The 57,671-nt window shown below is 33.4% G+C and carries 54 protein-coding genes and 4 pseudogenes (1 of these 58 running past the window's edge); 38 read left to right on the top strand and 20 right to left on the bottom strand.

What is annotated here, in order from left to right; genetic code table 11:
* Positions 1-162 carry the beginning of a 6-phosphogluconolactonase gene (gene pgl / locus F6K06_RS14715; RefSeq protein WP_124142635.1) on the bottom strand. 546 nt of this gene lie to the left of the window's left edge, so the window shows 162 of its 708 coding nt (coding positions 1-162); it begins with the start codon at positions 160-162; the stop codon falls past the left edge of the window.
* Positions 163-752: 590 nt separating this feature from the next.
* Between pgl and F6K06_RS14710 the strand changes: the two genes are divergently transcribed.
* On the top strand, positions 753-1,889 hold the full coding sequence (locus F6K06_RS14710) for a hypothetical protein (RefSeq protein ID WP_124154407.1): 1,137 nt from the start codon (positions 753-755) through the stop codon (positions 1,887-1,889).
* 975 nt (positions 1,890-2,864) lie between these two features.
* Here the strand turns inward: F6K06_RS14710 and F6K06_RS14705 are convergent.
* Positions 2,865-4,646 carry a hypothetical protein gene (locus tag F6K06_RS14705; RefSeq protein ID WP_287241826.1) on the bottom strand — a complete coding sequence of 594 codons (1,782 nt, stop codon included), beginning with the start codon at positions 4,644-4,646 and terminating at the stop codon, positions 2,865-2,867.
* Between the two features lie 331 nt (positions 4,647-4,977).
* On the opposite strand from F6K06_RS14705, the gene F6K06_RS14700 reads away from it, so the two are divergent.
* A complete protein-coding gene (locus F6K06_RS14700) occupies positions 4,978-5,352 on the top strand; it encodes a hypothetical protein (RefSeq protein ID WP_287241823.1) in 375 nt (124 codons plus the stop codon).
* 379 nt (positions 5,353-5,731) lie between these two features.
* On the opposite strand, the gene F6K06_RS14695 is transcribed toward F6K06_RS14700, so the two are convergent.
* Both F6K06_RS14695 and F6K06_RS14690 read right to left on the bottom strand, forming a co-directional pair.
* Entirely contained in the window at positions 5,732-6,910 is a 1,179-nt protein-coding gene (locus tag F6K06_RS14695) for an LptF/LptG family permease (protein WP_124142631.1), read from the bottom strand.
* A gap of 217 nt (positions 6,911-7,127) precedes the next feature.
* Positions 7,128-7,292: a hypothetical protein gene (locus tag F6K06_RS14690; protein ID WP_287308877.1), complete on the bottom strand. Its 165-nt coding sequence runs from the start codon at positions 7,290-7,292 to the stop codon at positions 7,128-7,130.
* Positions 7,293-7,352: 60 nt separating this feature from the next.
* Here F6K06_RS14690 and F6K06_RS14685 point away from each other — a divergent pair, with 60 nt between their 5' ends.
* From F6K06_RS14685 to F6K06_RS14675, 3 genes are all read left to right on the top strand, one after another.
* Positions 7,353-7,493: a hypothetical protein gene (locus tag F6K06_RS14685; RefSeq protein WP_287241818.1), complete on the top strand. Its 141-nt coding sequence runs from the start codon at positions 7,353-7,355 to the stop codon at positions 7,491-7,493.
* A gap of 197 nt (positions 7,494-7,690) precedes the next feature.
* Positions 7,691-8,341, top strand: a complete 651-nt coding sequence (locus tag F6K06_RS14680) for a hypothetical protein (RefSeq protein ID WP_287241816.1) — start codon at positions 7,691-7,693, stop codon at positions 8,339-8,341.
* Complete coding sequence (locus tag F6K06_RS14675) at positions 8,311-10,203, top strand: type II CAAX prenyl endopeptidase Rce1 family protein (RefSeq protein WP_287241813.1); 1,893 nt, start codon at positions 8,311-8,313, stop codon at positions 10,201-10,203. Before F6K06_RS14680 ends, F6K06_RS14675 begins: the two co-directional genes overlap by 31 nt.
* 418 nt (positions 10,204-10,621) lie before the next feature.
* Here the strand turns inward: F6K06_RS14675 and F6K06_RS14670 are convergent, their stop codons facing one another.
* Together F6K06_RS14670 and F6K06_RS14665 are read right to left on the bottom strand one after the other, a co-directional pair.
* Complete coding sequence (locus F6K06_RS14670) at positions 10,622-10,888, bottom strand: transcriptional regulator (RefSeq protein ID WP_124145360.1); 267 nt, start codon at positions 10,886-10,888, stop codon at positions 10,622-10,624.
* Positions 10,889-11,351: 463 nt separating this feature from the next.
* Complete coding sequence (locus tag F6K06_RS14665; protein ID WP_124145359.1) at positions 11,352-11,882, bottom strand: zinc ribbon domain-containing protein; 531 nt, start codon at positions 11,880-11,882, stop codon at positions 11,352-11,354.
* Positions 11,883-12,264: 382 nt separating this feature from the next.
* Between F6K06_RS14665 and F6K06_RS14660 the strand changes: the two genes are divergently transcribed.
* The 10 genes and pseudogenes from F6K06_RS14660 (at position 12,265) to F6K06_RS14615 (ending at position 22,864) form a co-directional block, all read left to right on the top strand.
* Positions 12,265-12,474, top strand: coding sequence for a DUF3285 domain-containing protein (locus F6K06_RS14660; protein WP_124145358.1), 210 nt, complete (start codon positions 12,265-12,267; stop codon positions 12,472-12,474).
* Positions 12,475-12,512: 38 nt separating this feature from the next.
* Positions 12,513-13,187 carry an rRNA maturation RNase YbeY gene (gene ybeY, locus F6K06_RS14655; RefSeq protein WP_240038980.1) on the top strand — a complete coding sequence of 225 codons (675 nt, stop codon included), beginning with the start codon at positions 12,513-12,515 and terminating at the stop codon, positions 13,185-13,187.
* A 103-nt stretch (positions 13,188-13,290) separates the two neighbouring features.
* Positions 13,291-13,800, top strand: a complete 510-nt coding sequence (locus F6K06_RS14650; RefSeq protein WP_124145357.1) for a diacylglycerol kinase family protein — start codon at positions 13,291-13,293, stop codon at positions 13,798-13,800.
* A 620-nt stretch (positions 13,801-14,420) separates the two neighbouring features.
* On the top strand, positions 14,421-15,008 hold the full coding sequence (locus F6K06_RS14645; RefSeq protein ID WP_124154739.1) for an aminodeoxychorismate/anthranilate synthase component II: 588 nt from the start codon (positions 14,421-14,423) through the stop codon (positions 15,006-15,008).
* 1,810 nt (positions 15,009-16,818) lie between these two features.
* Positions 16,819-17,634: an MBL fold metallo-hydrolase gene (locus tag F6K06_RS14640; protein ID WP_287241806.1), complete on the top strand. Its 816-nt coding sequence runs from the start codon at positions 16,819-16,821 to the stop codon at positions 17,632-17,634.
* 118 nt (positions 17,635-17,752) lie between these two features.
* Complete coding sequence (locus tag F6K06_RS14635; protein WP_124145349.1) at positions 17,753-18,322, top strand: fasciclin domain-containing protein; 570 nt, start codon at positions 17,753-17,755, stop codon at positions 18,320-18,322.
* Between the two features lie 176 nt (positions 18,323-18,498).
* Positions 18,499-19,059, top strand: coding sequence for a fasciclin domain-containing protein (locus F6K06_RS14630; RefSeq protein ID WP_124145348.1), 561 nt, complete (start codon positions 18,499-18,501; stop codon positions 19,057-19,059).
* Between the two features lie 325 nt (positions 19,060-19,384).
* Positions 19,385-19,588, top strand: a complete 204-nt coding sequence (locus tag F6K06_RS14625) for a hypothetical protein (RefSeq protein ID WP_124145347.1) — start codon at positions 19,385-19,387, stop codon at positions 19,586-19,588.
* Between the two features lie 169 nt (positions 19,589-19,757).
* Positions 19,758-20,948, top strand: a complete 1,191-nt coding sequence (locus F6K06_RS14620; protein ID WP_124145346.1) for a glycosyltransferase — start codon at positions 19,758-19,760, stop codon at positions 20,946-20,948.
* A 635-nt stretch (positions 20,949-21,583) separates the two neighbouring features.
* Positions 21,584-22,864 (top strand): annotated as a pseudogene (locus F6K06_RS14615) (CapA family protein).
* 130 nt (positions 22,865-22,994) lie between these two features.
* On the opposite strand, the gene F6K06_RS14610 reads toward F6K06_RS14615, so the two are convergent.
* The 4 genes from F6K06_RS14610 to F6K06_RS14595 form a co-directional block, all read right to left on the bottom strand.
* The gene (locus tag F6K06_RS14610; protein WP_124145344.1) at positions 22,995-23,555 is read right to left on the bottom strand and encodes a Uma2 family endonuclease; all 561 of its coding nucleotides are present in this window, start codon (positions 23,553-23,555) and stop codon (positions 22,995-22,997) included.
* A 224-nt stretch (positions 23,556-23,779) separates the two neighbouring features.
* Complete coding sequence (locus F6K06_RS14605; RefSeq protein ID WP_124145343.1) at positions 23,780-24,355, bottom strand: hypothetical protein; 576 nt, start codon at positions 24,353-24,355, stop codon at positions 23,780-23,782.
* A 256-nt stretch (positions 24,356-24,611) separates the two neighbouring features.
* Complete coding sequence (locus tag F6K06_RS14600; protein WP_124154740.1) at positions 24,612-26,522, bottom strand: hypothetical protein; 1,911 nt, start codon at positions 26,520-26,522, stop codon at positions 24,612-24,614.
* A gap of 1,155 nt (positions 26,523-27,677) precedes the next feature.
* A complete protein-coding gene (locus tag F6K06_RS14595; RefSeq protein WP_124145341.1) occupies positions 27,678-28,706 on the bottom strand; it encodes a Gfo/Idh/MocA family protein in 1,029 nt (342 codons plus the stop codon).
* 1,144 nt (positions 28,707-29,850) lie between these two features.
* On the opposite strand from F6K06_RS14595, the gene F6K06_RS14590 reads away from it, so the two are divergent.
* Both F6K06_RS14590 and F6K06_RS14585 read left to right on the top strand, forming a co-directional pair.
* The gene (locus F6K06_RS14590; protein ID WP_124145340.1) at positions 29,851-30,543 is read left to right on the top strand and encodes a dienelactone hydrolase family protein; all 693 of its coding nucleotides are present in this window, start codon (positions 29,851-29,853) and stop codon (positions 30,541-30,543) included.
* A gap of 328 nt (positions 30,544-30,871) precedes the next feature.
* Entirely contained in the window at positions 30,872-31,330 is a 459-nt protein-coding gene (locus tag F6K06_RS14585; RefSeq protein ID WP_124145339.1) for a COP23 domain-containing protein, read from the top strand.
* Between the two features lie 546 nt (positions 31,331-31,876).
* Here the strand turns inward: F6K06_RS14585 and F6K06_RS14580 are convergent.
* The 6 genes and pseudogenes from F6K06_RS14580 to F6K06_RS14555 form a co-directional block, all read right to left on the bottom strand.
* A pseudogene (locus tag F6K06_RS14580) lies at positions 31,877-32,044 on the bottom strand (zinc ribbon domain-containing protein); the annotation flags it as partial.
* A gap of 12 nt (positions 32,045-32,056) precedes the next feature.
* Positions 32,057-32,284, bottom strand: coding sequence for a transposase (locus tag F6K06_RS14575; RefSeq protein WP_240038979.1), 228 nt, complete (start codon positions 32,282-32,284; stop codon positions 32,057-32,059).
* Positions 32,285-32,356: 72 nt separating this feature from the next.
* Complete coding sequence (locus F6K06_RS14570) at positions 32,357-32,521, bottom strand: transposase (RefSeq protein ID WP_275670385.1); 165 nt, start codon at positions 32,519-32,521, stop codon at positions 32,357-32,359.
* Between the two features lie 151 nt (positions 32,522-32,672).
* Positions 32,673-32,939: a hypothetical protein gene (locus tag F6K06_RS14565; RefSeq protein WP_240038977.1), complete on the bottom strand. Its 267-nt coding sequence runs from the start codon at positions 32,937-32,939 to the stop codon at positions 32,673-32,675.
* A gap of 153 nt (positions 32,940-33,092) precedes the next feature.
* On the bottom strand, positions 33,093-33,182 hold the full coding sequence (locus tag F6K06_RS14560) for a helix-turn-helix domain-containing protein (protein ID WP_240038976.1): 90 nt from the start codon (positions 33,180-33,182) through the stop codon (positions 33,093-33,095).
* 143 nt (positions 33,183-33,325) lie between these two features.
* On the bottom strand, positions 33,326-33,763 hold the full coding sequence (locus tag F6K06_RS14555) for a hypothetical protein (protein ID WP_124145338.1): 438 nt from the start codon (positions 33,761-33,763) through the stop codon (positions 33,326-33,328).
* Between the two features lie 271 nt (positions 33,764-34,034).
* Here F6K06_RS14555 and F6K06_RS14550 point away from each other — a divergent pair, with 271 nt between their 5' ends.
* The 4 genes from F6K06_RS14550 to F6K06_RS14535 all read left to right on the top strand — a co-directional run bounded on the left by F6K06_RS14550 (position 34,035) and on the right by F6K06_RS14535 (position 37,095).
* Positions 34,035-34,901 (top strand): SPFH domain-containing protein, encoded by an 867-nt coding sequence (locus tag F6K06_RS14550; RefSeq protein ID WP_124145337.1) that lies wholly within the window; start codon positions 34,035-34,037, stop codon positions 34,899-34,901.
* A 475-nt stretch (positions 34,902-35,376) separates the two neighbouring features.
* Complete coding sequence (gene ispE, locus F6K06_RS14545; protein WP_124145362.1) at positions 35,377-36,321, top strand: 4-(cytidine 5'-diphospho)-2-C-methyl-D-erythritol kinase; 945 nt, start codon at positions 35,377-35,379, stop codon at positions 36,319-36,321.
* A gap of 313 nt (positions 36,322-36,634) precedes the next feature.
* The gene (locus tag F6K06_RS14540) at positions 36,635-36,964 is read left to right on the top strand and encodes a DUF3082 domain-containing protein (RefSeq protein ID WP_124145336.1); all 330 of its coding nucleotides are present in this window, start codon (positions 36,635-36,637) and stop codon (positions 36,962-36,964) included.
* The gene (locus F6K06_RS14535) at positions 36,961-37,095 is read left to right on the top strand and encodes a hypothetical protein (protein WP_287288466.1); all 135 of its coding nucleotides are present in this window, start codon (positions 36,961-36,963) and stop codon (positions 37,093-37,095) included. The genes F6K06_RS14540 and F6K06_RS14535 overlap by 4 nt, the downstream gene beginning before the upstream one ends.
* A gap of 396 nt (positions 37,096-37,491) precedes the next feature.
* Here the strand turns inward: F6K06_RS14535 and F6K06_RS14530 are convergent, their stop codons facing one another.
* Complete coding sequence (locus F6K06_RS14530; RefSeq protein WP_287241792.1) at positions 37,492-38,400, bottom strand: metallophosphoesterase; 909 nt, start codon at positions 38,398-38,400, stop codon at positions 37,492-37,494.
* A gap of 114 nt (positions 38,401-38,514) precedes the next feature.
* Between F6K06_RS14530 and F6K06_RS14525 the strand changes: the two genes are divergently transcribed.
* Both F6K06_RS14525 and smpB read left to right on the top strand, forming a co-directional pair.
* Positions 38,515-39,336, top strand: coding sequence for a hypothetical protein (locus F6K06_RS14525; RefSeq protein ID WP_287241790.1), 822 nt, complete (start codon positions 38,515-38,517; stop codon positions 39,334-39,336).
* A gap of 598 nt (positions 39,337-39,934) precedes the next feature.
* On the top strand, positions 39,935-40,405 hold the full coding sequence (smpB, locus tag F6K06_RS14520; protein WP_287241787.1) for an SsrA-binding protein SmpB: 471 nt from the start codon (positions 39,935-39,937) through the stop codon (positions 40,403-40,405).
* A 297-nt stretch (positions 40,406-40,702) separates the two neighbouring features.
* Here the strand turns inward: smpB and F6K06_RS14515 are convergent, their stop codons facing one another.
* A complete protein-coding gene (locus F6K06_RS14515) occupies positions 40,703-41,389 on the bottom strand; it encodes a hypothetical protein (RefSeq protein WP_287241786.1) in 687 nt (228 codons plus the stop codon).
* 803 nt (positions 41,390-42,192) lie between these two features.
* Between F6K06_RS14515 and F6K06_RS14510 the strand changes: the two are divergent.
* A pseudogene (locus F6K06_RS14510) lies at positions 42,193-42,549 on the top strand (alkene reductase); the annotation flags it as partial.
* A gap of 9 nt (positions 42,550-42,558) precedes the next feature.
* Here F6K06_RS14510 and F6K06_RS14505 read toward each other — a convergent pair.
* Entirely contained in the window at positions 42,559-42,834 is a 276-nt protein-coding gene (locus F6K06_RS14505) for a hypothetical protein (protein WP_287241784.1), read from the bottom strand.
* A gap of 484 nt (positions 42,835-43,318) precedes the next feature.
* On the opposite strand from F6K06_RS14505, the gene F6K06_RS14500 reads away from it, so the two are divergent.
* The 12 genes and pseudogenes from F6K06_RS14500 (at position 43,319) to F6K06_RS14445 (ending at position 54,252) form a co-directional block, all read left to right on the top strand.
* Positions 43,319-43,609: a PqqD family protein gene (locus F6K06_RS14500; RefSeq protein ID WP_287241782.1), complete on the top strand. Its 291-nt coding sequence runs from the start codon at positions 43,319-43,321 to the stop codon at positions 43,607-43,609.
* A 218-nt stretch (positions 43,610-43,827) separates the two neighbouring features.
* Positions 43,828-44,916, top strand: a complete 1,089-nt coding sequence (locus F6K06_RS14495; RefSeq protein WP_287241780.1) for a serine kinase — start codon at positions 43,828-43,830, stop codon at positions 44,914-44,916.
* 58 nt (positions 44,917-44,974) lie between these two features.
* A pseudogene (locus tag F6K06_RS14490) lies at positions 44,975-45,610 on the top strand (glycosyltransferase family A protein); the annotation flags it as partial.
* Positions 45,611-45,624: 14 nt separating this feature from the next.
* Positions 45,625-46,476, top strand: coding sequence for a methyltransferase domain-containing protein (locus tag F6K06_RS14485; RefSeq protein ID WP_287241777.1), 852 nt, complete (start codon positions 45,625-45,627; stop codon positions 46,474-46,476).
* 182 nt (positions 46,477-46,658) lie between these two features.
* On the top strand, positions 46,659-47,345 hold the full coding sequence (locus tag F6K06_RS14480; RefSeq protein ID WP_287241774.1) for a glycosyltransferase: 687 nt from the start codon (positions 46,659-46,661) through the stop codon (positions 47,343-47,345).
* Positions 47,346-47,390: 45 nt separating this feature from the next.
* A complete protein-coding gene (locus tag F6K06_RS14475) occupies positions 47,391-47,633 on the top strand; it encodes a hypothetical protein (RefSeq protein WP_287241772.1) in 243 nt (80 codons plus the stop codon).
* A 120-nt stretch (positions 47,634-47,753) separates the two neighbouring features.
* Entirely contained in the window at positions 47,754-48,101 is a 348-nt protein-coding gene (locus tag F6K06_RS14470; RefSeq protein ID WP_375340274.1) for a class I SAM-dependent methyltransferase, read from the top strand.
* A 41-nt stretch (positions 48,102-48,142) separates the two neighbouring features.
* Positions 48,143-48,847, top strand: a complete 705-nt coding sequence (locus F6K06_RS14465) for a glycosyltransferase family A protein (protein WP_287241770.1) — start codon at positions 48,143-48,145, stop codon at positions 48,845-48,847.
* Positions 48,848-48,864: 17 nt separating this feature from the next.
* Positions 48,865-51,282, top strand: a complete 2,418-nt coding sequence (locus F6K06_RS14460; RefSeq protein ID WP_287241767.1) for a glycosyltransferase — start codon at positions 48,865-48,867, stop codon at positions 51,280-51,282.
* Between the two features lie 589 nt (positions 51,283-51,871).
* Positions 51,872-52,126 carry a hypothetical protein gene (locus tag F6K06_RS14455; RefSeq protein WP_287241765.1) on the top strand — a complete coding sequence of 85 codons (255 nt, stop codon included), beginning with the start codon at positions 51,872-51,874 and terminating at the stop codon, positions 52,124-52,126.
* 42 nt (positions 52,127-52,168) lie between these two features.
* A complete protein-coding gene (locus tag F6K06_RS14450; RefSeq protein ID WP_287241763.1) occupies positions 52,169-53,050 on the top strand; it encodes an SDR family NAD(P)-dependent oxidoreductase in 882 nt (293 codons plus the stop codon).
* Positions 53,051-53,304: 254 nt separating this feature from the next.
* Positions 53,305-54,252 carry an SMP-30/gluconolactonase/LRE family protein gene (locus F6K06_RS14445; protein ID WP_287241762.1) on the top strand — a complete coding sequence of 316 codons (948 nt, stop codon included), beginning with the start codon at positions 53,305-53,307 and terminating at the stop codon, positions 54,250-54,252.
* Positions 54,253-54,329: 77 nt separating this feature from the next.
* Here the strand turns inward: F6K06_RS14445 and F6K06_RS14440 are convergent, their stop codons facing one another.
* A complete protein-coding gene (locus F6K06_RS14440) occupies positions 54,330-55,574 on the bottom strand; it encodes a nucleotidyltransferase family protein (RefSeq protein ID WP_287241761.1) in 1,245 nt (414 codons plus the stop codon).
* A 395-nt stretch (positions 55,575-55,969) separates the two neighbouring features.
* Between F6K06_RS14440 and F6K06_RS14435 the strand changes: the two genes are divergently transcribed.
* Together F6K06_RS14435 and F6K06_RS14430 are read left to right on the top strand one after the other, a co-directional pair.
* Positions 55,970-57,106 carry a nucleotidyltransferase family protein gene (locus F6K06_RS14435; RefSeq protein ID WP_287241759.1) on the top strand — a complete coding sequence of 379 codons (1,137 nt, stop codon included), beginning with the start codon at positions 55,970-55,972 and terminating at the stop codon, positions 57,104-57,106.
* An 87-nt stretch (positions 57,107-57,193) separates the two neighbouring features.
* Complete coding sequence (locus F6K06_RS14430; RefSeq protein ID WP_287241756.1) at positions 57,194-57,523, top strand: hypothetical protein; 330 nt, start codon at positions 57,194-57,196, stop codon at positions 57,521-57,523.
* Positions 57,524-57,671: the final 148 nt, after the last annotated feature.

The following is a 57,671-nucleotide window of genomic DNA, read 5'->3' as shown; positions in this document are numbered from 1 at the left end:
TGCTATGGACTCATAAAGGGGTTTTGGAGTATTACCACCTGCTAAAGCTATAGTACATTGGCCTCGCTGTGAAATGGCCTCTTGCATTTTAGCCAAGCAAATTTCTAAAGCTTGCTCGATTAACTCTTCTTTACTTTGTAGTAATTTAACCTGTTTGTTCATTTGAGCTGATTTGTGTTGTGCTAGAATATGCTTACCCAGAAATATAAAAATTTTTTGATGAATCTGGGCATCAAATTCATGCTACAGCGATTTTGATTTAGAAGTCAGTTTATCTCGTTACCTCAAATAATATTAGTATTTGCTCAAGGTATTTATAATGGGAAAATTTAGGTGGTAGGCAGTTTAGTAATTAACAGTTGAAAAAAAGTTCTTGAGCTATAAATCATAGTATGTGTGTTTATTGTTGCTCATCTGATGCAACTTTTTCAGATTTTGAGTTCGATTACTAAACAATGAAACAAAAGTTATTATTGGCTACAAATATTATGCTGGCCTAAAAAATTTCCTAATATAGCAATGAGCGCTGGTATATTTACAAATTGCAGGAGATGTCCAATAGCTAAAATCTTATATTATAGGCAATTTATTCCCCCAGATGAGCTGTTGCCTGTTGCCTGTTGCCTGTTGCCTGCGCACAGCGCTATATCTGAAAAAATTTTAGTGTATGTCTCAAAAAATAAAATTTTCTAGTTATAACGAGAAAGCAGATTAATGTTAGAGAAAAAACAATTAATAAAAAAACAAAACCTATGTCTAATCCCAAAAAATTACCCAATTCCATACGCTACTTCCGAGGCAGATTTCGTCATCTGACAAAACCTTTAGTTTGGGGGCCAATTGCTGTAGCTTCTTTAGTGCTATTATTTGTTTGGGAATTAACAGTCCATCCAGAATGGTTAACTGTTGAAGATGATTATTCAGTAACAAGCGGAAATATTATAATTGACAATTTATCTCCTGAAGAAATTTCTATTATTAGTGATATTGACAGTTCTTCAGTTTTAGTAGAGGATTTAAAAAATTATGAAAATCTTCAATTTAATTCCTCAGTAATTCCTGAGAAAATTTTACTAAACAGGTTAAAAGGAGAAAGCAAAAATGAATCGGAACCACCAAAAAACTCTAAAAAACTTCAAGAAAATTTAACGAACCTTCAACCTCAAACAACAACCAATAATCTTCCTCCTCAAAATAAATTAGACAACTCTCAATTATTAACATCTCCTCTGTTACGTAGTCTCAATATATTAGACGAAAGCGATCGGGAAGAAAAAAAGGAAAAACCTGCAAATGCATTACAGAATGCTTTGGATGATTACCAGCGCTCTAAAAATCAATCCCAAGCATCTTCAAATTCTCAGTCTCAAACAAATAATTTTAACCTTTATCCTACTGAGATAAAACCTAGAGATATTAGACCTTCTCCTTTTCCTGGAATTTCAACATCCAACAGTTATCAATCTCCACAAAACAATAATTTTAATTCACCTTTACCACCCATAAATATTAATCAACCAAAACCTTATTATACAGATAGATCGGGAACGGCAAATCAAAACAATAACCCCAGCAATTCACCAGGATCTAACTATTCTCTTCAACGGCAACCTGCTAATCCAAATTTACCGCCATTACCAACAGTACCTAATGGTTTAGCTAATAATCAAAATGGAGTAAATGGGATTAATAACGGAAGAGTTTCTAACTATTATAGTAATCAAGGATATCCGCAAAATCAGCAACAGCAATATAACTATGGAGTTAATCCTAATCAGGTAAATCAAAACTTACCATCAAATCCTTCTAATAACCCTTTTTCCAGACGTAATAATAGTTTTAATCGTGGATATGGCGAACGTTGGAATAATCCTTTTAACAATAATTAAAATGGTTACAGCGGTTTTGATTTGGGTAGACCACAGTAGGGAAGTTCCATGGAACTACAAGGTTTGATGTGTGAAGAGGTATAGCGCTGTGCGCAGGCAACAGGCAACAGAGGGAAGAAAAAACCGATAATATAAGACTTTTATCTATTCGACAGTTCCTGTAATTTGTAAATATGCCAGCGCACATTGCTATAGTTCATCAATTTGAAAAGCGCTGTAATTTAGGATAATTACAATCATCAAGTTTGAGGATTTTAATAATTATTATTGCTACCCTTATATTTGGTTTTGAATATGAGGAAATAGATGGTGGGTTGTAGATGAGAAAATTTGACCTAACACCATTTCTCAAAAGTTTTACGACATCTCCTTGGGAGTAGGGAGTAGAGTTAAAAGGCATAAGATATTTTGGATTAATGCCGATAATCCTTACAAACATTACTGAATCATTATTATTACTTAATAACTGAAGTCGCATCGAAAGTATAGTATGAATGTATGGGAATTGGTATAATACTTTCGTTGATATAAAGCTTGGTATAAAGTAAGCATTCAGCTATTAGCATTCAGCATTTCCTGTGGAATGCTGCGCAAACATACAGCGGATTCCACCAAGCGTGAGGTACACCTCTCGCTGGCATCTTGCCCGCACTTGCATTCATTTAATATTAATATCTGTACTTCATATACTTGAAATATGCTGTAATACCAATTTGAAAAAAGAATATTACGAATAATAGGGGCAATTAAAATATTTTATAGGAGATGTCTCTTGGACTAAAAAGATAAATTCAGACCTAAAAACTGGTATTAAAGCCATTCATTCTGACTCCTAAGGACTGACTCCTGAGGACTGACTCCTAAAAAATATCCTAGCTATTTGTAGCAAAAATTTATCAAATTGGTATAACTTTGAATTCTCCTTAATCAGACAATAAACTAATAGCTGATAGCTGATAGCTGATAGCTGACTGCTTACTTAATTTGAGTAAATTTCATCAACTCATTTTGAATACATGATGTTGGCAATAAAACTATTCTCTTACTTGTTAAAACAGTGCAATGTTCAATAGTAACGGATAAAGCAGGAATCATATTTTGCTCTAGTTGATAAATAATTGTCTCTCCTAAATCATATTGACGAATTAATTCTTTATCAGCTACATATCTAGGGTTATAAGCTGTTTTATCGAGCAACCAAAAATCTATTCCATACTTCTGAATAAAATTATTAACCTCTTCTAGATTAGAAGTATATTGAGCCTGAATTAAATCTTTTGCTCTTTGACTAAACTGAGCATAATATTCTGTATGGTAAGGCAAACTATATTCCTGGGCGACTAAAGTAGAACGTTGGGCAAAAGTAGGAAGATTATCTGATTCTTTGGATATAGATGCAATTAATGTATCTTTTGGTTGTGCTAGTAAATATTCATATAATTCTATTTCTTTGCCTTTAATATAGAACTGATTATCTATACTTAAGTCTTGGGAAAAAGGAATAATACTTAATATCGCTAATAATAAAACTGTGCAGCTAAAATATATTCTTTGTGGAAAATTTAAGCCATTTTTTAGCTGAGAAATAACTTGATTCAAATAACTATCCAACCATATTGTTAAAGCAATACCAGTAGCTATTGGTATCATTACTCGCATACTATGATAAATATATCTGTTGGGAAAATGAAGCTGAAACAAAAAAGCATGAGCGAGGAAAAATAACCCCATAGATGCTAGTAAAATTTGAACTAATATTTCTACCTTTAAAGAAACCTGTTTTGCCAGAGGAAATTTTTGACTTTTTCCAAGTACAAAAGGTAAGAATAATGAGGCGATCGCTAGTGGAGGTAAAAACCCTAAAAATAATATGCCACTCCTCGGTCCTATTAGCCAAAAAATCAAAGGATTTTCGTGAAAAAAGAATGCTCTGCCATAGTTTCCATCATCATAATTAAAAATTGGTTGTAATTTAGCTTCCGCAGCAGTAATAATTGACCCGAATTCCGTAGCAGAAAACTTGTATGGTAGAAGTATAATTGCAGCAGTTATTATTGCTCCTAACCAGAGGTAATAATTTAATCGGACTGAAGTAAATTTTAACCGTTTTTTATCGTAGGAAAATAGTCGAATAGTTAAGATAGTTACTGATAGTAAAACAGTGTGAGGATAAAAAATAGCTTGGAGAGCGATCACTACTAATACAGGAAAGAAGGAATTTCGGAGTAGGTAATATAGGAATGCTAAAAAAAGTGGATATAAAAATGCTCTGGGAGTAGCAGAAACCAAGTCATCTTCCATCCATAAAGTTTGATTTAAAATGAATGAACTAAAAAAACCTACGGCAGGAATAGGTAGAATTTGTAAACTTATTCCAAAACAGTAAATTGTCGAAATTAATCCGAGAAATATAGGTAATAATTTACCTAAAAAAATGGGGTCTATACCTAAAGATGTGATGAGTGAATAAAAAGTTTTATACCCCCATGGAGCTACTGATTGAAAATAGTCAGCAATGAAATCTTGAGGAAATAATTCTGCATCTAAAAAACGACGCATCCAAAATATATGTTGTCGTGCATCATCTTGGATGAAATATTCACTTTGGAGGGATGTTTTGAGAGATTCAAAACTATAAATTAAGACAATAGCTAAACTTAAACCAAACCAGAATATCCAGCTTCGATTTATCAAATTTTTATGTAAAATAGATAAAAATCTACTAATTTTTAAGTTGGATATTAAAGGATTTGTCATATTTTATTATAGATTAGCGACGTTATAAGACATGATATGATTGGCGATTGTTGTTTAGCGTTAATAGTTTCTTCTAAAAATTAGAATAATTGTAAATTTTGAATAAAAAGTATTGCTATAACTATGCTTGGGCTTTATTTCTGTGCTAAAAGAGCTAAAATTTAATTACTTATTACAACTAAGGTTTAAATTTAGATTACTTCTAACAACGAAAGTTCTCGAACACAAATAATTGTTGCTACTAATTGGTGGAACTGCAGTAATAATTGCTGCATTAATAGCAGCAATTGGTCAATACTGTAGTTAATCAAATGCTACCAAAGAGATAAAATTGCTTCAGGAATTAGGGAATAAAAGAATAGAATATACAAGCAATGGTCAACTTTGTACACCTCGTCACGAAGAACAAATAAAAGTAAAGGAAGATGGAATATTATACGCTGAATATATCGTTCCTCCTGGTCATTTTAGTACGGTTATAATCTATTTCTATGTTGATAACAAACTTAAAGGACGTGAAGAATATAAGATAGATAATTATAAATCTGTAAAAAAGGATATAGGTTTTATTACAAAAGGAAGCCATACTTTAGCATTAGAAGCAAAAGGAGTAACAGGTGGTTGTAATAAAGGAAAATTAAATTCTTGGGGAGGGGCAGTGAATCTTCACATATTACCAGACCCACCTATATTTTGCAGGTCTTAGCAAAAAGCTACAATATTTCAGATTACCTATTTCATATAAATAATAGTCTTCAGAGCAGAGTCTTTCAGTGCTACTTCTATCAATAAATGACATGAACAAAAGTCGTACCCAAGAATAATAAGATAGGTAAATGTTACTTGAATTACTCTTAATCTTCAATTACTCAAGATTTGCAGACCCTAGTTTTGAACTATCAAAATAATTGGGTCTAAAACCCTGCCTTTTAATCAGTTATTAGTTAAATCTTTTGTATTTTTTCTGGTTTGACCAAAATAATAAAAATCAAGTCATAAATGAACTTCTAAGTTATGACTTCAGACTTAAGAAATTCCTGTTACAAAAACAACTTCTGACTTCTGACTTCTGACTTCTAAATTCCTTAACGTGAAGCTCTTGCTATAAGTAACATTGCCACTCCAATACCCATAAAATTGGGTAACCATCCAGCCAAAAAAGGAGTCAAAACCTCTTTTTGCCCCATTGCCCCTGTAATAAAAGAAAGTAAATAATAAGCAAAAATAATTATCACACTAATACCAAAGCTAGTACCTCTATTCGCATTTCTCTGAGGTCTAATTCCTAAAGCTGCCCCTACTAAACCCAGAACCAAACAAACAAAAGGTACAGCAAACTTTTGTTGAATTCTGACTTGAGTTTTAACAATTTTCCGATGATTTCCACTCAGTCGCATTAACTCCAAATATTCATAAGATTGAGGAATATTCATCTGTTGATAAGTACGTCTTTTACCTGCTAAATCTAAAGGTGCCGTAGAAAGTTTTAATTCTTGATGGTCAAACTTAACAATATTACGGTAAGAACCATCTGGAGATACAATATAAATAGTCCCATTAAACAAGTCCCAAATATTTTCTGCTGGATTCCAAGTTGCTGACTCAGAAGACACAATTTGGTCAACCCCATATTGGGAACGATCTACAATAGTCACCCCCCTCATATATTTACCATCAAACTTTTCGGCATAGAATAAACGAGTCAAAGTATCTTTCTTACTTCCGTCTGGCCGCTCAACTTTGCCAAATTCTGGATAGAAAATATGTTCTTCCCGAAAAGGAGGATCGTCTCGGTCTAAAGTTCTCTCTAAAGTCAGAGATGCTTGATAGTTGGCATTAGGTACAATTACTTCATTAAGGGCAAAAGTTAAACCAGTTACGGTCAGACCTAATATTACCGCAGGTATAAGCATTCGATAGACGCTAATGCCACAGCTACGCAGAGCAACTATCTCACTATTACTAGACATCTGACTGTAAACCATCAGAGTCGATAGTACCATTGCCATAGGGAATGCCCAACCAATAAACTCTGGCACTTTTAAGAAAAATACTTGAAGGGCAATAGAAATAGGTAGTCCAGATTCTGTTACTTTTCGGACTAATTCAAACATTGCCCCCGCTGTCACCCCGATAGATGAAAATAATCCTACACCAAAGAGAAATGGCCCTATTAATTCTATAATGATGTAGCGGTCCATGACTGAAATTTTGGGTTCCAGTCTTTGTAGGAAGAATAAAGATTTTGAGATACTGCGCTCCATATACTTCAGATTTAAGGTCAAGTCTACAATTCAGAATTGAAAGCTAGTGCCGCTACGCGGAAGTTAAAAGTCATGCATTTAAAAGTCAATCATTTTTGATTTGTAATTGTTTTAGGATTTTGTCACTGGTCAGTTATTTCCGCCATCCTGCACTAGGTTGACTTTTTCATTCTGCCCCGATCAATAGAGATGTTTTAGGATATTATTTAAGGTTAGCTTAATCTGAATAAAAGTGCTGAAGCTGAGAAATTGCCAAGAGGATATTGATTCTATTTAATTGTAGATGGGGATGAGCAACACCTACCAAGGGAGCAAGATGCTCCCACTGCTGTTTCTCATAATCAAAATAATTCCAATGCACTACCATGATATGCAGCACCACGTTTATTTTTGCTCGGTAGTATCAGTTTCAAAGTTAACCCCTTCGTATAAAACTTTAACAGTGGTAGTAAATTCAATACTTGATAATGTAATCGACTCTCCTTCTGTGTTAATTTATGGAGCGATCGCCTTACCGTTAGGTTTTAATGGCATTCTTGTGAAATTTCCTGTTTTACTTCTTGTACTAAAAAGAGGTAAGTAGGTAAGCATAAATAAAGGTTAAAATAAAAAATATGAAAAAGAACCTATAACCTAGTTATCAATAGGTTTTCACTGTTTTGAATTTTGATTGCTATTGTACTGATAATTAAGCCTACCTACTTCCTACTAAGTAGGGGGAAAGAATTGATTATTTATGTGGGATAATTGATTTGATTTTTTTATTATTGGAGATGTCTAATGAATAATTGGCTTGTTATTATTTCTAACAAACCCTCAAAACCTTACTTCTCCCTAACCCGAAACTGGATCGTTATAGTTTTTCTAATTTCCCTCACCCTCTGCCTACTTTTCCCCACTTTCGCCCAAACAAAAAAACCATCAAACTACGACATTACCAGTCAAATACCATTCAACCAACCCAGTTATTACCCCCTCCAACAAACCATTAACAACCAACTCTACCGCCCAACAACAACCTGGGGAGGGCGACTCATTCTGCCAAAACCAGACTCCCCACCACCAAGTAACCAACAAGACTGGGTATGGATAGAAATCTATAACGCTCCAGAAACAGCTAAAAATTTAGAAGGGGAAATACTGCCTTTGCAATGGAGTCAACAACCATCAACACAAACATTCGTCGAAACTGTTACGAAAGATATTCAATTTTCTCAAGCAGCTAAAAACAGTAGTAACAACGGCAATGTCTTGCCCACTCGCCTCAATGGTTTAACCAAAGTCGGTCCCTTAAAATCTCTCGCCGGAGCTAGACCTAACGACGATATGATAGTCGGTCTGGAAAACGTCAAAATTACAACGAAGGAGGTTCCCCTATTCTGGAAACCCCGCTCGAACCCATGCAAATTACCGGACGTTATTACGCTTTAGTTGATATCCTCCGCACGGCAACCACAAACGCCACTCCAGAAAATTGTCCTGGAAACCAACCATGCACCAGCGAACTTTTCCAAGTACGTCACTACAACCCCACTACCAAAAAATTCGACGGTGCAACAGAAATTATCCGCATTCCCCAACAACCACTCCTCCCCAACAAATTATTTCAATCAACACCCCAAGGAATAACAGACTCCCCCGCAGGGAAAGCAGGTTGGTATATTTATGGAGCAAAAGATAGAGAAGGAATGTTTACAGTTCAAGCAGTAAAACCGCGATCGCTCTTTCAACTACGACCTGAAAAAACTATCCAGGGAAAAACAGCAGGTATCAAATATATAGATCGCCAAAATTGGCAAAATACGGAAAGTCGTAAAGGTAGTATTCAAAGTGTATTAGTTATTGGGGAAGAAGGAAGTAAGGTAGATAAACTTTCTCCTCCCCACTCCCTGTTAAAAGAAGGAGATTATGCTTTAGTCATTCATCTATTCGGGGGTATTGGTGGAGAAAAAGGTGAACCCATACTTGCAGGAACAGTTACCGGACATTTTTCTTACGGTTTAGCTCAAGTAGTGCGAGATACTTTTACCAACGAATTACAATTTGACATCAAATACCAACAAGTTTACGCCCAAAATTCCAACGGCATAATTTCCGGTACTCACCACTGGGAAAATTATATGGGAAATTTGGAAAAAGGATGGTTAGGAACTCGCCCAGTCTCGGATGTAGTCATCAAATTAGACGCACTTAAAGATTATGATTTTGGCGGTGTCATCCTCTCTCCTTTCCGAGAATTTATGTATCAGTTACAAATAATGACAGCTCGTTACCGCACGGGGGATGGAACGGGGGTAGCAAGAGTGAGTCCGGCAACTTCTTGTGTCCAAGACTCTAGTCAAGCACTTTTTATTGCCATTAGAAGTATTGAGAATAAGTTTTATTCCACACCAGAAATTCAAACCTGGCTAAAATCTCATCCCGACGACCCACAAACATTAAGGTTTCAACAACTTGTGTCTTTGGGGAAAAAACTGGAAAAGGCTTTAGTTCCGAGGGGTGTTGTGCGCCCAGACTGGCAGAAAAATTCTGAATATTTGGCGGGGATAAATGCGAGAAATGGGTTTGTGAATGAGATTAGTATTGTTAACAGTATTTTGAGTTGGCGATCAATGATGCCTCGTCGCGCTCACGATGAAGTTAGCACTATTTTCCTGGAAAGTGGTGCAGAATTATGGTTTCTCCGCACTAACCAGGTGGGAGGATATGACCCAGATATTGAATCAGTAGCACCGACTGTTGCATTGGGGCAGTTTCCTCTAATTTCAAAGTTAATTGAGCGTTTGATATTTGCTTCTCGTCTGATGAATGGTCAAGACTGGTTAGTTGTTGGGATGACGTTATTGGTTTATGGAGCGATCGCTTTACCGTTAGGCTTTAATTCCAGATTTTTGCGAGTAAATCGAGGTTTTCGGAATCTCAAAGAATTATTTCAGGGGTTGGTAGTGATATTTTTTATGCCATCTTTAATAGAAGAGCTGATATTTAGAGTTTTATTATTGCCTCATCCCACCGAGAAAATTTCAACTATTATGTGGTGTTTTTGGGCAGCGTTAAGTTTATTTTTATTCATTATTTATCATCCAATTAATGCTTTAACTTTCCATCCCCAAGGAAACCCAACTTTTATGACACCAATTTTTTTGACATTGACAGGAATTTTAGGATTAGTATGTACAGTAGCTTATCAATTAACTGGTTGTTTGTGGGTTATGGTAATTATTCATTGGGCAGTAGTTGTAATTTGGCAATATTCGTTAGGTGGTAAAGAAAAATTGTATGGAAGTAACTAATATTATCAAGTTTTTGTTTGTAGTATTGCTCTAGTCCTGACAATATTTTTATTAGGACTAAAGTCCAACTACGAACCTGATTATAACTGTTCTACAGAACATGATATTCAATATATTTATTAATAAAAGCTTCATCGGATCATTACTTAATAATAAATTATATGGTTTGTAGTATTGCTCTAGTCCTGACAATATTTGTATTAGGACTAAAATCCAACTACGAGCCTGATTATAAATGTTCTACAGAACATGATATTCAATATATTTATTAATAAAAGCTTCAGGAGTTAGACATTCAAACTCTCCAGTTTTTTCTACAATAGCATTAACCAATTTATTTATAGTTTGCCGAGTTTATTCCCACACTTCCCTCTTTCTTCTTACTTATTCCTTCTTACTTATTCCCTCTGCTATAAAACTAAAAATCTTGACAATTTGCCTGTACAATTTTTCGGACTTCTCCAGACTCTAATTCTATTAATTTCTTAGTTGCTTGAATTTGAGTAGGCTGATTTTCTAAATGTTGACGCTCAATTAATTCCCATTCTTCTGCTGTTTTCGTATAGCGTCTAGATGTAGCTCTATCCATATTCATAGATGTCGCAACTTCGTTTAGAGAAGCCCACCCTGGTTGATTTCGCATTCTATGTAAATAGCGAGTCATTATATCAATATCAATTTTCATTGTGCATTTTCCTGATTATTTTTAACTATATATAATTTGATAAAAAAAGAATATTACAAGTGCTTTAGAAAAGGAATAAGTAAGAAAAAAAGCAATAATTAATGATTGATATCAAATCCGTTTAATTGGACATAAAAAAAATCTTCAATCGCCATAACTACGTTTATCTTTGTAATTCTTTCTCCTCCTGACTCCTGACTCCTGACTCCTGACTCCTCCTAACTTAACCATTCTATGGCTGTTTAACCGGATTTGATATGATTTTATTGCTCAATTAGATAAATAAGTTTTGACCAAAACAATTATTATCAAAATTGTCTATTCTTTACAGCAATGATAGATCCTACTGAATATAATATAGGTAATATAATATTCAGATAATTATTTATAAAAAAAGTCTTTATTTGTAGGCGCGTTTAACGCAACTACACACCTAAATAAAATTAAAATTTCAAGACTACAATTACAACTGATAACCACAACTAGAGCAAAAGCGATCGCTTGTTTGTACAGGAGCACCACATTGAGAACAAAAACCCTTCCCAGAACTTGCAGAGGAACTTGACCCCATTTCCATCGACATATTACCAATCCGCATCTGCATTGGGTTCATCTTCATTTCCATATCGCCCATTTTCATCGGTTCCATTGGTTTCATTGGTTCCATCGATGGCATACTTTTGCTAGGTGTTGCCTCTACTTGTTGAAGCGATAAAACTTCGGCATCACTCAAAGTAGGCGTCCCACCGATAGTACTTATTCCACCTGCCTGCAACTGAACAAAAGATTGTCCCTGTTCCGACTCTATCCGCAAAATTACTCCAGTAGCAGTTTTAAACAAAGTGGGTACTACAGTCCATTTACTTGTTTGAAACCCTGTACTTGCCTGTTGTTGTTGACCAGGACTACCACTGGAAAGAGTAACCACAGTTTGCATTACCTGATGTTCAATATAAACTTGCTGGCCATTACTAAGATTGCATTTGTCAGCCATAACTTTTAGTCGATCATTACTTAATTGTATATATTATAACAATCAACATCTTAACGTTAATATTTGTATCTCATATACGACCGAATCTGCTGTATTATTCACAGCAGAACTATTTCATATATATGTCCTTTATTCACTGTTCCTGAAAAATATCTAAATTTTTCCTCGATCAATTTGTCAATTATGATCAAGAGTAACTTTTTCATCAATATATTTATATTTAAGCTATAAGGCAAAAAATTTGATGAAAAAATAATCAAGAGTCGATGTATAGACACAAGAGTTAATATTATTGTTATAGTAGTATCGACTTTATCATCAATTTAAAACTCAGCTCGAGACAAATAACAACCACTAGAAAACTGTAAATATATTGATTTTTATGAGTAATTTATCTTCATCAACTCAAGACTCCAGACAAACACAGACACAGATAGAAACAAATGCTTCCACAACTGAACCAAAACCCAGTTATGTCAAACTGGCCATGAGAAATATGGTGAGGAAGGGAAGTAAATCACTCAAACATTTTGCCCTGACAACCATTGGACTTGTAGGTATATTGGTTGGCCTTGCCTATCTAACGCGATAATTAAAATCACATTTTTGAGCGGAAAGGAGAATTTAAGGTTGTATCTGGAAGTAAGTGTTCAGGATTATTTCTGGTCATCCTCTGTGTCAGAAGTAGAAAAATTAAAAGTCCAGAATGTTGACGAAGTCAGAAGTCAGAAGTCAGAAGTCAGAAGTTGTTTTTGTAAGGGGGATTTGAGCAAGTCTCCAAAAACATTTAGCCAATCAAAGCAGGGTTTTAGACCCAATTATTCTGATAAGGAAAAATTTTATCCCATATCTTCTGAAAATTGGGCATATTGGTTTCAAAAATGGCTAGAAATTCTACAACCAAATATTCCACTTGCTGAAAACTACGAACTTACTCTACGTCTGACCGGGGATGGCGAAATCCAAATCCTTAATCATCAGTATCGCGACCGGAATCAACCAACAGATGTTTTAGCTTTTGCTGCTCTGGAAGTAAATGTTCCTCAGCCAAAAGTACTAGATTCTGATTTACAACTATATCTGGGTGATATAGTAATTTCCGTTGAGACGGCCATTCGGCAAGCTAGACAACTGGAACATTCATTAACAACTGAATTAGTTTGGCTAGCCGCCCATGGTTTTCTACACCTACTTGGATGGGATCATCTTGACGAAAAGAGTTGGCAACAAATGCTCAAACAGCAATTATTTTTGCTTCATGCCGTTGGAATTACTATTGAGAAACAAATCACTTTAGAAAATTGACAAGACTAAGGGTAAATTTTGAACTTTTTAGATAGACTATTAATCGAGTAAGTCTTTGATTATCTGGGCCTTATTTATTAAATTGAACTGAGGTAGATAAATTATGAAACTGAATGAGTCATCAATATCTTACAATGAAGCCACTTTTATACACAAATCGAAAAATTCTTCTGCTCCGAAAATAAAGGGTTCTAAAAGTACAGTTAAACCTAATAGAGAATTATCTTGGCAAGTAGCAAATAGTCTTTTAATTAGCTTCAAATATGCTTGGGCAGGATTGTCTTATGCTTTCCAGACTCAGCGTAATTTTCGGATTCATACTTTCATCGGTATTGTTGCTGTTAGTTTGAGTATTTTATTAGAGTTAAAACCAATAGAAACAGCAGTTATTGTGTTAACTATTGGATTGGTTATGGCTATGGAATTACTGAATACTGCTATTGAATCTGTGGTAGATTTAACAGTTAAAAAAAGTTACCACGAGTTAGCCAAGATTGCTAAAGATTGTGCTGCAGGTGCTGTTTTAATTTCAGCTATTGTCGCATTACTTATCGCAAGTTATCTGATTTTACCTCAATTATTAAGTCTAGTTATTGATACTTTTAGTAGTTAGTGCCGCTACGCGGAAGTTAAAAGTCAATCATTTTTAATTTGTAATTGTTTTAGGATTTTGTAACTGGTCAGTTATTTCCGCCATCCTGCACTAGGGATTATCGCTTTGATTGATTAAATGGGGTGCAAGATTTGAGATTTTAAGTTGATATTTAATGAAATTTCAAACAAGAGTTGGTTATTTACTAACAGTAAAAAGTCCGGCAAACCTTCTTCTATGTTACCTGTTGTCTTTTGCCTGTTGCCTAAAAGCGACCAGTTTTTTTACCTAACTCAAATAAAATTACTATATAAGTTTTTGCCATTATCAAAGCATCTGGCTTTTTACAGTAAAAATAATTTTTACTGGAGTAGAGGTCTAGCTATAATCAAAGTATTTTGAAAGTTGTTTGGTAAAAAAAATACTTCTTGCATCAGTGCAATGAAGCTAGAACTTTAATAAAATTAGAGTGTTGTTCGTGCTTTAGTTGCTATTTTTCTCTTTAGCTCAGTAGTAAAACTTTCAGTTTTATGAATCTTAGTCTTGAGAAATTATTTCTCAAAATAACTAATCAGAAAAATTAGCGATCGCTTGTCGATCAAGAGATTCAATATATCTAGGAAATGAAGGAGTAAAACACTTTGATTATAGTTATAGATAATTACGATAGTTTTACCTACAACTTAGTACAATATTTAGGTGAATTGGGTGCAGAATTAGCAGTTGCAGCTAATGTTAAAGTTTTCCGTAATGATAAAATTTCTTTGGCAGAAATTAATGAGTTGAAACCTGATGGAGTGGTTATTTCTCCAGGTCCTGGTCGCCCTGAAGATGCCGGAATTTCTCAAGTATTAATTAAAGAATTAGGAGCAAGTTTACCTATATTGGGAGTGTGTCTCGGTCATCAAAGTATTGGTCAAGTATTTGGAGGGAAAATTGTTGCTGCCCCAGAATTAATGCACGGTAAAACTTCTGAAATTTATCATCACGGAGTAGGAATTTTTGCAGGGTTAGATAATCCTATAATTGCTACGAGATATCATAGTTTAGTTATAGAGAAGGAAAGTTTTCCTGAAGTATTAGAAATTACGGGATGGGTTGAGGATGGAACTATTATGGGTGTTAGACATAGAAATTATCCTCATATTCAGGGCGTACAATTTCATCCAGAAAGTATCTTAACTAATTCTGGAAAGTTGTTAATGAGAAATTTTTTGGCAGGGTTGTAGAAATTTGAATAAGGGTTTTTAACTGTTGGTAGAAGTAAGGAAGAAGGAAGAAGGAAGAAGGAAGAAAAAAGAAATATTGAATAAAAAAAGGTAAATCTATTTATAGATATAACTATCTAAAATGAATTGGAGAAGCTCTTTTTAAGTATCTCCGATAGAGATGCACCAAATGAAGTGCATTTTTTTTTAAACTGGTATTACCCTGTTAAAAGTCAGAATTATCCCAATTTAATACTTAATTACTATAATAAACCATACTTTGTTGATATTTCCCACAACAACCCACCCGCTTCATAGACTTTCATAAAATCAGGATATTGCTCATACCATTTCTCAGCAGCAATATTCCATTTTATTCCCGGTTCCTGTCGAGAAGTTCCCGGAATAGCTACGCCATGAGGGTCATTTCAGTTATCAGTTATTAGTTATCTCCAGTAGGAGATTGAATTTTATTTCGAGATAAAACCAGGAAAATATGTTACATGATAAATATAATAAACGTGCTGATTGGTATCAAAAACAACCTAAACAATTATCATTGTTTGAGTAATAAAATAAGTAGGCAACAATAATACTGCCTACTTTCAGAAGCCTACCGATTGCACTGAGTAATACAGGATACCAACGTACCCTATATAAACCCTTTATCTACTTAAAAATCTTATACTTGTAGGCTATGCAAAGTACAGCCATCGACCCAACCAGAAAGACTAAAAACTGAGGGTTTGCAGATAACGTTAGGAGTGCTGCTGCTAGCTGAAACATATCTAGGGCAATGGAAGAGATTTTGATTTTTTGATTTTTCATTTTATCTACCTCTATTATGAGTGTGAAGTTTTATTGCACTTGCATTTTTTCCTGAAGAGCTTGACAAATACTAGAAAAGTAGATAAACTAGGATTTAATAAGTAAGGTAGACATCAAAATCTCACTTATTCATATCGGATATGATGTCCAAATCTAACTTATGTATATCGGGTATATGTATTGGTTAGTTTTGCTTTACTAATACTATAGTCGCTTGTACTTACCGTTTCATATTTAGGCACATTTCCTAAAATACTTCTCATAGTATTTGGCATAAATGCTGTCTTCAGAGAAAAAACATGAGCTTTTTAAGCTCTCATACAATAGTATCCAGGCACTCGCTCAGTCGCTAAACTCTTTAGAGTGCCTGAAATTATGTACAATAAAAAAAAATAGCACTAATACTATATATTATATCTATTTAGAAAAAAAGTCAAGTATTTTGCAAGAATAAATTTTTATGAGTATAGAATTGATATACTCAAGTTTTTTACTTAATAGGCATTTTGTTGATCTTTACTGTTAGTTTAGCTTCATAGCACATCAACTCTTCTCAGGCTGCTAGAAAAAACCTTACATTAACGAACAAGAGCCGTAAAGCTAAATGCGGAGGTAGTTTACCTCGGCAATTTTTTGTTTTGAAATAAAAGAAGCTCGAAAAACTATTCCTCCAAATTAATATTTTATTTTTATTTGGCTATTCAGTTGTTTGGACAAACAGTTGCGAAAAGCTCGATTATCTAAAGTAGAAGGGCTAGAAAATCGTCGGCTAATAAATCGGTAACTAGACCCTAAAAGTAACAAAGTTATAGATACCAAATGGGTTCTATAGTAATAGAAAGAGAAAATATAGCAACCCGCGCTTATTTTGTAATATTTTATCTAACAGGGTTTGGTCTCCAAACTTAAGCGAAGATGGGATTTGGAAATCAAACCCCTACAGTTTCTTTTACAAATTATTTTATATTACTATAGCGTGAAACTTATAGTCAAACAAATTAAAATGAAAAGACGAAAATTTATACGTTATACACAAGCAAGTTTATTAGCCTTAATTGGAACAGGTTTAACATCTAAATTTCACCATTCTCAAGCACAAACAGGAGAATCTTTAACAATTAAATGGTTAGGACATACTTGCTTTTTATTTGAAGATGCAGCAACTAAAGTATTAGTAAATCCTTTTCGCCCAATAGGTTGTACTGCAGGATATCGCAACCCTATAGTAGATACAGATTTAATTTTAATTAGTAGTAGATTATTAGATGAGGGAGTAGTAGAAGGTTTTACAAGTAATCCACCACCAATGTTGTTATATGAACCTGGAGTTTATCAGGTTGATAATAGACAAATTCAAGGAATTCGTACTACTAAAGATAGAGAAGGTGGACGTCGCTTCGGGACTAATGTGGCTTGGTTATGGCAGCAAGCAGGAATCAAGATTTTACATTTAGGGGGACTAGCAAGTCCCATTGGCATAGAAGAACGTATTTTAATTGGTCGTCCAGATTTGCTGCTCATTCCTGTAGGTGGAGGGCCAAAAGCATATACTCCTTTAGAGGCAAAGCAGACATTGGAAGTGCTAAAACCCAGAATTGTGATTCCCACTCATTACAAAACTGAAGCTGCTGATGAAGCTACTTGTGATATTGCTCCTATCGAGGAATTTCTTGATGTGATGGAAGGAACTCCAGTCAGAGTTGTCAATCAGGATACAATTTCTATTACTAGAGCTGATGTTCCTCAAGAAGGCTCGATAATAGAAGTTTTGAGTTATGGATTCGATCAGGTATCTCCGGATTCTCTCGGAAGTAATTAAAAACTGAAAAGTAAAAGTTGAGTATGATTATGTAAATTATCTTGACACTTATTAAAATTTTGTTAAGATAAATAGAACTAAGTTTACACTTTTTAACAAACAGGAAAAGTAGATCGGTATGAATAATCAAAATAGTTTCAATATAGTGGAAAGAGCGATCGCTATTTTAGGATTAGTTGGTACTACCGCATTCTTCGGTCTACCCGCAGTAGCTAACTTCTCTCAAAAATCTTCCACTCAGTCAGTAGTTAACCAACCTTTACAAATTGCTGACTCTAACTCTAAGGATATTGTCGCAACTGCAGCAGAAGCAGGTCAATTCAATACTTTAGCTGCGGCACTAAAAGCTGCTGGTTTGGTAGAAGTGCTTCAAGGAGAAGGCCCTTTTACGGTATTTGCTCCTACTGACAAAGCATTTGCAGCTTTACCAGCAGGAACAGTAGAAAAGTTATTGTTACCAGAAAACAAAGATAAATTGGTAAAAATTCTGACTTATCATGTAGTTCCTGGCAAGGTAATGTCTGGCGATCTAGAATCTGGAATGGTTAAGACTGTCGAAGGTAGTAAAGTAAACATTGATGTTTCTAATTCAGGTGTAAAGGTTGGAAAAGCTAATGTAGTTAAGGCAGATGTACCTGCGAGTAATGGTGTAATTCATGTAATTGACACTGTAATTGTACCTGAATAATTAATTAGCGTTATATCGTGCATCGCAAATATCTAAATCTACCCCATTCTTAACTATGCTTATGAATGGGTTTTTTAATGAACTCAGAAGTTAAAGTTCTATATTTGAAATATTTTTAAGATAAGTTTCAGTTTTTGTACTATTGTTAATAACGTAGTTAATGGAATTGGGAAAACATGAATACCCAAAATCTTCTAAGTTTCTTCAAAAAGTCCATCAATATCTTAGGATTAATCTGTACTACCTTAGCGCTAATCTTTGCTAGTGCCTTTTATAGTCTACCCGCAGTAGCTAATCAGCAAGTAGTTAATCAACCCATACTAATTGCTTATGCTCAAGATATTGTCTCAACGGCAGTAGAAGCAGGTGAATTCAATACTTTAGCTGCGGCACTAAAAGCTGCTGATTTAGTAGAAGTGCTACAATATGGTGGCCCATTTACAGTATTTGCACCTACTGATGAAGCATTTGCAGCTTTACCTCCAGGATTAGTAGAATATTTATTACAGCCAGAAAACAAAGACAAACTAATTGATATTCTCACTTATCATGTAGTTCCTGGTGAGGTAACATCTGGCGACTTAGAATCTGGATACGTAAAAACTGTTGAAGGTGATGATATCTATGTTCAAGTTTCCTACAGAGGTGTAAAGGTGGATGATGCTAATGTAATTATTCCAGATGTACTTGCAACTAATGGTGTGATTCATGTTATCGATTCTGTAATTCTACCATAGAGATAATTAGTATTAAATTCTATTAAGTACCTAAGCAAAATTATTTACTTATTCTAATTCTTTGCGCTCTTGAGAAGGGAAATAATTTAGCTTGTTATAGATGTGTAATTAATTTTGCACGACCACTTATTAGCGATCGCTATCTTAGAAATAGAAATATTTTGAACATACCTCATTCAGAAGTAGAGTAAGAATGGGGTTTTTTAGTAAGTTTTATAAATTAAAGGAAAAAGCTATAGTTGAAGTTATAATTCAGAAGTCAGAAGTTAAATTATTGTTGTGACTAAACTTGAGACTTTTAGAATCTGCTAGTAGATAAAAAGGAATGGGAAGAAGTAGCTTTTTTATTCTGTTTCTCATTGGTGTTTTTTTCCCTATCTATTACTTAGGGTTTGCGCTCAAAAGTCTTTTAGTAGGGGTAGGAGACAGGAGACAGGGGACAGGAGACAGGAGAAATGGGAATTGTAGAGGAGGTAGTCGGAAAAATTGTAAGAGTGATTTTTCTGCCATAATTGCCCCAAAATACTAGCTTTTTGAGCTTGAGCGACCGAAAAACTTGCACTTTTTAAAGGCAAAAAAAGGCAGCAAACCAATATCAGTCAATACTTTGATATTTAATCCGCAAGCCCTACTTATACCAACGGAAATGATATAATTTTAATGCTAATCGCTGATAGCTGAATGCTAATTGCTAAAATATGAATTTGAGTTTTTGCATTATTGTTAAAAATGAGGAAAAAAACTTGCCTCGATGTTTGGCAAGTGTGAAAGATACGGTTGATGAAATGGTTGTTTTGGATACGGGTTCAACTGACCGAACGCCAGAAATAGCTCAAGAATTTGGTGCAAAAGTACATTATTTTGAATGGTGTAATGATTTTGCAGCAGCAAGAAATGAATCTTTGAAATATGTTACTGGTGATTGGGTTTTAGTATTAGATGCTGATGAATATCTCTCACCAAAAATAGCTCCACATATTCAGGAAGCAATAAAGAGCGATCGCTACATTTTAATTAATTTAATTAGAGAGGAAATAGGGGCGCAACAATCTCCATATTCTTTGGTTTCTCGTCTGTTTAGAAATCATCCTGAAATAAAATTTTCTCGACCTTATCACGCCATCGTTGATGATAGTATTACTGAGATTTTGGCGAAGGAATCTCACTGGGAAATAGCTTCGTTGCCAGATATAGCAGTTTTACATGAGGGTTATCAAAAGGGAGAAATTACTTCTAAAAATAAACTGCAAAGAGCAAAAGCAGCGATGGAAAGTTATTTTAGTAATCATCCTAATGATGTTTATGTTTGTAGTAAATTAGGTGCTTTGTATATAGAAATTGGGGAAAAACAGAAAGGAATGGAATTACTATTTCGAGGTTTACAAGACCCCGATATAGATAAAACAATTTTGTATGAGCTGCATTATCACTTAGCTATTGCCTATCGACAACAACAAGATATAGAAATGGCAAAGAGTCATTATAAAATAGCAATAGAATTAAATGTTATGCCGAAATTAAAGTTGGGAGCATACAATAATTTGGGTAGTTTGTTGAAAGAAGAAGGAAATTTACAGGATGCAAAAATTAACTATGAAATTGCTTTACAGATAGACCCTAATTTTGCAGTTGCTCACTATAACCGAGGAATGGTATTTAAAGAAATGGGTTGGTTTACCGAGGCGATCGCTTCTTATCAAAAGGCAATTCAGCTTGATAGTAATTATGCAGAAGCTTATCAAAATTTGGGAGTTGTATTGTTGAAAGTTGGTCAAGTGCAAGAAAGTTTAGAGGCATTTGGGAAGGCTATTAGTTTACATGAAAAATATAATCCTACAGAAGCAAAAAGAATTAGGCAAGGATTAGAGTCTATGGGTTTTATTTTGTAGGGAGTAGGGAGTAGGGGAGTGGGGGAGAATTCATTAATTGATAATTGATAATGGATAATTGATAATTAACTCTGGTTAAAACCGTTACGGAATTGAATATAAGGAAATATTATTTCTTCTCTTAGTCGATTGGATATGGTTAGGAAACCCATCCATCCCTCGACTGCTTTTTTCCCCTTAAAAGGGGAGGCTTCAAGGCGCGAATTATTTAATTATTAATTATTAATTATTCGGTAAAAATAAGAATAACTAACAATAACTGGTTAATAGTTATCAAAAAAAGTTATTTACTTAAGGATAGTTCATTAATGGATAATGGATAATTGATAATTACCTTTGGTTAAAACTGAGAGGATTGAATATAAGGAAATATTATTTCTTTTTTTTCTCTTAAAAGAGGAGGCTTCAAGGCGCGAATTATTTAATTATTAATTATTAATTATTCGGTAATTATTAATTATTAATTGTTGAAAGCAGCTTCGGAGTTAGTGATACCAATTTGAAAAAAGAATGTTACGAATAATAAGTGCAATAAAAATATTTTGCAGAAAATGTCCCTTTGACAAAGCGGTGCTACCCCGCGACGACTTCTAAGATAATCAGTTAATAGCTGATAGCTGACTGCTGACTGCTGAATGCTTACATACAATTCCAATAACTTGAGTAAATTAAAAATGATTATTTGGATCGATAAATTCAGGAATTTTGAGCATAAGAAGTTAATTAGGTTTATTTTTCTGAGTGGAATACTATTTATTTCTAGTTGTAATATATCCCTCGAATCTAAAACAGAAAAACTACCAGAAACTTTACCTGTAGAGTCACCTAGATCGCCTGAACCAACTCCCTATATTACCGAGGCAAAATTAATGGCAGTTGGAGATATTATGATGCACGGTATGCAAATCAAATCTGGTTATAATTCTCAAACTAAAACTTATTCTTATCAAGCTTTTTTCACAGAAGTAAAAGATATTTTATCTGCTGGTGATTGGGTAATTGGTAATCTAGAAACAACATTAGCAGGACCTGAATCTGGATATACAGGATATCCTTTATTTAATGCTCCGGCAACATTAGCTGATGCTATTAAATGGGCAGGTTTTAATATTTTAACTACTGCTAATAATCATTCATTAGATAGACGAGAAAAAGGTCTGTTGAAAACTCTAGAAAATTTACGCGATCGCGACCTTTATCCAGTAGGTACAGCAGCATCTTTAGCAGAATCTCAACAGATTTTAATAGTAGAAAAAAATGAGATTTTGATGGCTTTCTTAGCTTAAACTTACGGAACTAATGGCATCCCTATTCCTAAAGGCAAAGATTACCTGGTAAATTTAATTGACGAACAAAAAATTATTCAAGATATTACTAGAGCAAGAGAAAAAGGAGCAGATATTGTTACAGTTTCTCTACATTTTGGTGCGGAATATCAACGTCTACCTAATACTAAACAAAAACAATTAGTGGAAAGTTTGGTTAATGGAGGAGCTGATATTATTTTGGGTAGTCATCCTCATGTAGTTCAACCTTATAAAACTTTTAAAATTACTGAAAAAAATGGAGAGACTCGTCAAGCTGTTGCGATTTATTCTATGGGAAACTTTATTTCCAATCAAACTAGAAAATATACTGATTTGGGAGTAATTTTTCAGGTTAATATTCAGAAAAGTTTTCCAGAAGAAACTATTGAAATTTCTGATGTAGAAGCTTTACCGACATGGGTACATCGTTATCGAAAAAATGGAAAATTAAACTTTCGGGTTTTGCCTTTAGAAGAAGTTGTTACTAATAAAAATGACCCTTTACTTAAATCTAGAGATTATTTGTTGCTGGAGAAATATTTAACTCAAATGAATAGTCATATTAATTCGTTAAATATAGTAGAAGCAGAAAAAGTGTCAAAGGAGTAATATTATTTTGAAAATAATTATTTATAAAACTGTAGCTTGGGTTGCGCTTTCGCTTAACCCAAATCAATAAAATATAGAACCATTTGCTATCTTTATGCTTGCCACCATCAAATCAGGAAATAGCCAAATTTCATCCTAATATTTCATCCACTTGAATATTAATACTTGGAAACCTTTGAACAGATAAACTTTGACCCCGCTGTAATTTTTGCACTTGTTCATAACCACTGGCAATAGGTTTTCTATATACCTCCACACATTGTTCGTTAATATCTACCAACCAAACCTCAATAATATTATCTTCCCCATAGAGAGGAATTTTGACTTCCCGGTCTAATTTAATAGTAGTATCTGCAACTTCCACTATGAGGAATATGTCCGCAGGCTTAGGATGTCCAGATTCATAAAAATCTGCCTTCGGTGCCAATAAAGCTATATCCGGTTGTGGTTCGGAATAATCATCTAATTCAACTGGGTTTTGAACGCTTACTAAAACGCGATCGCCTAACTTTTGAGAAAATAGTTGAGTTAAACGATTTACACAAGCGGAATGGTGACGACCTACTGGGGACATTTGGAAAATTTCTCCTCGAATTAACTCTAAGCGCTCATTTTCTTTGAGGATACCAACTTGAGGCATTTCATTGTATTCTTTGACATTAAATTGTCGTTTCAGCAATTCCAGTGACATGATTAATAATGGATAATTGATAATGGATAATTGATAGTCCAGTAGGGTGCGCTAATGAAATGTAACGCACCACCTATCCTAAATATTTCTGGCAAAAATAACTTTCCTTCATAACTGAAGTTACCAAATATCAAGAATTTGCTCGAACAAATAATATTTAGAAATAGAAAATCTAAATATCGCAAAATTTATGGTAATTGGTATTACTTCTGCTCTAAATGCCTTTACTTAGAACAGCACACAACCCAAGTACTTCCATGATGCCATTCACCACCATATGTATTCGGATTTGAATACGGTTTGCCCCATGGCCAGGCATATTCCACAGGTTCACTACAACCCTTATTATGATGTATGCGGTTGTCGTACCTATTATTATTTGATACCCAAACAAAGGGCACTTGAGAACAACTTTTCTGTTCTCTATTATTAGCAGCACAAATCTCTTTTCCAGTCTTACCAAGATACGAAGGTGGTACATGAGCAGCTAATGCTCCAGGTACAGATGAGCAAAATTTATCAGCATCAGACTTTGTAACAATTACTCTAACATTTTCAATAGATCCCAGAGAGGCAATTTTCCCTTTAGCTTCCTCCATTACTTTTTCTGTTTCTTTCTCAAAATCTTTTAGAGCTTTATCCTTTTCTTCTCTTATTTTCTCAGGTTTTAAGTCTTTGACTTGCTCTTTAAGGTTTTTAACATCTGCACGTATTCCACCAAAAAAGAGAGGTATACCTACAAATGCAGTTAGTATTGTAACTAACCCCGCGCCTAATTCAATCTTTCTCAGAAGATCCACTATTTACACCTCCAGCTAAATTTAATTCATAGCTTTTGTATTTTAATTCTCTATTAATTATAACTTTTGTTTTTTTGGGCATAATTTTAGGGATTATAGTGTTGGGTTTATCCTGTGGATAAGTTGCACTAACGTTACTTAACTCAACCTACCCTAATTTATCAACAGGAGTTACGCAAAAGGTAAAATTATACACCATTTGTATAGGGTAACGGCCGTTAACTATATATGTTGGTTATGAGTAAATCCTGATCGATTAATCATCATTTTTACTCTCATATCCAGCTTTTAACTCAATTACTTCTGTAGGTATAATTTTCGGAATATTTGTTTCCGCAGGTTGTAAATTAGTTTGATTTGATGGTTTAACGTAACTATTTTTAATTTCCTCAAGCCAATTAATCATTAAAACTTCTATTTCTTCAAAAGTTTGTTTTTCTTGCAATTCTGATAGAAACTTAGTTGTAAACTGTCTGACTAACTGTTGTCTAAGTTTGATACTTACCGCATCTGGTTGTGTTTGATAAACTTTTTGTGGACTTGTAGCAATTGTACTTGATATTTGTATCACTAAATTATTAGCAATTTTATCCGGTAAACGACGTAAAAAAGGTATTTTTTGTAAACGTCTATATATAGATAACTGCTGCATAGACTTTTCAACTTGATAGCGTAAAAAATCTTCAATATCTGGAGAAATTTCTGGAAGAACTCTACAAGCAGTTACTTCAAGTATATTGTTAATAATTTCCTGAATGTTTCCATAGTCATTTTTATCTACATCAACTTTCTCTGATTTATTTTTTGATTCAAATATAGCTTTTTTTAGAGAACCTTTACCAATATTATTCTGAAGCTGATTAATACTCCCACCTACCACAACTTGAATTATTTCCTGAGCAAAACTACCAATAAGTTTGAATCGAATATTTGTGTAGAACTGTTTCATGTCTGGCAATTTAACTTTCTGTAAACGAATAAATACAGTAATTATTCGCAGTGAAGGTAGCCAAGGTTGTAATAAAAAAACATCATACCAACGCTTTTTAACAGTACCCCACAAACTTAAATTAGAACGACTACTAATTAGTAAAGTCCGCCCAATAAACTCTATCCAAAATATAATCATCCAAGGTAAATCTACTAACCAAAATCTATCTACAAATTCCCCATCCTTACCCAAATCACGAAAGTAAAAAGAGAGCATTAAAAATTGAATATTTTCTGAAAAAAAATCTAACTCTTGTTCCCATTGATATCTTTCTAGATATTGACTACTCCAGAAAGTATTAAACGCTATTTTTGATGATTTATCTGCCAACAAAATTTCTGGTGCTAAATATTGGAGCAGGTTTAATGAATGTAAAATTTGAAGAGTAGGAGTTAAACTCACATTACTATCTGGAATCTGGCTATAAATATGTTGCTTCATCCGGTATTTTATTTGAGTTAAAACTAAAATCTGATTAACTATCTGGAAATCATAATCTCTATCAATTAATTCCGTACTACTACTGCGTAATTCTTGTAGTAAAGATTCTATTTCTTCTCCTTCTAGACCTTTTTTTTCGAGTAATATCTTTAGTTCATTCACTGCAATTAGATAATTTTGTGAATCTCGGAATGGCTCTATTCCTTTAATTAAATCATACTGTAATTTTGGCTCATACAATAATATTAAAGGACGAATTTTTTGGTTGAAAAATTCTAACTGACCTTGCCAACCTTGTGTTTCTAAGTAATTTTCATCCCAAAACATCTGTACTGCTTGTGAAAAACTTTCTATTCTGGTGTGAGTAGTGAATATTTGCCTAATTTTTGCTAAACTTCCATGAGTATCAATGACTTTAAATGGAGGACGATTAATGAATATTTCAAAGCTACTAATGCGTAAATCGTCTAATAAATTTTCTACTTTTGGTGACTCTAAACCATTCTTTTCTAACTCCTCTTGTAGATTATCTACTTTTTGGAGATATTTTTTTTGAGGAGTATCAGTGATTGTTTGTAGGTATAAATCTATTTTTAAGTACCAATGACGGATTTTTATATAGGTAATATCAAATATTACTAACATGACATTAGCAAGAATTAGTAATGCCATAATTCGTTCACTCAGTAATAGTAAAAGTGAACGGTGAGACTTCGGAAATTTTTTGGATAACATAGTTATATAGTTTGGACTTTAAAATTTCCTATTGCTAAACTCTTATACCAATTTTATATGAGGCTACACATAATTAGGTGTTAGGTCGTAGGTAGCGTTGTCTTATACAAATTTTATGTGAGGTGGCACAGAATTATGAAATTTATTAACTTGTCTATCTAGATCTACATTCAATTATGATTAATATATTATTCTATGCAACTTAGAAATGAATTTGGTATTAATATATTTTCTTTTATAGCAAAACTAATAAATTATTTTAGGATTGATATTTAGTTGATTTAAATTGATATAGTAGTCGAAGGAAAGGGCACGGATATATCAAAAGCTTAAGACTCAGACAAGGCCAGATTTTTCCTTATCTCCTAGATAATTAATCGCCTTCTTCCTTCTTCCTTCTTCTTTCTTTTTTCTGCTATAAATAGTCATAATTAAGTACTATAAAATGCACCAATATCAACTAATTAACAATAAATTTTTAGCTAAAACTATATAAGTTATAAATAGCAAAAATTTGTCCTACCGAATTTACCTCTAACGATATAGGAAACTTATTTAAGTTGTGAAATATTGTAGACCCTGATAGAACACCGGATTTGAGAATAGTCAAATTATTACGAATAATTTAGGATTGCCATATCATATTTATCAGGACTTACGCATGCTTGACCTTGAAAACGCCATATGTAGGGGCGCAATTCGGAGCTTTGCGGAGCGCAAATGGCATTCGCCCTCACTGGATTTAGTGTCCATGCGTAAGTTCTGTTTATGCTAGATTTAAAAAAGTGGCTAGAACTAGGCTTATAAATTTGTTCTAAAAAAAATTAGGAATTTGATCATCTCTAAGCTCTGAAGGTTTCATTTAAGTGAAAAATTAGCCTTCTGAGTCGGAACTGTATTAACAGTAACTACCGCCATCTTTCAGTAGCTTGAAATCAGAAATATTTTAATCTTCATCCTCTTGTAGGACTACAGCCCTTAGTATAACCAAAAAGAAGCTTTTTACCTATTTTTTTTTGCCAAGTTAATTAGAAGGTAATAAGTTGTAGATTGCAAAATATCTACTACCTAAAACCTACCACCTACCACCTTCTTAAATTTTAGACCTAGTTTCAGAACCTAGTCATAAATTAATCAACCATACCTAGTCATAAATTAACCAACCATTTGTAATGACTTAGTAGTAAATTCTATTCCCATCCAACTACCTCCATTATTACTAGAATGACTAGCTTTTTCAGCTATCTCTAGAACTAAACCAGCTTCCATCAAAGAGAATGGTTCAGTATTTGGATTATTAGCACAATCTAGGAAATTCTCAATCAATCCATTAAACCAATTAGTATGACCAGGATCGTCAAAATATGTAGGCACAAAAATATGCTGAACAGGTTTATCTTTAACACTTAAAAACACATCATTATTTTCAATGCTAATTTCTCCTTCTGTCCCCTGAATTCTGTAATAAGCTTTTGGAATAGACCCTAAAGAACTGACACTAATATTGATTAATTTGTTCTCCCAATCTAAGCAAAAAACAGCTACATCTTCAAGTTGACTATTTGTTTCATTGAAACTTCTAGTATGTGCAGATATACGTTGAGGGAAACCACCAAATAAAGTTTGAGCAACAGAAATTGCATCTAAACCATGGTCTATCATAATACCACCACCAGATAGTTCTTTATCTTTTCCCCGTACACCTGGTTGAAAACCTACACCAAATATATTAAATGATGCAAATAAAGGTATCCCTATTTCACCTGAATTAATTAAGTAGGCAGCGTGAACGATTGAAGGAGCAAATTTATAATTATGACATGGATATAAAATACGTTTTCGTTCGTTTGCTATATTGACTAATTCATAGTATTCAGCTTTATTCAATACTAATGGTTTTTCACATAAGACGTGCTTATCTGCTGCTAATGCTTGTTTAATACTTTCTACATGAAAAGCATTAGGTAAACAAATATCTATTATGTCTATTTCACTAGAATATTCTTCTAATAAATCGTTGAATTGTTCATAAACTCGGATATCTGCATATTGTCGAAGCGCTGCTGCACGCCTAGATGTTACTGGATCTACTACTGCTGTGAGATGAATATCAGAACGATCTCTATATACTGGTACATGGGCTTTCTCTGCATTAAATCCAAAACCAACAATCGCTACTTTCACAATCTAAAATCCTCTTAAAGTATGTTAATTTTTAACATTTTTTTAACAAAACTTATAATTTTTGTCAAGTATTTTTTTTTGAAGTCCACTCTTAAATATCTTTCTGATTTTATTATGGATAAATTTTCTCCAATTTAACTCAATAATTTAGTAATCATAGCTTAAATAAGTTCAATTTTTTCTTGAATCAAAAATCTCAACTAAGAAATAGATATTACTCTTTGATATTTCTCAGATATATAGCATTTACATTTGGATTGTAAATATATTTTTGAATAAAAGGTAATAGAGAATAAAGTACACAAAAATTTTATATTGAAAAAACTACTTTTCTCTTTGTTATTTTTCATGGAAATGTTGTATTCAAGCAAAATTTAGTTAAATTAAATTTTAAGTATAACTATTCGAGTAATTAGCTTGATTATATTAACTTGAACCTGATTTAAAGAAATATAAAAATTCCCAGTTGTTAACTCACTCTTAATATCAACAATTACCGAGAGTATTAATAATATTTTTATAGTGTTTCTCAGACTAATGAGGTATACACTTATCTTTATTTCTATTCTATTCTTTTCCCTGTTCGCAGATCCGATGCTCCATAAAACAAACAAATTTTGTCCCTCACACCTCTTGGGAATTGCTATATCAAAATTATTTATTAAATGCTATTTTGAGACCATTCCTTATTTTTAGACAAAAAAAATCATGTCTCAAGCCTCCCTTTTTTAAATTATGCATCTTCTCGTCTCCATATTGTAGGAAGTCCTGATAACGTAATTCCTTTGTAATACCAAGTGTGAAAAAAGAATGCTATACTTAAGTTACAAGTGACACTTCAATTATTAAGTAATTAACAAATAATCAATTACTTTTTTGATAATTATTAGCCAGTTATTGTTAATTATTCTTATGTTTATTTCTCGCTCTCGGACGTTGCATGCAGCATCCCTACTACCCTACTCCTCAGCAGTGCAAAAATGTAGCAAACATTTATTACCCTTGAGATAAGAAGCTAGGGTAGCTCCTCTGTCAAGAGACTAATTGAAGCCCACAGTTCCTCCGGCAGGAAGCTAACTGAATTGACTGAATAATGTTAAAGTAATCTATAAATATAACGGCAATATCAAATCAATTAACCAAGATGAAAATTAAAATTCCCAGTAATAACGGCGAGACTTTTTCCGCTTACTTAAAAACACCTACTTCTACACCTGCTCCTGGATTAATAATTATCCAAGAAATTTTTGGAGTTAATGAAGTAATGCGTAATATAGCTGATGAATATGCTCAAGCAGGTTATGTGGCAATAGTCCCTGATTTATTTTGGCGTCAAGAAGCAGATATTGAACTTACCGATAAATCTGAGAATGACTGGCAAAAAGCATTTGAACTTTACCAACATTTTGATGAAAATAAAGGAATTGATGATTTAATTTCTACAATGAAAACTCTCAAAGAATTACCAGAATGTACTGGCAAAATTGGCAGTGTAGGTTTTTGTTTAGGAGGAAAACTCGCTTATTTAATGGCTACTCGTTCCCAAGCAAAATGTAACGTTAGTTATTATGGAGTTGGCATTGAAAAAAATCTTGATGAAGCTGCTAATATTCAAAATCCATTAATACTTCATCTTGCTGAAAAAGATGAATATGTTTCTCCAGAAATTCAGTCTCAACTAAAAATTGAATTGAGTAATTATCCTTTAGTAACAATACATTCTTATCCAAATATTAATCACGGCTTTGCTCGGATAGAAGGAAAAGACTATAACTTAGAAGCTACTAATCTTGCCCAAAGTCGCACTATAGAATTTTTCCAAAAATATCTTGACTAAGTTTTTAGTTTGACACTGAGTCACTATTTTTTAACCCACTCCCAATAAGTTGATTATTCTACATTATATCTGGTTGATTGACTGCTATTATTGGGAAGGTTTTATTGAACCGAAGTTAAGGCAGATAATAAATTGAATAAGGAATATAAGCAAAGCAAGTAATTTATTAATTAGAAATTATAACTACACAAGAATCACTGATAATCAAAGCTTCCATAATTTCCCAAGTATACTAAAAAAAAATTTGCTTAAATGCCATTACTGACAGTCAAGAACTATATATAAATTTATAGAATATTAGTATTGTTATCTATGTAGATTATAATCAATGAAAATTTTATCATTAACTTCTATTGTTGCTGCCACAGTAATTGGATTGTTAAATATTCCTATAAATCATCGTTCTGCTGAAGCTCAAACTACTAATTTTTTCTGTGGGAAAATCGGGGCAACTCCAGCAACAATAGCCACTAAACAAGGCAAAAATATTCCGATTATTCTCTGGAATTCTAATAATTATTTTACCGAATCAGGAGAAGATGCTCTGACTAGATGTACTAGAGTATCTGGAATTTTATCTACTCAACAAAGAAACGGATATCGAAGTATCACTGTCAGTATTTCTAAAAATGGACAGCCAATGATTTGTGCTGCTAATCCTCAAGATGGTTCTTGTAGATTATTATATCAAGTTCCTAATGGTCAAAATCCTCAACAAGCTAGACAAGAATTATTGAGAAGAGTTGCTAATCCTCAGCCAAATCTACCACCAATTACTATTTATTAAAAGAACAAGTATTAAGCAGAAAAACTTTTATAATGATGATAGGAAAAAAGTAGTTATCAGTTTTCAAAACTTGAGAAAAAGTCAAAGCCATAGCAAACATTGTTAACATTCCGAGACAAACCATGCTAATGTCTAGTTTTCAAGAAGGTGAAATATTAGGATATTGCAAAATTGTATATCATCCCCACAAACCTAACAAAAGTCAGGCAGGGGGAGGGCGTTTATGGATACAAGAAAGCCAGAAGTTCAAGTTATCCTTGACATCCTCTCCGGCCTGTTAGCGTTTGCGCAGCATTCCGATCGGAATACTCCTTTGTTAGCGCAGCTCCTCCGCAGGAGGCAAGAGGCAGGCACGGAGATTCCTACCGAGTCTTAGTTATTCGGTGGGTTGACGTTTTGCTGGCGCAAAACTCCGCTAACATTGGGTGCTGCACCCACCCCTATTACTCCCCTCCTAGGAAGGGATGGGGGTAGGTTACGCTTGCCTCCAGGTCCGTTTTTTGTCTCGGACTGCCCGCCCGCGACTAATATATTTATTGCTGCATTCTAGTCTCTATGGTGTTTTGCGCCACAGTTAAGGCATTCCCATTCTCGCATCTGAAGGTCTAACTTGCCACCTTTAAAGCCACAATTTGAGCAAACTTGACTTGTAGGTTCCCACCTGCTAATGACTCTAAAATCACGAGCGTATTTCTCAGCTTTTCCTTCTAAGAAAGTTCTAAATTGTCACCAACCTAAATCGGATATAGCTCTGGATAATTTGCGGTCTCTTGGTGCGTGTTCCCTTGCGACTGGCGTCATTGCGGAGTCGCACCGCTTTTTTACCATGCCAGAAAGGTTTCCTTCGGAATGCTTTGCAAACAAATCTTCTAAAACAACTGTTTGGTTGTCACGAATTATTTTAGTAGATAATTTATGCAAAAAATTAGTTCTTGTATCTTTGCAGTTTACCATGGAACTTAGCTACTCTAACCCGTGCTTTTTCATACCTTTTAGACCCTTGAGTTTTATTAGATAATGACTTGCTTAACTTTCGTTAGCACAGCTCCTCTGAAACAGGCTACTTCTTAATTGTTTTTTGAGTGGTTTTGGTGCATCAATCTTTGTACCATTACTCAAGGTTGCAAAGGTAGAAATGCCTAAATCTATACCTACTGAATTATCAGTATGAGCCAAGGTTTCTGGTATAATTTCTACTACAAAACTTAAGAAATATCTATTAGAGTTGTCGCTAAATAAAGGGAAAAAATCACTCTAACCTAGACAGAGCAATAATTCCAAGCATTTTTAATTTCCAATAGCTACAATCCTTACAAAACAAGGTTTTTGGGATTTTTTTCAGTTATAAAGCGACAACTCTATTAGCTGAGTCCTTGATAATTGTTACTGATGATGGAGCAGCACGCAACTCTCTTGACCAAACAATTTTCAGCTTTCCAATCTTAGCTAAATAAACTTGATGTTGACCAATTTTCAACCCTCCTTTTGTAAATCTTGCAGTTTGTTTTGATTTCCTGCTTTTGAATTTAGGAGGCTTAACAGGTTTACCTTTTCTCTGGCCTTTTGTTGATTTAAAAAAGTTTTGATAAGCTTGGTTTAAATCATTCAAAGATTGCTGCAATGGTATGCTGGAAACTTCTGAGAGCCACCCTCTACATTCAGTCTTCTTAGCCTGAGTAATAAACTGTTTTTGTAGTTCAGAATTAGTGGGTTTCTTTGCTCCCGATCTATACTTTTCTTGACAATAAGCTAGGATATCATTCTAAACAACACGGACAGAACCAAATAGCTTTGCTATTTGGTATCTTTGTCCCGGTGTTGGATATATACGATACTTAAATCTAGCTTTCATAATTCCTATCTAAACTAACAGCATGATAACATATCTATTGAAAAAAAAAGCTAAAAAGTCGCCCTAGAAGGGCGGGGCTTTAAACCCATTTTTTTGGTAAAATCTTCCAAGATCGAGAACCAAAAGGTTTTGGCTAATCCCAATTAAGCAGCCAAATCATCATTATTGAATAGCTCAAAAATCTGCCGACAGAAATATTTCAGTTTGGCAGCAGATTCTGTTGTGGGTTGGGTATTTCCCACAAAATGCCAGCCACCCACCGTTGATAATTTCCATTGTTCTCCGCGATGATCGTAACCAGCAACTTCCACTCCAATTACACGAGAATAAGCTTCAATAGGATCTTGATATAAACGAATTTGCACCAATAAACAACGACTTTCCAGAGACCTACTTCTACCAGGCAAATGAAAACCAATATCTATAGAATCTGGGTCAACTAACTCCAAAGTATCTGGATCGTTCATCCAGGGCTTGAGATCGACCTTAACATCTGCAAACTGGGACTTAAATAAATTTACTACTGAAGCAATTTTACTAGCTACTTGAAAATTTTTGGCCTGTTCTGCAGCATTTACCATATATACTCCTCAAGAATAAAATTTCAGATTATTAACTAACTAATTTAAGTAAAAATCAAAAACTGTGATTATTGGGACAATTATTAATAATTTTAGATTTTCTACTTATTTGTTAAACAATAGCTTCGAGGGTTTAGATTTGATTGGGGCTAAAATTTTTCGTTTAAGTCCCAATCTCAACAGCCAAAAAGAAAATTGTTAACTTTTGACTTGACTACTTTTTAATTGATAATGCTAGTATCAAAATAATTAACCTAATTTCTAACATCTTATGCTTCAATATCTTGTGGCTCTTATAGCAACTGCAATCATTGGTTATACAGTTAATTCATCTGTAAAAGTTATTGATGAAGGAGATGAGGCTTTAGTAGAACGCTTGGGTAAGTATAAGCGCACTTTGAAGCCTGGACTTCAGTTTGTTCTACCTCTAGTAGAAAAAATAGCTCATGTTGATACCATCCGCGAAAGGGTCTTGGATATTGACCCTCAGTCAGTCATTACTAATGATAATTTGACATTGCAGGTAGATGCAGTAGTCTACTGGCAGATTATAGAAATCGAGAGAGCGTATTATGCAATTGAAGACGTAGAAAATGCTATTGATAATATAGTTTTAACTTCTCTGCGTTCTGAAATTGGTCGCTTGCCACTTCAAGAAGTTTTATCTACAAAAGATGAAATTGATAAAGCTTTGTTGAAGAAATTGGATGAAGCTACTTCTAGTTGGGGTGTCAAAGTGATTCGTGTCGAGGTTCAAAATATTATTTTTCCTGAAAAAGTGCAAGCAGCAATGGAGTCGGAAAGGGTAGCTTTAAGTGAGAAAAAAGCTATGCTTGAACAAGCAGAGGGAGAAAAAAGAGCTGCTATTGCTAAAGCTCAAGGACAAGCAGAGTCTATAGAGGTTCTTTCCAAAATTTTAAATTTGCGCCCAGATAGTCCAGAATTTATGCAATTTCTGATTGCTCAAAGATATTTAGAAACTAATCAGAAATTAAGTGAAAGTGCTAATTCTAAGGTTCTATTTATGGACCCGAAAGCCATGTCAGAAGCATTAGCTGAATTAGTGGGAGATTCTCCTGATTATCCTCCACTAAACGATCTACCTATTTCACCATCTAAACTGAAAAAATCTGATTAGTATCATGTCTCATAGATATTGGGATAGGGAGTAGAAACAAGGGATAAGAAGATTTTGATTATGGTTTATTAAGCGAAATCAAGATAGTTATGACCGGGGAATATATCCAGTTTTAGAGATGCTAGCTGGGTAAATTTTTTGCAGCTTTTAATCAGGCAGAATAACTATCATTAGCACTTTTTTATAAACTATTAGACATCTGGCGATCGTAAAAAAGAAAAATAAAATCAACTATCGCACATGAATTATCAATAATTATCAATTATTTCCCCCTACTCCCTACTCCCTCTTTTGGAGGAAATGTCTATTGATATTTAATCAATAAACTTATAAATTATAATAATTAAAGTAAAGTAAGAACCTTAGGAATATAAATTCTTGCCACTTGGAAGTAGCTAGAGATGATTTTGGTCAAAAAATTAACCTTTTCCTTTACTTCCTTCGAGTTAAAATATCTAATACTAAACTAGCTAAAATGCGCTCCTATTCATTAATTGCTCCTGCTAAAATCAATCTGTATCTGGAAATTATAGGCGATCGCCCAGATGGTTATCACGAATTAGCAATGGTTTTGCAAAGCATTAGTCTTGCAGACAGAATAGATATTCGTGCCATTGGAATTGAAACTATTGTGGTTCGATGCGAACATCCTCTGGTTCCTGCTGATGCTGACAATATTGCTTACCGAGCAGCTTCCTTGCTCGGTAAACAATTTCCAGATGTATTTGCCAGGTACGGTGGCGTTGAAATTACTATCAATAAGCAGATTCCTGTAGCAGCAGGGTTAGCAGGAGGTTCCACAGATGCAGCAGCAGTATTAGTGGGATTAGATTTAATGTGGGAACTTGGTTTAACTCAGGGAGAGTTGCAAGAGTTGGGGGCACAGTTGGGTTCAGATGTTCCTTTTTGTATTAGTGGCGGTACAGCATTGGCAACTGGACGTGGCGAAGTTCTCTCCCCACTACCAAATTTAGACCAACTTTATGTGGTTTTGGCTAAATACAAGAATCTCTCTATTTCTACACCCTGGAGTTATCGCACTTATCGTCAAGAATTCGGTCATACTTATATTGATGATACTGAAGCTCGGGAAAATAGTATACAAAGAGTACATTCTGGACCAATGGTTTCAGCGATCGCTCACCAAGACAATATAGAAATTGGTAAACTATTGCACAACGATTTAGAAAAGGTGGCTTTACCAGAATATCCGCAATTATTAAAATTAAGAGAAGCTTTTGCCTCCCAAAATGTTTTAGGAGCTATGATGTCGGGGTCTGGACCTACTATATTTGCTTTGACAGAATCTCTTGCTCAAGCACAGGAAGTTGAGGCCACAGTAAAAGCAAAAATGGCTGACCCCGGTCTAGAATTCTGGATAGCACAGTTTAACTCTAGTGGCATTACTATTGCCCATTGAAGAGGGAAGAGGGCAGGACGTAGAAGGTAGAAGGAACATATAATACTTTGAATTGGCAATAATTAATAACTATTATTCTCTGTTTGTTGTTGTTGAAAACTCTAGAAATCTGTATTTTATTTTGCCAAGTTATAAACTGCTATATTTAATTTTCATTTTTCCCATAATTCTAATATAGCAATAGCCAGACCTGTTAGGATTTATACTGACCATCGATATTAGGCTAGGCAATGTTTTTCCAACTATTTCCTATTCCATGTTCTCTATTATAGTTACAAACAATTTTTATTCTGACTTCAACTATTCAAAATATATGACAAATTTAACTCCTAAATCTCAAGAAAAATCTACTTCAAATGTCAATCCTTTACAATGTTTGGCTAGTGCGATAATTGCTGGTGGATTAGCCACACTTGCCTATATGTTAATGAAATCTATTTCTGAGACATTTGCTAATAAACCTATTATTTCAGATAATGTTTTTGTGGTGAATATTTCGACTGCTGTGCGTGCTTTAGTGGTGGGAGTTATTGCTTTCGCTACTTGTATGTGTGCGATGGTTACTTTAGGTTTAATCGCCTTAGCTATACAAATTATAATTCAGCGATTTACAAATAAGGAAATGCCTCCAAATGAAGGTTGAATAGTAAAAAATTGGGGGATAAATATTTATATCATGTCCGTCTTAAATTAGTAGACATCTCCAGAAAAGAGGCAACAGGGAACAGGGAACCCACCCCTCGCCCCTCCCCCTCCCAGGAGGGGAGTAATTGATAATTTATGGATAATAATTGATTTGATTTTGAATTTTCACCAGATGTCTAATGATAAAAAGGCGTTGCATCATTACGGGGTGATATGTAATTTTTTCATCATTTGAAAATATTTTCAAATTACAGGCGGTTGCTGAATACCTAAAAACCCAAATATCACTGGCAAGTTTGCACTTTTAAAGCTTTTCTCTTTTCAGTAATCAATCAATCGCTTTATAGTTCAAAGTAAAATAGGGCGTTGGTAATTTGAGGTATGATATCATGTCCAGATAAGAGCGTGATAGAACTCCATTCCGTTTACACGACCAAAAAACTTTCTCCTTCTATTCCTCTTTCTTCCCTCCTGACTCCTGAGGACTGACTCCTGACTCCTATTCCTTCTAGTATAAAATTTCCTTCAACTCAGGTTAATTATACCTTCGTCAAAAACACGATTATTTACATCAATTCCTCTAACAATGATGTGGTCTTCATAAACATCAAAAGCAGCAAAACTAAAATCACTTGTAGAATATTCAGTCCACTCTGATTTCCCTACAAGACGTTGTTTGCCACCCGCACCACAAATTAAATAAGTAGTACCATTAATTGAGCTAGTTCTTTCATAATCATGTTCATGCCCATTAATATAAAGCTGAACCCCATATTTTTTAAATAGAGGAGTTAAAGTTTGAATAAAATCTTCATTTAACCCATACATTCCAGAAGAATAAATTTGATGATGACCAAAGACTATTTTCCAAGGTGCTTCACTGTTACTCAATTCTTTTTCTAACCATTTTAATTCGGTTTCCCAGTCAGCATTAATATTAGTATCTAAGGCAAAAAATTGAATTGGGTGATACTGAAAAGTATAGTATCTTCCTGCCATATTAAAACCTGGATATTTGAGTTCCAAGTCTCCATTTTCAGTACGAATATCGTGGTTGCCCAGACAGGCATAAAATTTAACTTCTTTTTCTAATAAAAATTTATATGGTTTCTCAAAAACATCTTCTATTTTTTCAATTTCTCCATCTTCATAAATATTATCGCCACCAAGAATTACAAAGTCAAAAGGATATTGTAAAAAATAACTCCTCATAGCTTCAGCTACAGCAAATTGATCTTTGCCTCCTGCACCAGTATCAGCGACAGCAACAAATCTGAAAATAGGGTTTGTTTGAACAGAGGAAGAATTGTTTAATGTCACTGCATTAGCAGGACTAAAAAATTTAATAATTTTTACTATTTTGCTGCATATACCAACAACACTAATGCTGCTGAGACTACTTAAAAATAAAAATTGACGACCTTTAATACTCATCGTTTGAGAAAATAAATTAAGTAGAAAAAGGACTATAGTCCAGAATACTAATTTGTCTTTTATTAATTTATCGTTTTATCCATCGATTTGTTTAGTCCAAAAGGTATAAAGTAAATGTCAGAAGACCAACCACAGCAACCAAATTTAGAACAACCTGAAACTGAAGCAGTCTATCAAGAGTCAACAGAAACTCCTTCCGTGACACCGCAAAGTCCACCTGAACAACAATCTACTACTGAGAAAAAATCAGTAGTGGCCCAACCTAGTCTTGGACAACAGGTTTTAGGATTAGTTCGTTCCTTATTACCAGCGTCCCTAAGTCAAAAGCTTTCTGATGGGTTATTGACAGGGGCGATCGCTGGTATTTTTGTCCTGATTCTGGTGATTATTTTTGTTTCTTTTTCCCCTGATCAACCTGTTACTGAGGTGGCAGATATTCCTATAGCTGAAGAAATAGAAGAAGCGATCGCCCCGACGGATATTCCTATAGCTGAAGAAATAGAAGCGATCGCCCCGGAAGAGTCTCTACCTCTTACAGTAGATCCAGAAGTATCTGAAGATTCATTTGATGAAGCTCCTGAATCTGTGGAACCAATTATAGCTTCACCTCCAAAGTTGACACCAGAGCAAATTTTAATTGTGTCAATTCAAAATCAAATTGATGACCTTACTAATGAATATGGTGCTGGAATTATTGAATCTTTAAGAATTAATTTTCCCAGTAGTTTATTAATTGTTGAACTGAATAATGATTGGTATGACAAAACTGAGGAAGAACAAGATAAATTAGTTAAGCAAATGTTTCAAGAAGCACAAGATTTAGACTTTAATAAGTTACAAGTTATGAACTCTAAAGGTAGAGTTATAGCTCGTAGTTCAGTGATTAATTCTGAAATGATTGTTTTAGAGCGATCGCTGTTAGAAATACCAGGATAATTTTCAGAGTTAAGAAGGTTTTAGGTAGTAGGTGGTAGCTGGTAGATGAAAAAAGCTGACCGCCATACCTAAAACTTTTGGGTGGTGATGCATAGTAATGGTAAAGGAAGCACCGGGAGTGTTGGAGAAATTAAAAAATATATATCCTCACCATTACCATGCAGGACTACCAACTTTTGATTTTTTCTATTTATTTAAAATAGCTATCCTAGATAGAAGAATGAACATTAAGTAGATATCAAGAGAAGTAAATCTCAGTATTTAGATATAGCAGTCGAAGGAAAAGGCGCTGACAGATTAAAAGCTTAAAACTCAAACAACCCAAGATTTTTCCTTCTTCCTTCTGCGATAACTAACATTTGTTCAAAACCTATTTAGGAAAGCTATAGTATCAATTTAAATTAAAATAGCTTAATTATCGCCAAAATATTTATTTATAGTTGATTCAGCGATTGATAACAAAGGCATTTATACAAAAAGTATATTATTAAATTTTTTTATTTATAGTGATGTTTTAATTCATCTGTTGCCATAACCGATAATTTCGTAGTATAATTAAAAATTACAGATAAAAAATTAAGTGTAGTTAGAATATTTTATGAATAAAAAAAGTGGTGAAGGATATAAAATAATTAGTGATAATCGCCAAGCTAGATTTAACTATCATATTATTGAAACTTATGAAGCTGGTGTTGCATTACAAGGAACAGAGGTAAAATCAATCCGGGAAGGTAAGGTTAACTTACGAGATGGTTATGCCTTAATTCGTAATAATGAAGCATGGTTACTAAACGTTCATATTTCTCCATATCAAAAAGCAGGAGAATTTTTCAATCACGAACCTCGTCGTAGTAGGAGACTACTGCTACACAAACAAGAAATTCGTAAATTGATTGGTAAGGTAGAACAACAAGGATTAACTTTAGTACCATTGAGGATGTATTTTAAGCGCGGTTGGGTAAAAGTTGATATTGCTTTGGCACAGGGTAAAAAGCTCTATGATAAGCGTGAAACTATTAAGCAACGAGATGATAAACGGACTATGCAAAGAGTAATGAAGCAATACTAGAGCCGCTACGCGGAAGTTAAAAGTCAAAAGTTAAAAGTCAAAAGTATTGATTTGTAATTGTTTTAGGATTTTGTAACCAGTTATTTCCGCTATCCTGCACTAGAGCAACCAATTTTATCTTTACCTTAGTAAATTTGAAGCTTTAGTTTGCTCATTCAACAATTAATTATTAATTATTACCTCTCCTTAAAAAGTATAGGATTGACGAAAAGGTTTTTTTTCTTTATTTCTGGTTTTAAAGAAGAGGCTTTAAACCTGAATTATTCAGTAAATTGAATAATACTTATTAGTTAGTAGTTAGTAGGTATAGTTATATTCATATTCATAATTATAAGAGTCTTCAAAATTAGTGGCGACTCTAACTCCATTAGGATCGACAGTACATACAAACTTATTTCGTTCTCCATAAACATTTACCCATCCTCGCCACTGCCAACCTTCAGCAGTTTTAGTCACATTCTGACTAGAAGACCACCGCCCATTACTAGGAATTCCCATTTCATATTGCATAAATTCTTTACAAGAATTTACAACACTAATATTACTGTTATAAATGCGATCGCCACCTTCATAAAAACGATCAGGGAAATAATCAGGATAAGTTTCTTTATGAAAATATGCTGTTACTTCATTGTTATTAATATTGCAAATAAAATTGCTTCGTTCCCCATCAAATTCTACCCAACCTTGCCATTGCCAACCAGATGTAGATTCAGTTATATTTTCTACTGAAGACCACCGACTATGGCGAGGAATTCCCATTTCGTATTCCATAAATTCTTGACAATAAGTGACAACATAACTTGTATTATTATTAGTTGGAATGTGATTTTTAGTTCCTACTTTTCTACGATTTATATAGTCAGGATAAGCATGATTTTTATAGCCATCATTTTTGAGTTTAATATGACTATTATTACCAACATCACAGGCTGCTAGAAAAACAACTGTAGCTAAAGTTATTGCTAGATTTTTGTTGTTCATTGTTCTGTGTTAGAAAATATAATTTATCATTTATAGTAGCACTAAATGTGCCTTTTAGAGAAGATTTTCTACAAGAAAATCAAAATCAGCTAATAGGCGTTTATTTTTAGATTTTCTCTTAAAATTGCCAAGTATGGTTCAAAATGTTTCCCATAGAGGTGAGTTACCAAGGCGTTGAATTAAGAAATCAATGAAAGTTTTAATTCTCAAGGAATTACGACGATTCGGTAGATAAAGTGCGTAAATACCTGTATCCATATCCATGTGGGGATAGAACTGAAAATCATTAAGTACAGCTTGGAGAAGACCCCCACGGATATCTTATCCAATTAACCAGGTTAGCATTAAAGTCAAACCAGCACCATCTAAACAAACTTGCCGAAGAACCTCTGAATTATTTGCTACCAACGATCCATTAACTTTAACTTCACACACCTCTTTGTCTCCCTTAAATCGCTAAATTTTATAACCAGTGGAATAGCTAAAATACAAACAATTATGGTGAACTAAATCTTGAGGATGCTCTGGTTTGCTATACTGCTGAAAATAAGCTGGACTACTTAGAAGGGGATTTAAACCCCTCCTCAAATTAAGCGACTTATAGAAGTCAGGGATTTAACCCAAGCTTTTCCGTTCCGGAATGCTGCGCAAACAGATACCTAATTATATGCACAAATTTTTAGGCTGATAGCTAATAGCTGATAGCTAGTTAAAAACTGAAAATCTGTAAGTCCCGATCATCTGGAAATTGCTCACTTTCCCTAATTAAATTTTTCACCTGAAATTATGCAAACAATTACAAACAGATAACAAAAACTGTACATGAAAAAGGTGGCAAAATATTTTTACAACTTTGGCACGCTGGACGAGTTGCCCATCCAGACTTGCTAGAAGAGGTAGACATTCCGATCGCTCCTAGTTCTATTACGGCTGATTATTTAGCGGATCTTCCCAATGGACAATTCCCCCACGTTATTCCTAGAGAACTCAAACTAGAAGAAATAACTCTGATTATCGAACAGTTTCGACAGGGAGCGAAAAACGCAAAAGAGGCAGGTTTTGATGGAGTAGAAATTTATGCTGGCAATGGTTATTTACCAAATCAATTTCTCCAAGATAATTCCAATCATCGAACAGATGAATATGGAGGTTCGATCTAACTTTTCTGTTTATTGAGCTTCTCGCTTCATCATCCGGATGTAAGATTTACAATTGACACCACCAATAACTAGGCCATCAACAAAGCTGATTAAAGGCTGAAACAGCCCAATAATAATTAATCTACGACCACGGCGCTTTATCTGTTCCAGGCATTTTTGTTCTCCACGTTGGTAATAGGTGTAACTCGACTCACTCCACATACAAAAACCTGATTCATCCAAATATCTCAGGTCTATTTCTCCTTTTGCAGCAGATAGCTCCAGCATTATACCAGCTATGGGCATTGAGCCTGATTATCTCTGCTCGGCCTTTGACTTTCTGTGGTACATCCTCAGTTCTAACCTTCAGTAGTTTTTGGTCTTGCTCACGAGTGAGAAAAATCCTGAAACGATCCCCCATAAAAAAATCGCCTTGATAGATAAACTTTCCGTATTTACCTATCTTTACATAGTTTTATTTTTTCGTGCCTACCTACTTAATTCTACTTAATTAAAACCTACTTAATTCTACATTAAACAGATAGGTTATCTGTAACTTTTTCTGTTAAGTTCTGTATTTCAGAATGTGGGTTTTATTGTGGTTATTCAAAGATATCGGTAGTCAACTCTTGACAATGTTGGTGAAAATGCTAGAGTATAAAAAAAGAGTGAAGTTAAAAAAAGTAAATTTTGTACGTTATGTATCAAACTTTAAGTTAGCTCAAAATTTGATATATGCAAGGTATTTTTTTTACTTTATTCTACTTGATTTGGCAATTAAAATTTTAAGATGGAAAAATCAGAAAAATTTCAAATAAACAGCCCGAAAGTAGTTCAAGAAACAATTGAAGGTGAAGTAGTCATCGTCAACCTAGATAAAGGAGACTATTATAGTTTATTGAATACAGGGGCAGACATTTGGTCAGCAATAGAAAAAGGTAATTCAACAACAGAAATAATTGCCGAAATGACAGAAAGATATGAAGGCGATCGCAAAACAATAGAGACAGCAGTCAACTCTCTAATCACCCAACTAAGAGAAGAAGAAATTATTATTGTAGCTCCAATAAATGAAGGATAAAATCAAAATAGAGAGGAAGTAAAAGCCACAACAGATAATAAACAAAAACTCCCTTTTGAACCTCCTATCCTATCAAAATACACAGATATGGAAGAGCTATTAGCTCTAGATCCAATCCATGAAGTTGATGAAATGGGTTGGCCGAATGCTAAAGTAAATACCCTTATTTAAGCATCAAAAAAATTTAGTTATTCACTTTGCATAAAAATCTTCAAAAAGTGACTCAAAAACCAAATATTCCTAGTGAATTGTTACCTCATAAATATCCTTTAGAATTTTTCAATGAAGTCTATGATTTATACCAACAAGCAGAAATTAATGTTGGAGGTAAAATCACTCTTTATTATGAAATTTCTGGGTTAACAGTTCGTTTGTGTTTTGCAGGAGAAGCTTTAATCTCTCGTTTAACTACTGCATTAGCACACTTAGAAATACAAGCGATCGCTAATCCTGACTTAACAATTTGTATTTGGGATAGCACCTCTACTAATACTATTATGCCACCTCCTCCCTGGCAAGGACAGCATCTACAAAAACGAGGAGAAGTTTGGGGATTAAATAGCGATCGTATTCACACATCTTTTCAATGGGGTGCTAATGCTTTAAGCTTATTAGATTATGAACGTAATTTAGGAATTTATTGGGTTAATAATTCTGAATTAGTACCCTATTGGGAAACCGGATCGCCTCTGCGAACAATTCTCCATCTTTGGTTAGGAAAAAGAGGTATTCAGATGGTTCATGCAGGTGCTGTAGGAGTTCCTAGCGGTGGTGTTTTATTAGTAGGAAAAGGTGGTTCGGGAAAGTCTACTACAGCGTTATCTTGTCTTGATTCTGAGTTATTGTATCTGAGTGATGATTATAGTTTAATAACTTCTGAACCTAAGCCTACAGCTTTTAGTATTTATGCTACAGGGAAGAAAAAGCCTGATGATGTAGATCGCTTACCTTTTTTGAAGCCAATCATTAGCAATTATGAAAAATTAGGAGAAGAAAAAGCTCTTTATTTTCTGAATGAACATTTCCCATACAAGATTATCAAACATTTTCCTCTCAAAGCAATTTTAATTCCTAGAATTACAGGAAAACAAGAGACAACTTTAACAAAAACTTCGGTGATTACTGCAATATCATCTCTTGTTCCTAGTACAGTTAAACAATTACCAGGAACAGGACAAGAAGCTTGTAAAATTATGACTAAAACTGCTGAAAAATTACCTTGTTATTATCTCAATCTGGGAACTGAAATCGAATCAATTCCTCAAGTAATCTTTGATTTAATCATCTCATTAAAAAATGTCGTTTAATAATCCTTTAATTAGTGTTATTGTCCCTGCTTATAATGCAGAATAATATTTAGAAGAAGCACTGCAAAGCATTAGTAAGCAAAACTATGAACCTCTAGAAATTATAGTTATTGATGATGGATCAACGGACAAAACAGCAAGTATTGCTAAACCCCTTAGCAATAAAATCAACTATATCTATCAAGAAAATAGTGGACCAGCAGCAGCTAGAAATACAGGTATTAAAATAGCACAAGGAGAATATATTGCTTTTCTGGATAGTGATGATATATGGGGAGATAATCATTTAGAAATACTCTTAAATTCTTTGACTCAAGAGCCTGATTTAGAAGCAGCTATGGGTAGAGTGCAATGTATGGTAGTGAAAGAAAATCAACAAGGAAAAAAAATATTTGAAGAATTTGGTGAAGCAACTATTAATGTAAATTTAGGAGCAGGTATATATAAGAAATCTTTATTTAGAAAACAAGGGTATTTTGACCCCAATTTACAACAAAGCGAAGATGTAGATTGGTTTATGAGAAATAAAGAAGCTGGCATCAAAATAGCGATGCTTGAAGAGACTACCTTATATTATCGTCTTCATCAAGATAATATTAGTAGAGATCGAAAGAGAGGTTATTCAACGTTTCTGAATGCTCTCAAAAAATCTTTAGATAGACGAAGAAATCAAAATACTCAACTTCCTGGTTAAATTTATTAATTAAAATGCGAGAAAAAGCAACTAAATTAATTATCAAAAAATATCTTGAAGCTGGACAAATTCCTTGGTATCCCGGTTATTTAGTTTATCGTCAACAGCTAATTAGTGAAACATTATCTAATTCTGACCTGATATCTAAATTTAAACTAAATCAGTCATTACCATTAGGATATGGTTATGGTGTAGATGAGAGATGTGTAGAATATCCTTGGTTATTTTGTCAATTAAATCATAACTCAGAGTCAATTCTTGATGCTGGTTCTGCTCTGAATCATGATTTTATTTTAGAACAACCAATATGGCAAAATAAGAAGTTACATATTTTAACTTTATCCCCAGAGTTTAATTGTCATTGGAAACGAGGTATTTCCTATTTATTTGAAGATTTACGCAGTATTCCCATTCAAGATAATTATTATGACCAAATTGCTTGTATTTCTACTTTAGAACATATTGGCTTAGATAATCGACAATTCACTGGTCAAGATGCAGATCAACAAAATAAAAATCAAGATTTTTTATTGGCTATTCAGGAAATGCGTCGTGTTCTTAAACCTTGTGGAAATTTATTATTAACTGTTCCTTTTGGCAAATATTCTAACTTAGAAACCCAGCAGGTTTTTGATGATAATTTATTAGAACAAGCAATCTCTGCTTTCAAGCCATCAGATATAACACGCACTTTTTTTTCTTATACTCAAAAAGGTTGGCAATTTTCCTCAGTTGAACAATGTAAAAAATGTGAATATGTTGATTGGATTATGTTACCAGAAGAAAAGCGTCCTAACAAATTTCCTGTTCAACTAGATAATGCTGCTGCTGCTAGAGCAGTTGCTTGTGTCAAGTTAGTGAAATAACTCTAATATTGAAGAAGGAGTCAGAACTCAGGAGTCAGGAGTCAGGAGGGAAAATTGCATGGGGATGTCTTTGACACCTTGCTCCGCGTCTATGTGCCCCCAAAGAATTTTGAACACCGCGGGTGACGGTGAGGAATTAAACCCGCAAAAAAAAAGATAATGATCAATTGGGATACAATTTTATGATAAAAAATCCTCTTGTTAGTGTAATTATTGTTGTTAAAAATGGTGAGCGTTATTTACAAAATGCGATTGACAGTATATTGAATCAAACCTATAGTAATTATGAAATTATTGTGATAGATGGAAGCTCCACGGATAACACCCCAAAAATAGCTCAATCTTATCCTCAAATTCGTTATTTTGTCCAAGATAGTAAGGGTATAGCTAATGCTTATAATCAAGGAATTGAGGTAGGAAAAGGAGAATTAATTGCCTTTCTTTCCCATGATGATACTTGGACTCCTGATAAACTAGAGACTCAAGTAATATACATGAGCGAGCATCCAGAAATTGAATATACAGTTGCTAAAGTTAACTTTTTTTTAGAACCAGGACATTCACCACCATCAGGATTTAGAACAGAATTATTAGAAGGGGAACATATCGGTAAAATTATGGAAACTTTAGTAGTACGAAAAACTTTATTTGAGAAAATTGGCAAGTTAAATCCTGAATTTACTGTAGCTGAGGATGTTGATTGGTTTGCTCGTGCTAATGATGCTCAAATTCCTATGGCTGTTATGCCCAAAGTATTACTAAATAAAAGAGTTCATGATACTAATTTGTCTTTAAATTCTCAGCAAAATACACAGAATTTATTGAAGCTGATCAGAAATTCTATTCAAAGAAAACGTCAATTAAGCTAACCATTATTTATTAATAGAGTTAATACTTGAAAATAGGAGTTATTTGTGTCAAATAAAGATAAAATTAAAAAACAAATATTTAATAAAATATTTAAAGCAGATGATTTTATTAAAAAAATTTGTTATGCGAATGCAGGTATGTTAAACATGGGAAATATTTGGTGTTTTGATTATGCTATTTCTCATATCCCAAGTAAAGCACCAATTATAGAAATAGGTTCATTTTGTGGTTTATCTGCTAATGTTATTACTTATCTTAAATTAAAACACAAAAAAAATAATCCTTGAATTTGTATAGATCCTTGGGATTTTAGTGAAGGAAATAAATTACAAAAATTAGGAGAACATCCTACTTTAAATAATCAAGATTATGGAGAATTTGTTAAAAGAAGCTTTCAAGAAAATGTGTTGTTATTTAGTAGTTATGATACCCCGTTTGCTATTCAAACTACATCAGATAATTTTTTCAGAAAATGGAATGGAAAAGAAAAGGTTAATGATATATTTCAAAAAACAATACAGTTAGGAGGTGATCTCAGTTTTGCTTATATAGATGGCAATCATGATTATGATTATGCTTATCGTGATTTTCAAAATGTCGATAGATGTTTAAATATAGGAGGATTTATTTTGTTTGATGATTCTGCTGATAATTCAGGGTGGGGAGTTTGTGAAGTAGTTAAAGAACTTTGTCGAAATGACAAATATAAGCTTATTAAACAAAATCCAAACTACTTTTTTCAAAAAATAAACTAACAACTAATTTCAAGCAATATAGATATAGATAGTCAAAAAATATGAATACTCTCAATCCCCTAATTAGCATAATTATTCCTGTTTATAACGGCGATCGCTATATATCAGAAGCTATTAATAGTGTCCTACAACAAACTTATAATCCCATAGAAATTATTGTTATAGATGATGGTTCAACTGATAAAACAGCAGAAGTAGTTAAAAGTTTTGGCTCAGTTTTAAAATATTTTTATCAAGAGAATAGTGGTACAGCTACTGCTCGTAATTCTGGGATTAGTCTGGCTAAAGGTAACTTTTTTGCTTTTTTGGATGCTGACGATATTTGGGTAGAAAATAAGTTAAAAATTCAGATGGAAATATTTAATAATAATCCTGAAGTAGATCTAGTATTTGGTCAAGTTAAACAGTTTTACAGTCCAGAATTAGATGAAAATATCAAAAAACAAATTTATTGCAATCCTAAACTAATGACAGGATATATACCTTCTGCGATGATCATTAAACGAGATGCTTTTTTCCGTGTTGGTAAGTTTCAATCTCAGTGGCAACAGGGTGAATTTGCTGATTGGTATATTCGAGCTACTGAGTTAAATTTAAAAATAATAAATCCACCTAATTTAGTAGCAAAAAGACGCTTACATAAAATGAATAAAGGTCTTCAACAACGCCAAGCTTCTCAAAGTGATTATCTACGAATTATTAAAGCATCTTTAGATCGCAAAAGACAACAAAAAAAAGAAAATTAAAATAATTCATAAATAATATGAAAGCTCAACAAGTAAATCATTTAGCTGAAATTCGTTATAGATTAGCGAAAGGATGGCAAATTAAAGGTAAAATTGAAACGGCGATAAGTGGTTACAAAGAAGTTATTAATATGAACTCAAATTATATACCAGCTTATCTCAGCTTAGGTGATTTACTATTAGCTAAAGGAGATTGGCAACAAGCACAACTTATTTACGATCAAGCAGTTAAAATTAATCCTAATTTTGATCGATTACATAAAAATTTGGTAAATGTTATTGCCAAATATCAAGGAATAGATGAGGCTTTTAATTACTATCAATTAACTAGACAAGACCAGAGAAAAATTACTATTAACACTACAGATATTTTAGCTTGTGTTGTAGTTAGGAATGAATCCCTGCGCTTACCTTATTTTCTCTCCTATCATCGTCAACAAGGGATTGATAAATTTTTGATTGTTGATAATGGTTCAAATGATGAGACTTTAGCTTATTTATTACAACAACCAGATGTTTATCTTTGGCAAAGTTTTCTTTCCTTTAATCAAGCAAATTTTGGTTCAGCTTGGTTTGAAGTACTGTTAAGAAAGTATGGTTTAGATCATTGGTGCCTAATGGTTGATGCTGATGAATTGTTTTACTATCCTAACTGTGAAAGTAAGAAAATTAATCAGCTATGTGAGGAATTAGAGCAACAAGGAAAAAAAGCTTTAAATACAGTTTTGTTAGATATGTATTCAGATAAAGCCATTGCCGAAACTCATTATCAAAAAGGAGAAAATTTCTTAGAAGTTTGTCCTTGCTTTGATAGACAATTCTATCACACAAAAAAAGAAAAAGCTGGACCATATCAAAATCACATTGGTTATTTTGGAGGAGTCAGACAAAGGGTATTTGGCGAACAAGGAGCTTATTATTTAACTAAAGTTCCTCTAATTAAATACGATTTGAATCTAGTTTTAACAGGAGGGCAACACTATACGAATTGTCCAGAAGATAAAATTGCAGGTGAGTGGGGTTGTTTATTGCACTTTAAATATTTCTCATCCTTTTCTGGTTATGTTAAAGATCAAGTTGAGAGAAAAGAACATTATAATCAAGGAATGCAATATTTAGAATATGCAAAAGGAATAGATAAAAATCACAATTTAACTCTATATAATCCTAAATATTCTCTTCAATTTAAAAACAGTCAACAATTATTGGATTTAGGAATTATGAAGATTCAGGAAAGTGCAGTTTTTTCTGAATTAAAAGATGATTTTATCTCACATCCAGATAGTATTCTTCTCTATACAGATTGTCCAGAAATATACGGTGCTGCTCAATGGAATCATGCTTTAATTTGTGCTTTAGCAGAAGCTGGATATCATGTTAATTGCGCTCAAAGCAAAGCCTCTCATCATTTAGTTACACATAGGAAACAATTAGGAATTCAACACTTATGGTTAGAAGAAGATAATATCTATCATCCTACTCAACCTGCAAGAGCATTTGTGAACATAACCGAAGCAGGAAATATTTTTGCAAAAGTTAAACCAAAACTGATTATTTTTAGTGATGGTTGTCCTGTTTCTAACTTAGCTGCTAAACAGGTAGCAATTGAACAGAAAATTCCTTTTATAATTATCAATCACTGTGTTTCAGATGATTGGGCTAAACTATTTTCTCCTTACTTAGATCATTTACCCAATATTTATCAACAAGCGAAAACTGTAATTGCTGTTTCTCAAGCAAATTTAAACTTACTACATAAATTATTTAATTTACCAAAAAATAAGGGTCAAGTTATTTATAATGGCAGACCAAAAGAATACTTTACTCAGACAAATTTAGCAACCAGAAATCATTTTCGTCAAAGTTTAAATATTCCTCAAAATGCCATAGTATGTTTCACTGCTGCTCGTTTAGAAGTAATGAAAGGGTATCAATATCAACTGAGTGCTATGGAAATTTTGAAACAAAAAGAAATTTGGTCAAAACTTTACTTTGTTTGGGCAGGAAGTGGCAGTTTAGAGAAGAAAATCATGCCAAAAATCAAGGAATTAGGAATAGAAAATAAAATCAAATTAATAGGCGATCGCTCTGATATTCCTGATTTATTAGATATGGCTGACATTTTTATTTTACCTTCCCAATTTGAAGGAATGCCATTATCTATTATGGAGGCAATGGCAAAGGGAAAACCTGTAATAGCAACTGCGGTTAGTGGTATTCCTGAAGAATTAGGAGATACAGGCAAATTATTATCAGATCCTAAGATTAATGCTCAAGCTACAATTAAAGAATTGGCTGAAACTATTGAAAATTGGGCTAATAATTTTACTTTAGCTACTCAAATTGGTCTAGAATGTAAGCAAAGAGCAGAACAAATGTTTCAGCAAGAAACAATGATTAAATATTATTTAGATTTAATTGACAAGGCAATATAATTAGCTACTTAATCTTTTTATTCCAACAAATTGAAACAAACAAATAATGATAAGTAAAGTTCAAAATGAATTAAAAATTAGACAAAAATAATTTTTCGATTACTTAACCTCTTTTTCGTTAAAATCAAGTTCAACTAAGCATAAATTTATTATCTTTGCCCACTATCGAACAGGTAGCACCTTACTCCCTAACTTACTAAACTGTCATCCAGAGATTTTTGTTGATGGAGAAATTTTTTCTAGCTTTTCTACATCCTACTTTAAAAAAGTTCTATTTCCTGAGACTTATATTAATATTCAATCTCAAAAAACGCCTTGTCATTTTTATGGTTTTGATCTGAAAATCGATCAACTTATTCTCAGCTTATCGAAGTTTCATCGGACACCTCTAAAATTTATAGAGAATTTATGTAGAAATGGTTGGAAAATTATTTACTTAAAACGAAATAATCTTTTGCGAAAAGCTATTTCCGATCTAAGTGCTAATGCTAGAAGACAATGGCATGATACCCCTGAAAATCCTTTGCTAAAAGCTCCAATTAGTATAGATTGCTAAAAATTAATAAAATTTATAGAATGGTGTGAGAAAATGAATAGAAAAGAAGAACAAGTTATTCAAGGACTTTCTTGTTTACATCTAATTTATGAAACTCATCTCTTAAATTCCGAGACACATCAACAAACTATAGATAATATTTTTAGTTATTTAGGCACTTATTCAGTTCCAGTTAAAACAAAAATGAAAAAAATATCTACTCATAATTTAGCTGATGATATTATAAACTATGAAGAAGTTGTTGATTTTATTCAGGCAACAAAATACCATCATTTTTTAGAAAACTAATTCTCGATCTTTCTGCTTCAATTTATAGTGAAGTAATTAATCATGAATCTCAAAATTCGATTAAAAGCTGCCTTAAATTCTTTTCTGAATCCATCAGCAAAAACACCCAAAGTTATTATCCAAGAAAAATCTCCAGAGCCATCATTAGTTTTCAATAATCAACTATTAGCAGGAAAAAATGTTCTGATTACTGGAGCAGGACAAAATATTGGTAAAAGTATTGCCTTGGAAATGGCTAAACAAGGAGCTAATATTTATTTTACAGATATAGTTGAAGAAAAATGCTTAAAACTAGAACAAGAACTAGCCAAATATCAGATAATATGTAAATGGTTTATTTCAGATATATCTAAAACTGAAGATATTGATAATTTACATAATTATTTTATTGAAAATAAGATTAAACTTGATATATTAATTAATAATGTAGGTATCCAATTTAATAAATTTGGCATTAAAAATTTTGAACTAGAAGAAGCAAATAAAGTATTTCAGACTAATATTTTTAAGCCAATGTATTTAACTAAGCTTATTGCTGAAATGATGATTAGGAATCAAATTTTTGGCTCAATTATATTTATAACATCCATACACCAATGTACTGTATTTCGTGAGCTAAGTTATAGTACATCCAAAGCATCTTTAGGAATGATTATAAAAGAATTAGCTATAGATTTAGCTGCACATAGAATCCGTGTTAATGGAATTGCTCCAGGTGTAGTACAAGAAGATAACAAGGGAAATCCTTTGTATTATAAATATACTCCCTTGCATCAAAGTAGCATTAATCCTAAATATATAGGTCGTGCTGTAGTTTATTTAGCTTCAGATTATTTCTCACATTTTACTACAGGAACAGTGATGAAAATTGATGCTGGATTATCCTTGAGAAATTATATGGTAGAGATTCATTTTCCTCAATAATATATAGCAATCCTATTTTATTTGTGTATAAAAATCTTACCCCTTTTAGGGAAGAGGGAACAGCGAACAGGCAGGAGTTTCAGTTTTTTTATTTACTTTTTGATTTGTCACAACCAATTTAGGATTGCTATATCTTTCCTGTCAATTGAGAAGAATAGGATTTTTTTATTTAAGAAATTAGTTAATCAGGAAATTAAAGTATCTAGATTTCGTTAAATTCAGATTGAGATATTTAAGTTAAGGGGTGGAATAATATGCAAGCACTAAAAAAAAAGCTCAAACAATTTGTAAAACAAAAGAAAGAACGATTAGAACTACAATTTAAAGTAGGTTATCTAGAAGCTAAATCAGAACAATTTTTCAGTTTATTTCCCCAAGGAGCCAAAATTAAGCGTGTTGTTACAGGATTTCAATTTACAGAAGGTCCGATTTGGTTTTCTGAAGCAAACTATCTTCTTTTTAGTGATATTCCTGCTAACAAAATTTATCAATTAACTGCAAATGGTAAAGTATCAATTTTTCGGCAATTCAGTAATAATTCTAACGGTTTAACTAGAAATAAACAGGGAAAATTAATTGCTTGTGAACATGGCACAAGGAGGGTAACGCAAACAGAAAAAGATGGTTCAATTACTATTTTAGCTGAACAATTTCAAGGAAAACAACTCAATAGTCCTAATGATGTTGTTGTGAAAAGTGATGGTAAAATTTATTTTACGGATCCTCCTTTTGGCATTAAATCAGAACAACAGGAACAACCTTATCAAGGAGTATATTGTCTCTCAAATGATGGTAAATTAACCCTAGTGGCTAATGATTTTGAGCGTCCCAATGGTTTAGCATTCTCACCTGATGAAAAAAAGCTTTATATTGATGATTCATACCGTCATCATCTCAGAGTTTTTGATGTTCAAGACAATGGAATACTAACTAATGGTAAAATTTTTTATGACATGAAAATCAATAAACCTGGTTGTCCCGATGGAATGAAAGTAGATATTCAAGGAAATATTTATTGTACAGGTGCAGGAGGAATTTGGGTATTTACTCCTCAAGGAAATCATTTAGGAACAATTGTTACTCCAGAAATACCAGCTAATTGTGCTTGGGGTGATGCAGATTTGCAGACTCTTTATATTACTGCACAAACATCAATTTATACAATTAGAGTTAATATTCCTGGAATAACAGTTGGATTATAGGTTGAATTTTTAATTTATAGACAATACAGTGGGGTGGGCAATTTACTTGAAATTATTGAATCAAATAATAAATTTATTTAATTGCCTACCTTAGCATCTATTGATTTTGGTTTTAAAGTATACTTAACTAACATTCTAATTGGTCGAATTAAATAATAAAAAATTGCCGGTAAATTAGATTTTGGCAATAGTACCCAATCAGAAGTAGTTGGAGTTAAAAAGAGGCTTAAAGCATACCAAATTTTATCTTTGAACCTTTCTTTAGTCCATAAATGAAAGGAAAATACTTTAATTTGTTCAGAACGTTCTTGAGAATCAAGAAACAACCAATTTTGAATTTGAGCAACAATTTTTTTGATTTCTATATCTAATTCAATCTTTTCTAAAACTAAATCAGGTAGAGGAGCTTTCAATAAATTATGTGCCAATAAAACCCCTGATAAAACAATACGCATTCCTCCTTTTTTTTCCGCTTGTTCCATAACAAATTGCCAATTTAACTGAGGATAAGCACAGATTAATTCTGCAATATCACAAATTCTTGAAAGCTTATCCCAACAGTCTTTTGTTCCATGCCCACAAAGGAGTAATAAATAATTTTCTGGACTAAGATTAGGGATGCTAGTATTAAGTAATGTGACAGTAGTTAGGTCTTCTTTTAAATAGTCTATACTTAAAGGAAACGCAAAATATTTAGGGATTACTTCCCAGTGTAATTCAATGACAAATTGAGCATTATAATAATCAAATTCATAGGCAGATTCTTTCACAAATTGATGTATTGTTTCTGACTCAAGAAATGCTCCTTCTTCCGTTTCCTCTAATTCAATAACATGGAAACGCATTTTATTACCTTGTTTGACTAGCAAATCTTTCCCTTTGACAATATCTTTTTCAGAAACTAAAAGATCCAAATCACTAAACTGTCTTAAGGAAATATCCCCATAAACACATTGTGCTAAAGGCGGTCCTTTAAAACAAAAAACAGGAATATTATTCTTAGCAAACAAATCAAGTAATTCTAGCAATTCTCTAGTTAAATATAAATTGCGGAGAGCATTTGTACGGAATTTTTTTTGGAGCTGAGTAAGAATTTTTTTGGGTACTGCATCTCGACAAGTATTGTTTATAGTTTGATATAAAATGGGTTTTACTGAGTGAGTTTCGGCTATTTGAATAAGATATTGCCAGTCTATTTTTTGTGTGAGTAAAGTCTTAATTATGTCTGCTGTTTCAGTATCTATATTTTTTCTAGCACAATTAATAATTAACTGAATTTCTGTGGGATAGCTTCCTAATGTTTGAGTTTGATTTTTGTTCAATACTTCTGCTCCTATTTTCCTTTTTTTATCGAATTAATTAGATTTGATTACTATTTTATCTCAAGTTTTAAAAATTTGGTACTATGGTATTTACATTTGAGAGCTAAATAGAGAATTAAATGAAGGAAAAAGGGAAGTTAATTACACCATATTCCATGTAAATATGATATATTAGTTAGATAGATGCCCAAAAATCAAATATCATTCATTCTATTTCCGTGAAAAAATAGTTAAATATTATGAAAAATGTGATACATCCATCTACTTTTTCTATTAACCAATGAACTGTGGAATGTAAGATTCTCTAAACCCACCCCTAACAAAAATGCTTATTTACGGAGAATTAAACAGTCCTACTTGATTTCTAACCCGACTCGTTTTCTTAGAGATAGTATATGAATTTAAACCTAAAATTTCAGCCATGCTCGCTGACTCACGAACAGAAATTACTATTACGGGTTTGTCTGTTCCAGGGAGAAGATGTCTTAAAAGCTTGGCAACAATGGGTAACAACAGTTGATATTGACAACCTTGACTCTGACTCTAATAGCTTACTTCCTTTAGTGTACCGTAACTTATCTACCCACCAGATAAATCATCCTGAAATGGGGAGACTTAAGGGAATTTATCGGAGTAAATTTTACAAAAATCAACTATTAATCCAAAAAATTACCAAAATTTTAAATTCTTTGCAGGATGCAGATATTGAGACAATACTCCTAAATGATGTTGCTATCAATTTACAGTATTATCCACATATTGCTCTCCGTCATATATATAATTTTGACCTGCTTATTAGAACGGAAAATGCCTCGAAAACAATAAATTTTTTAGATCGATTAGGATGGAAATATTCTGAGAATTTACCAATCAGAACTGTTGTAGGTAATGCTGCTATCTTCAAAGATGAATTAGGGTGTCGATTAAGTATTCATTACCCAGTAGCTTTAGATGCTATACAACAGAATGTTGAACATAATTTCTGGCAGGAAGCGGAAATTAATCAAGTAGGAGAAATGTCAACATATTTATTAAACCCTAGTAATCAGTTATTACAAGTTTGTTTACAAGCTTGGCCGTTTAAGCAAGTTTCTACTGCTATCTGGGTAGCAGATGCGATGATGATTCTAAATTCATCAGGAGATAAAATTGACTGGAATCAATTAATCAATCAGGCAAAAAAACGCCAAATTGTTTTGCCAGTGCAAAATACACTTCCCCTATTGGATAAAATACTCGATACTTCACTACCAGAAGCAACTTTACAAGAAATTGAACAACTCCCTATTTCTAAATTAGAGCAGAGAGAATATCAGATAATTAATAGTAAACTATACCCATTTATAGACACTTTTTTGAGCAGATATTATCTATATTCAAGATTAGTTAATAATAGCAATGCACAGTTAAAATTAATAGAATTTACAAGGTATCTGCAAGCAGTATGGGGTTTGGCTAGCTTTTGGCAAGTACCTATCCAAGTAGTTATTAAGGCTATAAGAAAGGCTAAACCAGATATCTTCAAAATCTAGACAATTTATCTGCATAAGCAGTAGGGAATAGTTCTGATATCTGGCGTTTGTAAATTAGGGTATATAGAACCCATTTGGGATCTTTGCATGCGGTACGTGCTTTTCCTAGTTGACCTCAACCAAGGATATCAAAACACATACAATTACGCACCAGAACAAAAACAATCTCTAGCAGAAGCTGCAACGGAGATTCAAGAACTACTAGACAAGCTTTCTGATACCTATAGTGAAACAGAAGCAGAACAAAAAGTAGCTGAAGATTTAGCTAATAAAGCAAAGCAAGACCCATCCTTTAAGGAAAAACTCAAAAGCTGGAGTCAATCTCTACTCAATAAGGGTACTGAAGCTGGTATCGCAGAATTTGCTAAGGAAAGAGTTACACGAGTTATTCCTCTTGCTCTGACTCTTCTTGCTTAACTGGGTCAAATATCAGGACTTATATCATGTCCGGTAGCATCGTTTGTGTATAATAGAGGAGGAAGAAAAATAATTGCCCGGAGCGATATTGCTACGCAACGCTACCGCGATCGCTACTCTTCAAGCACTTGACAAATCATCAGTAGGC

The sequence above is a fragment of the Okeania sp. SIO1H4 genome, from assembly GCF_010672695.1.
Lineage (GTDB): Bacteria > Cyanobacteriota > Cyanobacteriia > Cyanobacteriales > Microcoleaceae > Okeania > Okeania hirsuta.
Note: the sequence above shows the minus strand (reverse complement) of the source record. Positions and strands in the feature narration are given on the sequence as shown.

What these genes read in the sequence shown, in the direction of transcription:
- F6K06_RS14530 (WP_287241792.1), bottom strand. Translation starts at nt 38,400, where the DNA reads ATGAGTATTAAAGGTCGTCAATTTTTATTTTTAAGTAGTCTCAGCAGC.
- F6K06_RS14640 (WP_287241806.1), top strand. Translation starts at nt 16,819, where the DNA reads ATGAAAAGACGAAAATTTATACGTTATACACAAGCAAGTTTATTAGCC.
- F6K06_RS14455 (WP_287241765.1), top strand. Translation starts at nt 51,872, where the DNA reads ATGAATAGAAAAGAAGAACAAGTTATTCAAGGACTTTCTTGTTTACAT.
- smpB (WP_287241787.1), top strand. Translation starts at nt 39,935, where the DNA reads ATGAATAAAAAAAGTGGTGAAGGATATAAAATAATTAGTGATAATCGC.
- F6K06_RS14465 (WP_287241770.1), top strand. Translation starts at nt 48,143, where the DNA reads ATGAATACTCTCAATCCCCTAATTAGCATAATTATTCCTGTTTATAAC.
- F6K06_RS14630 (WP_124145348.1), top strand. Translation starts at nt 18,499, where the DNA reads ATGAATACCCAAAATCTTCTAAGTTTCTTCAAAAAGTCCATCAATATC.
- F6K06_RS14445 (WP_287241762.1), top strand. Translation starts at nt 53,305, where the DNA reads ATGCAAGCACTAAAAAAAAAGCTCAAACAATTTGTAAAACAAAAGAAA.
- F6K06_RS14500 (WP_287241782.1), top strand. Translation starts at nt 43,319, where the DNA reads ATGGAAAAATCAGAAAAATTTCAAATAAACAGCCCGAAAGTAGTTCAA.
- F6K06_RS14675 (WP_287241813.1), top strand. Translation starts at nt 8,311, where the DNA reads ATGCAAATTACCGGACGTTATTACGCTTTAGTTGATATCCTCCGCACG.
- F6K06_RS14505 (WP_287241784.1), bottom strand. Translation starts at nt 42,834, where the DNA reads ATGCCCATAGCTGGTATAATGCTGGAGCTATCTGCTGCAAAAGGAGAA.
- F6K06_RS14550 (WP_124145337.1), top strand. Translation starts at nt 34,035, where the DNA reads ATGCTTCAATATCTTGTGGCTCTTATAGCAACTGCAATCATTGGTTAT.
- F6K06_RS14625 (WP_124145347.1), top strand. Translation starts at nt 19,385, where the DNA reads ATGGGAAGAAGTAGCTTTTTTATTCTGTTTCTCATTGGTGTTTTTTTC.
- F6K06_RS14435 (WP_287241759.1), top strand. Translation starts at nt 55,970, where the DNA reads ATGAATTTAAACCTAAAATTTCAGCCATGCTCGCTGACTCACGAACAG.
- F6K06_RS14660 (WP_124145358.1), top strand. Translation starts at nt 12,265, where the DNA reads ATGAGTAATTTATCTTCATCAACTCAAGACTCCAGACAAACACAGACA.
- F6K06_RS14665 (WP_124145359.1), bottom strand. Translation starts at nt 11,882, where the DNA reads ATGGCTGACAAATGCAATCTTAGTAATGGCCAGCAAGTTTATATTGAA.
- F6K06_RS14480 (WP_287241774.1), top strand. Translation starts at nt 46,659, where the DNA reads ATGATAAAAAATCCTCTTGTTAGTGTAATTATTGTTGTTAAAAATGGT.
- F6K06_RS14695 (WP_124142631.1), bottom strand. Translation starts at nt 6,910, where the DNA reads ATGGAGCGCAGTATCTCAAAATCTTTATTCTTCCTACAAAGACTGGAA.
- F6K06_RS14635 (WP_124145349.1), top strand. Translation starts at nt 17,753, where the DNA reads ATGAATAATCAAAATAGTTTCAATATAGTGGAAAGAGCGATCGCTATT.
- ispE (WP_124145362.1), top strand. Translation starts at nt 35,377, where the DNA reads ATGCGCTCCTATTCATTAATTGCTCCTGCTAAAATCAATCTGTATCTG.
- F6K06_RS14680 (WP_287241816.1), top strand. Translation starts at nt 7,691, where the DNA reads ATGAATAATTGGCTTGTTATTATTTCTAACAAACCCTCAAAACCTTAC.
- F6K06_RS14485 (WP_287241777.1), top strand. Translation starts at nt 45,625, where the DNA reads ATGCGAGAAAAAGCAACTAAATTAATTATCAAAAAATATCTTGAAGCT.
- F6K06_RS14705 (WP_287241826.1), bottom strand. Translation starts at nt 4,646, where the DNA reads ATGACAAATCCTTTAATATCCAACTTAAAAATTAGTAGATTTTTATCT.
- F6K06_RS14670 (WP_124145360.1), bottom strand. Translation starts at nt 10,888, where the DNA reads ATGAAAATTGATATTGATATAATGACTCGCTATTTACATAGAATGCGA.
- F6K06_RS14460 (WP_287241767.1), top strand. Translation starts at nt 48,865, where the DNA reads ATGAAAGCTCAACAAGTAAATCATTTAGCTGAAATTCGTTATAGATTA.
- F6K06_RS14620 (WP_124145346.1), top strand. Translation starts at nt 19,758, where the DNA reads ATGAATTTGAGTTTTTGCATTATTGTTAAAAATGAGGAAAAAAACTTG.
- F6K06_RS14590 (WP_124145340.1), top strand. Translation starts at nt 29,851, where the DNA reads ATGAAAATTAAAATTCCCAGTAATAACGGCGAGACTTTTTCCGCTTAC.
- F6K06_RS14450 (WP_287241763.1), top strand. Translation starts at nt 52,169, where the DNA reads ATGAATCTCAAAATTCGATTAAAAGCTGCCTTAAATTCTTTTCTGAAT.
- F6K06_RS14540 (WP_124145336.1), top strand. Translation starts at nt 36,635, where the DNA reads ATGACAAATTTAACTCCTAAATCTCAAGAAAAATCTACTTCAAATGTC.
- F6K06_RS14650 (WP_124145357.1), top strand. Translation starts at nt 13,291, where the DNA reads ATGAAACTGAATGAGTCATCAATATCTTACAATGAAGCCACTTTTATA.
- F6K06_RS14555 (WP_124145338.1), bottom strand. Translation starts at nt 33,763, where the DNA reads ATGGTAAATGCTGCAGAACAGGCCAAAAATTTTCAAGTAGCTAGTAAA.
- F6K06_RS14710 (WP_124154407.1), top strand. Translation starts at nt 753, where the DNA reads ATGTCTAATCCCAAAAAATTACCCAATTCCATACGCTACTTCCGAGGC.
- F6K06_RS14515 (WP_287241786.1), bottom strand. Translation starts at nt 41,389, where the DNA reads ATGAACAACAAAAATCTAGCAATAACTTTAGCTACAGTTGTTTTTCTA.
- F6K06_RS14585 (WP_124145339.1), top strand. Translation starts at nt 30,872, where the DNA reads ATGAAAATTTTATCATTAACTTCTATTGTTGCTGCCACAGTAATTGGA.
- F6K06_RS14600 (WP_124154740.1), bottom strand. Translation starts at nt 26,522, where the DNA reads ATGTTATCCAAAAAATTTCCGAAGTCTCACCGTTCACTTTTACTATTA.
- F6K06_RS14560 (WP_240038976.1), bottom strand. Translation starts at nt 33,182, where the DNA reads ATGAAAGCTAGATTTAAGTATCGTATATATCCAACACCGGGACAAAGA.
- F6K06_RS14525 (WP_287241790.1), top strand. Translation starts at nt 38,515, where the DNA reads ATGTCAGAAGACCAACCACAGCAACCAAATTTAGAACAACCTGAAACT.
- F6K06_RS14430 (WP_287241756.1), top strand. Translation starts at nt 57,194, where the DNA reads ATGCGGTACGTGCTTTTCCTAGTTGACCTCAACCAAGGATATCAAAAC.
- F6K06_RS14610 (WP_124145344.1), bottom strand. Translation starts at nt 23,555, where the DNA reads ATGTCACTGGAATTGCTGAAACGACAATTTAATGTCAAAGAATACAAT.
- F6K06_RS14575 (WP_240038979.1), bottom strand. Translation starts at nt 32,284, where the DNA reads ATGGTAAACTGCAAAGATACAAGAACTAATTTTTTGCATAAATTATCT.